Source organism: Mycobacterium sp., assembly GCF_025965855.1.
In the GTDB taxonomy this organism is placed as follows: Bacteria; Actinomycetota; Actinomycetes; order Mycobacteriales; family Mycobacteriaceae; genus Mycobacterium.
Genome location: NZ_JAOPWB010000137.1, coordinates 1 through 56,410 on the forward strand (window position 1 = coordinate 1; position 56,410 = coordinate 56,410).

Below are 56,410 nucleotides of genomic sequence, written 5' to 3' on the forward strand. Positions count from 1 at the left end.
GCTCGGGAAGGCATGCTCGAGCTTCACCTGTCGATCCTGCACGGCGTGGCGGCGCGTTACCGCACCCCGTTCTTCAGCGCGCTCAAGGAGTACAGCCACCGGCCCACCGGCGTCTTTCACGCCCTGCCGATTTCGCAGGGCAAATCGATCGTCAACTCGCACTGGATCAGGGACATGGTGGGCTTTTACGGCCTGGACGTGTTCATGGCCGAGACGTCGGCGACGTGTGGCGGTCTGGACTCACTGCTCGAGCCGACCGGCCCGCTGCGCGAATCCCAGCAGCTCGCGGCGCAAGCCTACGGGTCGCGTCACACCTACTTCGTCACCAACGGAACGTCGACGGCGAACAAGATCGTCACGCAGGCGTTGGTGGCGCCCGGCGACATCGTGCTGCTGGACCGCAACTGCCATCAGTCCCATCACTACGGGATGATGCTCGCCGGCGCGAATGTCGTTTATCTCGAGGCGTATCCGCTCAATGACTACTCGATGTACGGCGCGGTTCCGCTGCGCGAGATCAAGTCGAAGTTGTTGGCCCTCAAGCGTGCCGGCAAGCTCGACCGGGTCAAGATGATGTCGCTGACGAACTGCACTTTCGACGGGATCGTCTATGACGTCGAGCGGGTCATGGAGGAGTGCCTGGCCATCAAGCCCGACCTCGTATTCCTTTGGGACGAGGCATGGTTCGCGTTCGCACGTTTTCACCCGGTCTATCGGACACGCACCGCGATGGCCTCGGCCCGGGCACTGCGGGAGCGGCTGCAGGACCCGGACTACAAGCGTCGGTTTGAGGAGCACCTGGCCGCCGAGACCGCCGAGGAACCCAGCGATGACGACCTGTTGGCGCGTCGCCTGATTCCCGACCCGGCACGAGCCCGGGTGCGGGTGTATGCGACCCAATCGACGCACAAGACGCTGACCGCGCTGCGGCAGGGATCGATGATCCATGTCTTCGATCAGGACTACGACCAGAAGGTGGCGGAGCCGTTCCACGAGGCCTACATGGCGCACACTTCCACCTCACCCAACTACCAGATCCTCGCGTCGCTGGATCTCGGTCGCCGACAGGTGGCGTTGGAAGGTGTTGAACTGGTCCAGCGGCAGATCGAAAACGCGATGCAGCTGCGCGACGCGATCGACAACCATCCCCTACTGAGCAAGTACATGAGGTGCCTGCGGACTTCCGATTTGATCCCGGAGGGGTTCCGGCCGTCGGCCATCTCCCAGCCCCTGCGCTCGGGTCTGCGCAACATGATGGCCGCCTGGGATCAGGACGAGTTCGTACTCGATCCGTCCAGAATCACGTTGTTCATCGGGCCCACCGGCTACGACGGAGACACGTTCAAGCGCCAACAGTTGATGGACCGCTACGGAATTCAGATCAATAAAACGTCGCGCAACAGCGTGCTGTTCATGACCAATATCGGCACCACCCGCAGCTCGGTGGCCTTCCTGGTGGAAGTTCTCGTCAACATCGCCCGCGAGCTGGACCAGGACATCTCCGAGATGAGCCTCGGGGAGCGCGAACACTTCGAGCAGGCGGTGTATCGCCTGACCGAAATGTCCTTGGTGCTGCCCGATTTCAGCGGCTTCCACCCGGCATTCCGGGATCACAGCGGAAGCGAAGCGACGCCCGAAGGGGATGTCCGCCGAGCGTTCTACCTCTCCTACGACGACACCAATTGCCAATACCTCACCGGCGAGCAAATTGACGAACGGTTGGACGCGGGAGTCGACATCGTGTCGGCGACTTACGTAACGCCCTACCCTCCGGGGTTTCCGGTGTTGGTGCCCGGGCAGGTGTTCAGCCGGGAGATACTGCAGTTCATGCGCGACCTCGATACGCCCGAAATCCATGGTTACCGACCGAACTTCGGCTATCGCGTGTACACGGAGAAGGCCATCGAGATGGTCAGCGAGTCGATCGGGTTAACGCCCAACGGTCACCGTCCTTCGCGACGCAAGGCCGCGCCGAAAACGGCGAAAAAGAAGCCGGCCAAGCACGGAGGGGCCAACGGCGAGGGAAACCTTCCCGAGGTCGGTCACGACGAGCTGATCGGCCCGAATCAGCCCGGCGACGCGCTCGCGGCGGCCCCGCCACCGGCCGATAGCGCTGTCCCCGAGGTCGGTGTGGAAGAACTCATCGGGGGGCAGCAGCCCGGCGACGCGGTGCAGGCCGACAACAGCTCCTAGTGTCGTAGGTCATCAGTCCGGAGGCGCCCTTTGGGGCTCGGCAAGTCTTCGTCGAGATGCACGCGGGCGGGAAAAAGTACGAGTGGGCTGCACGGTGACGTCGATTTCGACGGCCAACGAGCTGCGGTTCGCATCGCTTCTGGGCCGAGCGTTCATGGGTTCCAAACCTCATCGAGCGCCAGCGCCCGGCAGGCGGTGCTCGATGATCGTCAGTGCGCGCTCGCCCCAGCGGATATTCTCCTTTTCGAACGAAATTCCACGCAGCAGCGTCAGATAGGGGCCCACCCTTTCGGCATGGGCCAGGTATTCCGCTTCGGTGCGGCCGTCGAGCATCCGAGCCCGCATCCGTTCATAGCGTTGCAGTTTGGCTTTCGCCCATTGCACTCGTTCCACCATGAAGTCGCGTACGGCCTGCGCGTTGCCGGCGTCGATGGCCAGGACTTTGACCGCAAGTTCATCGCGGATCGCAGCGGGCTTCGGTGCGCGGGCGGTGAACTGCAGGATTGCTTCGTAACCTGCCTCGGTCAAGGAGAGCATGCGCTTGTTGGGGCGACGATCTTGGTGCACGATGCGTGCCTGGATGAGACCTTGCTCAGCGAGCCGGTCGAGTTCTCGATACAACTGCTGCGGGGTCGCCATCCAGAAGTTCGCCACCGAGGCGTCGAAGCGTTTAGCCAGGTCGTATCCGGAGGCCTCGCCCTCGAGGAGGGCGGCCAACACCGCATCACGCAGCGACACGGGTAACAGTATAACGAGGTGAATAATCAACAAAGTGATTAATCGCACATCGACATACGGCCGAAGACGCTTTAGCGTCGACCACACCTACTCAACAAATTGACTAACGTGAGGTATCTCGTGAGTTCTAAGCATCCCTTTCGCAAGGCGGTCGAGGAGCGCGACGAGACGGCCATCCAGGCGATGTTGGCCGACACCGTGGTATTCACCAGCCCCGTGGCGTTCAAGCCGTATGTCGGTAAGCCGATCACCGCGGCGATCCTGCGCGGGGTGCTGCGGGTCTTCGAGGACTTCCACTACGTCCGTGAAATCGCCGACAGCAACGGGCGTGACCACGCGTTCGTGTTCGAGGCCGGGATTTCCGGCGCGCCGGGCGTCAAGATCACCGGTTGCGACTTCCTGCACTTCAACGACGACGGGCTGATCGACGACTTCATGGTGATGGTGCGGCCGCTGTCGGGCGCCACGGCACTCTCCGAGGCGATGGGCGCGCAGTTCGATCGGATTCGGCAAGAGGCTGTCGAACTGGCCAACCAGTTCGCCACGGCGTAGGGGTCTTTATCATGCGGATCGGATTGGGGATCAACTACGCGGGCGGGTTCAAGGAGGTCGCCGCCGAAGTGGCCGACCTGGAACGCGCCGGGTTGGACATGGTCTTTGTCCCCGAGGCGTATTCGTTCGACGCGGTGAGCGCGCTGGGCTACCTGGCGGCCAGCACGGAACGGGTTCAGTTGGCCTCGGGCATCCTGCAGCTCTACACGCGCACGCCCACCCTGACCGCGATGACCGCCGCCGGTCTCGACTACGTCTCCGACGGCCGGTTCACGCTCGGCTTAGGCGCCTCCGGCCCTCAGGTCATCGAGGGTTTCCACGGCGTGCCCTACGACGCCCCCATTGCGCGCACTCGCGAAGTCATCGACATCTGCCGTCAGGTGTGGCGGCGCGAGACCGTGCAACACCGGGGCAAGCACTACACGATCCCGTTGCCCGCCGGACAGGGCAGCGGACTTGGAAAGCCGCTCAAACTCATCAATCAGCCCGTCAGAGAGCGCATTCCGATCCTGGTTGCCGCGCTGGGGCCCAAGAACGTCGAGCTGGCCGCCGAAATCGCCGAGGGCTGGCAGCCGATCTTTTATCTGCCGGAGAAGGCGCGCGACGTGTGGGGAGAGGCGCTGGCCGCCGGTCAGGCCAAGCGCGACCCCGCGCTGGGGCAACTGGACGTATACGCCGGACCGGCTCTGGCCATCGGCGAAAACGTCGAGCCACTGCGCGAATTCGTCAAACCGCACCTCGCGCTCTACATCGGGGGGATGGGCGCCAAGGGCAAGAACTTCTATCACACCCTCGCCACCAAGTATGGTTACGGTCCGCAAGCCGACCGGATCCAAGAGCTCTATCTGGCCGGCGACAAGGAGGGCGCGGCGAAGGTAGTGCCCGATGAGCTCGTGCGAGACGTCAACTTGATCGGCACACGCGAGTTCGTCAAGGAACGTTTGGCCGCGTTCCGCGAGGCGGGGGTAAGCACGCTGAACGTTGCACCCATGGCGGGCACGCCGGCGGAGCGGATCAAGCTGATCGAGACGTTACGCCAACTGCTTTAGCGGCACTCCGTCAGTTCTGGCGGTGACCATCCCGTCGCAGCCGCATCGCACGACTCGTCGCTGTCACCAACGCCAGCACCGACATCGCCGCCAAGATCATCGTCGAAACCGCGGGCCCGGCAGTGGTCAATATCAGTGGCAGGCCGAAGCCGACGTAAGTCACAACGTAGAAGACTCCGACCAGCGCACCGCGCAGGCGCTGCGGCGCCGCGGCTTCGAGATCGATCAAGCCCTCACGCAAACACAGGCCGGACGCGCACCCCAGAATCAAGAACAGGGACAGGCCCAGCGCCACCGACATGACCGGCGGGGCCACCGCGGTTACCGCGTAGCCGAGCGCGGCCAGCAGTGCACCGGCGGTGCCGGCGTGGGGCCCCCATCGAAGCGCGCGGGCCAGCGTTTGAATGAGTCCGCTAACGCCGTTCACGATCAGCGTGGCGGTTCCCGCGGCCATCGGAGCGGCGAGCCCGGTGTGCACGCGGCTGGGGATGGTGATGAATCCCAAAGTCGCCGAGGCGAACACCCACGGCGCGAGCGGCATGGCCCAACTCAGTGCCCACGCGGTTCCCCGCCGCGCCGCCGTCGACGGCTCCCAGCCGTGCGCCGTTGCCGGCGCGATCTTGCCCCCGCGCCGCACTGCCACGGCCGAAAAAACCGTCGCCGCCACGACGAGGGCGGCGGCGAGCCCGAACGACACCCGAATGCCGAGTTCGCCCGCCCGCGCGATCACGCCCGCCGCGAATGGGCCGACGGCGAAACCGGCGAGCAACACCGCTCCAGCGGCGGCCGCACCGGCAGGGCCCCTCAGATCGGAGGCCCATGCGGTGCACGAGCTCATCAAGAGACCGACACCGAGCCCGACGATCAAACGTCCCGCCAGCAACACGTCGGGCTGCTGCGACAGCAGCATCGCCAACGTCCCCACCACAGCGGTCATCGAGCCCGCCGACGCCACCGGCCGACGCCCGAGCGCATCGGACGCGCGCCCGCCGAAAAGCAGTCCGGGCAACAATCCCAGCGCGTAGATCCCGAAGATCGCATCGAGGCCGGCCGCGTCGAGGTGTTGCCGGTCGCTGATCGACGGCATCAACGCGACGAAGTGGTTGGCGACCCATCCCGTTGACAGCAACAGGGCCAACACGCTGGCGAACACGGCTCGCGTCGCACCCGACCCGCCGCGCTCGTCCCGCTCCACCGCGGCCGACGCCGATCCCGTCCCGAGCCCAAGGCCGGTTGACGCGTTCGACGAGATCACTGCTTGTCCTCCCCGGGTTTGTGCGCGCGGCCGGCCGACAATGCCTACTAGACGTGGCCGCCCAGGGAGTTATTCCCACTTCGGCGCAAGCAAACACATGGCCCGCCGACGCAAATCGCAGTCAGGTTTGAAATCAGCCGATTTGGTGAACAGATAGCACAACCCGGACGTAGGAGGGCAAATGATCAAGCAAACCGCCGCGGCCGCGATTGCGTTCGGCGCACTGCTGTCCGGAGCGTGTTCGGCCTCACAGATCATCAACACGGGCGGCGACACGAAATGCAAGGACTTCACCACGCAGGACGAAAAAAAGCAGAGCGATGAGGTTACCAAGATGCTCAAGGACAAGAACGGGACCGATCCGACCAACGTGGAGATCACGGCGACGCGGCTGTCCGCGATGACGTACTGCCAAACGCTGGGCAAGCCGGACACCAAGATCTCCGAGGCGCCCCACGGCTGACGCCGGTAGCGCGGCACGGGGTTTGAATCACGACCAACCCAAACCTGGCGGCCGCGCAGCGCGATTCCTAGGCTGCGCGGGTGATGTCGACCAACCCGGCGCCGGCATGTGTGTCCCTTCGCGGTGTCAACCGAACGTTCGGGACACGCACCGTGCTGCACGACGTCGACATCGAGATCGAACCCGGCGAGGTGGTCGCTTTGCTCGGATCCTCGGGCAGCGGCAAGTCGACGCTGCTGCGGCTCGTCGCAGGTCTTGATCGTCCGACCCAAGGACGGATCGAGATCGACGGCAAGGCCGTTCGGGGGATCGATCCGCGCTGTGCCATGGTCTTCCAGGAACCCCGACTGCTGCCGTGGCGATCCTTGGCGGCCAACGTCACATTCGGGCTGCCGCGCGGCACGGGGTCGAAAGCGTCTGGGGCGGTGCAACATTGGCTGGATGTCGTGGGATTACACGAGTTCGGCAACCACTACCCGCGGCAAGTCTCCGGCGGCATGGCGCAACGGGCAGGCCTGGCACGCGCCCTCGCCCGGCGGCCCGGCGTCCTGCTGCTCGACGAGCCGCTGGCGGCGCTCGACGCGCTGACCCGGCTGCGGATGCAGGACCTGCTCGACACGGTGCAGCAAGAGGCAGGCACCACCACGCTTCTGGTGACGCACGACGTTGACGAGGCGGCGATCCTCGCCGACCGCGTGCTCATCCTGCGCGCCGGCGCACGCGCCGAAACAAAAAGCGCCGCAACCATTGCCGCGACGTTCGACGTTGCCCTCCCCAAGCCGCGGGACCGCGGCGACCCGCGCGTCGCCGCGCTGCGCGACCAGTTGCTGGACGCGCTCGGCGTACCCCGTCACGGCGGCGCCGGACCGCGGTACGCCATCGAAGAGGAGGCCAGCACGTGGTGAAAGGGAGCCGCTTGGCGGCGATTTTGCTGCTCATCGCCATCACTGCCGCGTCTGCCTGCGGTTCGAACGCCGGCACGGCGGCGGCAAAGGGCATCCGGCTGGACTACGCCTACTACAACCCGTTGAGCCTCGTGGTGCGCGATCAGCGCCTGCTGGAAAGCCAGGGTTACAACGTCACCTGGGTGCTGTCGGCGGGCAGTAACAAGGCCAACGAGGGTCTGCGCTCCAATGGGCTCGACCTCGGGTCCACCGCCGGCTCGGCCGCGTTGGTCGCGCGGGCCAACGGCACACCGATCAAGATCGTCGACGTGTACAGCAAGCCGGAATGGACGGCTCTTGTTGTCGCAAAGAATTCGAGCATCAACTCGGTCGCCGATCTGAGGGGCAAGAAGATCGCGGTCACCAAAGGGACCGACCCCTACTTCTTCCTGTTGCAAACGCTTGCGACATCAGGTCTTTCGCCCGCCGATGTGGAAATCGTCAATCTGCAGCATGCCGACGGTAAAACCGCGCTCGAGCGCGGCGACGTCGACGCCTGGTCCGGATTGGACCCCTTCATGGCGCAGACGGTTCAGCAACAGGGTTCGCGGCTGCTGTACCGCAACCCGGATTTCAATTCCTACGGCGTATTGAACGTTCGCGATGACTTCAGCACCGCACATCCGGACCTCGTCCAATCCGTGGTCAACAGCTATGAGGAGGCCCGCAAATGGGCGAAGGCCCACCCCGACGAATTGGCGGCGTTGCTTGCCTCGCTGGCGAAGGTGACCACGAGCGTCGCCCAGGAGGAGCTGCAGCGAACGGCCTTGGACATCTCGCCGGCCCCGGGCGATCCGCAGCGGGCGGTCCTGACCAACATCTTGCCGATCGCCGTGGCGGACTCCGATATCAGATCCGACGAAGCCGGCCGCGGCGCCTTGAGCACGATCATCGACCCGAAGTACGCCCGGCAAGCGTCTTGAGGCTGCGCGCCGCCGCCCCGCGGGCGGTGGTGGGCCTGGTCGTCCCCATTCTGCTGCTGGCGGTGTGGCAACTGGTCACAGCCGCGGGATTGTTCTCCGCCAGTCAGTTGCCGCCTCCCGGCGACGTGCTGGCCGCCCTCGACGGGCTGCTCCGCCGCGGCGAACTATGGACGCATCTGCAAGCGAGCCTTTCGCGGGTTCTGCTCGGTTACCTGGCCGGGGTGGTGGCTGCGCTCGCGCTCGGTTCCCTCATCGGGTTATCGGTTATCGCGCGCGGGCTGCTGGCGCCGACAGTGGCGGCGCTTCGCACGGTGCCCTCGTTGGCGTGGGTGCCGTTGCTGCTCTTGTGGTTTGGGATCGACGAGACCCCGAAGGTGTTGCTCGTCGCAGTCGGGGCGTTCTTTCCCATCTACACGACGACGGCATCGGCGCTGTCGCACGTGGATCCGCAGCTCCTGGAGGTGGGCCGCGCCTACGGTCGACACGGCGCCTCGTTGTTGACGACCGTGATGCTGCCTGCCGCGGCGCCGGAACTGGTCAACGGGCTGCGATTGGGCCTGGCGAATGCGTGGCTGTTTCTGGTGGCAGCGGAGCTGATCGCGTCGTCGAAGGGTCTCGGGTTCCTGCTTATCGACAGCCAGAACACCGGTCGCACGGATGTAATGCTGCTGGCAATCGTCCTGCTCGCCGGATTGGGCAAACTCAGCGACGCCGCGTTGGGTGCGCTCGAGCGCCGGATGGTCGCGCGGCGCCACTAGCCCCCGGCTGTCGATTGAAAGGGATGACGCCCGCCCGCGGCCATGTGCCGGCCACGGGCACTTCAGGCGAGCGCTGACCGGCGTCCGGCCAGCCGTCGCTCGGCATAGGCGCGCCCCCGGCCAGCATCGCCCAGCACGAAGCCGGCGATGTCGGCCAGCCTCGCGATGCGTCCGCCACCGCCCCAGGTACCGTCGGGAATCTCGTTGGCAAATACCCAAATACGCAACGGGTCGCGGTGGTAACGCCCATCCTCGGCATCCAGGATTGCGTCGGTGACGGCGGCGACCATGCTCGCACGACGCTCGTCATCGAACTGACCCTCCGGCACCGACGCGATCACCCGATAGTGCGGCGCCGCGGGCTCTTCGCCAGCGTGCAGCACGGCCGCGGGCCGGTGCAGCCACACCTTGGCCAGCGCCCGAGCCGCCGGATTGGCCGGGTCCGCCCCCTCGTGTTCAAGCAGTACGTCGGTCAGCCGGACAAGCAGCGCTCTTTCCGCCTCGGCAGGGAGCGCACCCTCGGGAATGTATGCGTCGAGCATGGGCATATCAGGACCTCCAGTTCGTCGGCAAAGCTCTGAATTTACTTTCACAACGCAGCCTATCGAGTCCTGAGTTGCAAAGTCAAACCCTGCTATGCTGAGCATTGTGTTTGCATCCCGAGACAGCTACAGCGCCGAAAACTGCTCCGTGAAGCGCGCGCTCGACATCGTCGGAGAGAAGTGGACGCTGCTGGTGCTGCGGGAAGCCTTCTACGGAGCACGGCGCTTCGAGCAGTTCCAGGCCCACGTCGGATGCGCCCGCAACCTGCTCAGCGAACGGCTCAACACCCTGGTCGAAGCGGGGGTGATGCAGCGTGTTCCTTACCGTGAACCCGGCCAACGCGAACGCCACGAATACCGCCTGACCGATAAGGGTCTCGACCTGCTGCCCGCCGTTATCGCGCTGATGCGGTGGGGCGACCGCTGGGAGGCCGACCCCGAGGGCCCGGCCGTTGAGATCGTTCACCGCGATTGCGGACGGCCCGTGGACCTGATGCTGCGCTGCAGTCGCGACGACGTCCCGCTCGGCGCGCGAGACGTTCAGCCCAAGCCTGGCCCCGGAGCCCGCGCCGTGCAGTCCGTGTAGCATCACGCGCTCGCACTGAACACGTTGTGGTGCAGGGCTTTAACCGAGCAGAGCGAGGTCTTTTGGCAGCTCGTCGCTCAGCACGGCCTGGGCGAGCAACTCGCCGAGCAGGGGACCGAACTTCATGAGGTTGCTGCCGACGAAGGCGACGACGCGGCCCCGCCGAGCCACCGTCCAGCCGTCGCCGCCCGAGTCCAACCACGGGGCGCGAACCGTCACGCAGTCCACCTGATCCACGGGCGACAGGGACGGGAACAGCGCGCGCACGGTCGCGGGGTTGTGCACCTCCTGCCCGAAGGCCCAGCGACCCGTGCTGCCCAGCGGCAACCCGTAGCCCTCGGGCGCGGAAAGGCATGCGGCGCCGGTCGCTTCGGCGCCATCGTAGGTGAAGCGGGTGTGCGGGGCGAACTCGACGCCGAGCGGGCCGAAGAGGGCCGGCGTCTGGACACCGGCGCAGATGAGCACGCGGTCCGCGCGTACGACCGTGCCGTCTCCAAGCGTCGTCACGCCGTCGTCGGCGACCGACACGACCTCGTCGCGTTTGATGACCGCACGCCGCGCCAGGGCATCGAGCGCGCGGCGGATGCGCAGGCTGCCGCCCAGCGGGTCGAACACTCCGAATTCCCACGGCGCGGCCAGGAACGGGATTCGCGCCGTGATTTCCGATCGGTTAAGCCAGGAGTAAGCGGCGCCGGCATCGTCCATTGCGGCCGCGGTGTCGGACGCGCCGGCGGCGATGAAGCCTTCCGTGCCAAGCAGGCGCCCGGCGCCGAATTCGGCCTCCCAGCGCCGCCATCCGCCGCGCGCTCTCATAGCGAGCCTGCACAACGTCGGGCGCCGATGCGCGATGCGGAAGATCCGTGCCAGTCCCGCGGATTGCTCGGCGAACGGCCGGCCCCGTTCGAGCACAACCGGATTCTCGCCGCGGCGCGACAACTCGTAGGAGGCCGCCAGCCCGCAGATCCCCGCGCCGACGATGACGATCATCGCTAGAAGAAGAATCCGGCGTGCGGCGCTTCGGGCACCGCGAACAGGCGATCGGCGAGGGCAAGCGTCGCCGGATCGTCGGCCCGTGCCAGCCCGGCGGCGGCCAGGCCGCGCCAGGTCGCGCCGCCGAGCAGCACCGCGCCTAGGGCTTCGACGCCGGTGTGCAGCTGGGCGCGTCGGTCCGTCGGTTCCGCGCCCTCGGCGGTGACGGTGAAGCTCGCCGAATTGTCCGGCAACAGCGGGTCGTCGACGGCGATGGTCACCGCGCCGTCCCCAACGTATCCGCGTGCGGCCAGCGCCTTTCGCGCATCGACGACGCGAAGCCACGTTTCGTCGTGCACCGCGCTCACCCGCGCGGCTCGCCGATCGACGAGCAGCCAGGGCAGCGGATCGTCGATGGGAAGCATCCAGAAGACCACGCGGTCAATAAGATCCAGCTCGAGCAGGAAACGCAGCAGCCCGACGTAGGCCTCCATGGTGGGCGCGAAGAAGTCCTCGACCGCGATGGTGCGCTGGTCGCTGACGAACCACGCCTCGGTGTCGACGGGGCGGTAGCGAGCGAATCCGGACTCTGATCCCACTTCGCCGTGCACCGCGACATACGAAGGGCCCGGCGAGGATTCGGTACGCATCCGCAAGCCCTGCCACCACACCCCCGGGCGGTCGATGGTTCCCGGGCGGGACGGACGATTCTCGGCGTAGATCCGGGGCAGGACGTCCCACGCTTCGCTCCCCTCCAGCAGTCGCACCGGACCGCCGGCGCCGATGTCGGGGCGCAGCGCCGCCCTCGCCGTTTGGACCTCTACGGTGTGCGATGAACTCGCCACACCGTAGCCATAGCGCTCGTAGATGATCGCCTCCGATGCGCGCAGCGTTGCGACCACCTCATCGCGTGCGACGATGTCGCGCAACTGATGATGTATCAGGTCGGTGGCGATGCCTTTTCGGGTGAACGACGGCAGCACCCCGATGTGGGTCACCGCGGCATGGCCCACGATCGCCCCGCCGGGAAGAGTCAATCCGCTCGTCGCCGCGTCGGCGGTGCCAACGAGTTGCCCTCCGACGAAAGCCCCGATCGTGCGGCCGGGTTCGAGCAGCTCGGTGATCTGCCCGGGCGCCAGGTTCGCCAGCGGGGGAAACCCGACCATGGCGGCGCGAAACACGTTCGCCGCGGCGATGAGGTCGTCCTCGCTGTCGAGCACACGGATGTCGGTGGTCATCCCGCCATCATGTCTCAGCTGACGCCGAAGCTCTAACGAATCGGCAGGCCGGTCAGCGCCCGCGAAATGACGAGGCGCTGAATCTCGCTCGTTCCCTCGAAGATGGTGAAGATCTTGGCGTCGCGGTGCATCCGCTCCACGGGGTAGTCGCGGGTATACCCGTTGCCGCCCAGGATCTGGATGGCCTCGTCGGTCACATAGACCGCGGTCTCGCTGGCCACCAGCTTGGCCATCGAGCCCTCCGCTGAGTCGAAGCTCTGATTGTTGCGCGCCATCCAGCCGGCCCGCCACACCAGCATGCGCGCCGCGTCGATGCGGCTCTTCATATCCGCCAGCTTGAACGCGATCGCCTGGAATTCGCCGATCTTGTGCCCGAATTGCTCGCGCTGGCAGGCGTATTCGAGGGCGTATTCATACGCGGCCCGGGCCACCCCGACGGCCATCGCACCGACCGTGGGCCTGGTGCGCTCGAAGGTTTTCATCGCGGCCTGCCCGCGCGACGAGGCGCCGGACTTGACCCGGGCGATGCGCTCCTCGAACTTCTCCCGGCCGCCGAGAATCGTGTCCTCGGGCAGCCGGACGTTGTCCAGCACCACCTCGGCGGTATGCGACGCACGGATCCCGTGCTTTTTGAATTTTTGGCCTTGGGTCAGCCCGTGGGTCCCCGGAGGGATGACAAACGTGGCCTGACCACGGGTGCCGAGCTCGGGATAGACCGAGGCCACCACGATGTGCACGTTGGCGATGCCGCCATTTGTCGCCCATGTCTTGGTGCCGTTGAGGACCCATTCGCCGGCCGCCTCGTCATAGCGTGCACGAGTGCGGATGGCGCCGACGTCAGATCCCGCGTCGGGCTCGGAGGAACAGAACGCGCCGAGTTTGGGTTCGTCGGGCGTACCGAACATCTCGGGAAGCCAGCGGCCCAGCTGTTCCGGAGTTCCGTTGCCCGCCAACGCCGCCGCGGCCAGACCGGTAGCCAGGATGGACAGGGCGATGCCGGCGTCACCCCAAAACATCTCCTCGAACGTGGTGAGAAAGCCCAGCCCCGTCGGCTCGGCCGCCTGTTGCGCGAAGAAGTCGGGGGAGTACAGGCCGACCTTCGCGGCCTCCTGGATCACGGGCCACGGAGTTTCCTCCCGCTCATCCCATTCCGAGGCGGCGGGGCGGATCACCTCGGCTGAAAACTTGTGCACCCAATCGCGCACCTCGATTACGTCGTCGCTCAGTTGCAGTGAGAATGTCACGGCTTGACTCCTGAAATAGGTTGCTGGTCAGTGGTTTTAGGATTGCGATATTGCCTGAGGACGCTGAGCGTTTGGTTCACCCACGCCTCGATGTAGCGGCCTTCGGCGATATTGCCGGGCAAACGCCCGGTCAGCGCCTGCAGTGTCGCGGCGTAGGACAACGAGCCGATCGCCACGGCCGCGGCCGCCGTGGGATCGGGTATGTGTGTCCGGCCGGACAGATTCAACGCGGCCAGTTCGTCGGCGAACCGCTGATAGGCGTTGTCGGTGATGACCTGCCATGTTTTCTCGTCGAGATCGCCGAGCTCATCGGGCTCGCGCAGCATGACCTTGAGCAAATCCTCGCCCTGTTTGAGGTTGTTCCAGATCAGCTGGCCCGCGGTGCGCACCGCCTGCTCGACACTGCCGGGCTCTCCAGCGTCGAACTGCTCCCGGGCCGCCACGATGCTGTCGATCCGGTGCGCGACGGCGGCCTCCAACAGCTCTCGCTTGGAGCCGAAGTGCTTGTAGAGCGCACCCGACCCCGGCGCCAGGCCGGATGCCCGCTGGATGTCGGCAACCGAGGTCGCCGCGTAACCCTTGTCGGCGAAGAGCCTCAGCGCTTCGCCCAGCAGCCGGTCACGTCCCGAAGGTTGCACGGTGAGAGAGTACTCACTCACCTAGGCGGAAGCCAAATCAGTGTGGCGCACTTCACAGACCGCTCGTTGAAACACTGGTGCGGCGCGCGCCCACCGGGTTGCCCGCATCCGAACGCCCCAATTACCTTTCACCACAGGGGCCGGGAATTCTCAGCCGACGAAATAAGCCGGCAGTTGCATAAATGCCTAAGCCCCAACGCGTTACGTAGACGCTAGTGCCGCAGATGGCGGAATGCCCAGCCAACACCTAACCGGAAGCGAGCAATGCAGCACGCCGGAGAACCCCGCAAGCACGGCGCCGCTCGCGGCCAGGTTTCACGAAAGCACCGGCTGCGCTCGATGATTCGGAGCGACCTGCCAACATCGCTGGTCGTTTTCCTGATTGCGCTGCCGGCATGGTGCAGGTCCACGGCGTGATCGAGCCGGACGGACCCCGCCGGTCCGACGGTAGGCCGGCAAACGCTGAGCGCCGCGGTGTCGGGCTGACCTTGGTCGACACCAAGACGGTGACCTCCCAAGGGAGCTGACCGCCGCGCCGCCGTCGGTTGACCCGCGCGTGTGAACCGCTAACCTCAGACATCGCGCCTATATCCTGAGCTCGTTGGCCAAGCCGGGGGCGAACAGGGAAGGCAAGATGCCACAGAAACTCGCTGCGGGGGGCCGGCTGACCCACGGCCCGCGTGCGATGCTTCGGCAGCTGCCGCGGGCGGTATGAGTAATGGCGACCGATATGCCCCTGTTTCACCATGTACAGCTGCCGATGAAGGTGCTGTCACTGCGCACCATCGTCATCGTCGCCGCGTTATCGGTGATCACGCTCGTCGTCCTTTTGGGCGCCTGGGTGTGGATCGGCGTCACCAACGATCAGTACAGCCAGCTCGACCGCCGGCTGGATTCGGTGAGCAGTTTGGGCGACATCAACACGCTGATCAACACCGGGCAGCTCGCCACTCCCGATCGGCCGACGCCGGACGGCAACCTGGTGCGCACCGCGCGCATCGGGGGTGTGACCGTGTCCGTTCCCGGCAATATCTCTCTGCCCCAACTCCCGAACGGATACGCGAACACCACCATCAACGGCGTGCAATACCGCGTCCGCACCTTCAGCGCGGGCCCCGCCTCCATCGCCCTCGCCGCGCCGCTGGCCGAGGCTCAACACCGGATCAACGAACTGCACCTGCGGGTATTGCTGATCTGCGGCAGCGTCATCGGCGGCACGATCCTCGTCGGCTGGGTGATCTCGTTGATCATGGTCAATCCGTTCCTGCTGCTGGCCCAGCAGGCCCGCGCCATCAATGCTCAGTCCAGCCCCGACGAAGTCCAGGTTCGCGGCGTGCGTGAGGCCGTGGAAATCGCCGAAGCGGTCGAAGGCATGCTGGCCCGCATCGGCAACGAGCAACAGCGCACCAGGGCGGCGCTCGAGTCGGCCCGCGACTTCGCCGCCGTCGCGTCACACGAGCTGCGCACCCCGCTGACCGCCATGCGCACCAACCTAGAAGTGTTGTCCACCTTGGAAATACCCCGCGAGCAGCGCCAAGAGGTAATCGGTGACGTCATACGCACCCAGAGTCGGATCGAAGCGACGCTGACGGCGCTCGAACGGCTGGCGCAGGGCGAACTGACCACCGTCGATGATTTTGCCCCCTTCGACATCACCGAACTTCTGGATCGTGCCGCGCACGACGCACTTCGGATATACCCCGACGTGCAGGTGTCGCTGGTACCGTCGCCAACGGTGCTGATGGTGGGGCTGCCGACCGGGCTGAGGCTGGTGATAGACAATGCCATCGCCAACGCCGTCAAGCACGGCAGCGCCAACGAAATCCGGCTCAACGTAAGCAGTTCCGGCGAAGGCGTGGAAATCGCTATCGACGACAATGGCAGCGGGGTGCCCGAAGCGGAACGCACCGCGGTCTTCGAACGCTTCTCGCGCGGGTCGACCGCATCGCGCTCCGGGTCGGGGCTAGGGCTGGCCCTGGTCGCCCAGCAGGCCGAATTGCACGGCGGGAAAGCGTCCCTGCACTCCAGTCCGCTGGGCGGCACGCGCCTCCTGCTCCGGCTGGCCGGTGACGGGCGCGGGCCGGCGTGAAGGTGACCGTGCCGACGAACCCGCGCCGTGGTTGGCTGATGCGATGCTAGGCCACCTTGGCATCAACGTGCCGGATCTCCCAGCCGCGAAGCACTACTACGGCATGGTCATCCACCTCCCACAGCATTTTCCGCAGTACCCGGGGCACTACTACGCCACCTTTTGGTACGACCCGTTCGGTCTCAAGCTAGAGGCCGTGTGCCACCACGACCGCGACTAAGCGCCGCAGGTATCAGGCATCTTGACATGCATCAGGCAAGTTGATATCACTTAGGGAAAGCACCTCCACACGGATTCGCCAACGAGTTACCTGGGGACGCAATGTCTGATCCCAAACCGCCAGCCTGGCTCAAGACGATGAACAAGGCCCTCATCGCGATGCAAAGCCTCGGTATCGCCACCGGGCCGATACGTGTGCTGACGGTGCCCGGCCGCAAGTCGGGTGAGCCGCGCAGCACGCCGGCCACCCCCTTCACGCTTGATGATGGCCTCTATGTCGTCGGTGGATATCCGCGGGCCGACTGGGTGCTCAACGCCCGTGCCGCCGGCACGGGAACCGTCACCCGGGGGCGCAAGGCGAAGCGCGTCACGTTCGTCGAGCTCACCGCGGACGAGGCCCGCCCGGTGCTCCGCGCTTTTCCTGACAAAGTGCCGAGGGGCGTCGGCTTTTTCAAGCGCTCGGGGCTGGTGCGGCAAGGAACCGCCGATGAGTTCGAGGCCCTTGCCGGCCGCTGCGCGGTGTTCCGGCTGGACGCGGTACCGGCATTCTGACACTTAGGTGTGACCGACCGGAACAAGTTGACGCTCCGGCGCTTTCGTTGGCGCTGCGGCGCGTGGCCGGAGGCCGCGCGGCCAGAAGAACCACCTACCCAGTAGTGCCACGATGGAGGGCACCACGAGTGCCCGCACGACCAGGGTGTCCACCATCAGCCCGACCGCGATGGTCGTGCCGATCTGGGCGATGCTGAGCACGCTGCTGCCCACCAGCGCGAGCATGGTGAGCCCGAAGACGATGCCGGCGGTGGTGACCACCCCACCGGTACCCCCGAACGCGCGAATGATGCCCGTTCTGATGCCTGCGGTTGCCTCCTGCTTGATCCGCAGCGCCAGGAGCAGGTTGTAGTCCGCGCCGACGGCGATCAGCGCGATGAAAGCGATGGGCGCGACGGCCCAGTGCAGGTCGTGATGGAGCAGGCGCTGCCAAATCAGCGCGCTGGTGCCCAGCGCCGACGCGTAGGAGGCGGCGACGGTGCCGACGACCACCAGTCCGGCCACGGGACTGCGGAGCATCGCCGTGACGATCATGAAGATGAGAACAAGTGCCGCACCCACGAGCAATGCGCTGTCGCGGGCGACGAACCGCTGCAGGTCGGCGGTCACCGGACCGACACCGGCCAGGTCGACCCCCATCGGGGTCAGCGTCCCCTCCTTGGTGGCCTCCCTGATCGCGGTGCGCACCTGATCCGCCCGCCCGGCGCCCTCGGCGCCCCATTCGTTGCCGTCGCCGTAGACCAGCAGGTAGATGGCGCGACCGTCGGCGGAAATCAGTTGGTGCAGCACGTCGACGTAGCGCGGGTCGCTCAGTGCTCGCTGCGGCAGGTAGAAACCGGACGCGGCGCTGCCCTGAAATTGCGTGGCGATCTCGGTCAGGTAGTCGGTCAACTGGTGCAGCTGCGGCCCAATCGTCTCGCTCAGGCCCAACAAGTCGCGGGTGGCCGAACGCGCCTGTCCCAGCGCGTCTTTCATCGACGTCACGGTTTGCGGTAAGCCCGAGATGGCCGTCGCGGCGGCGCTTGACCCCCTGGTCAGCTTCGCCGCGCCGTCGCCGAGCCGCGTCGAGGTCTGCACAAGGCTGTCGACGGGCTGGACAACACGGTCCACCGTCGAGCAGACGGGGTTGGCGGCGCAGTCCGGAGTCCGCGAAACGAAATCCCGCAGGGGGTCAAGGTAACCCGATACCGTCGTGACGGAGCGTTGCACGCCGTCCATGCCGCTGCGCATGTCGTCCGCGGCCGCGGACATGTCGGCCAGTCCCATACTGCCGCCGCGCAATCCACCGCCGAGCCAGTCCACCGCGGATTGCGCCTGCGCGAGGGCGTTGTCGAGTTCGGATACCCGGTTCAGCCGGTGGGTCAGTGAGTCGATCGTGTCCCCGAGCTGACGGCCGAGCACGCCGGTCTGATACGTCAACGTCGCCTGGTCGGGCACCCTGCCGTCGGGGCGGCTCGCGGACTGCACCCTGCGCACGCCCGGTATCGCCATGACCTGGCGTGTGATCCGCTCGACGGCTATCAGACCCCCCGGGTTGCGCAGATCGTGGTCGGCCTGAATGGTCACGACGTCGGGCAGCAGCGAATTGGACGCGAAGTGCCGGTCGCTGGCCGCGTACCCGCGGCTGGATTCGGCGGCGGACGGAGTGGCGGCGGGTTCGTTCCAGCCGACCCGCATGCCGGCCAGGGGCAGCGTCACCAGCAGGGTCAACCCGCCCGCGGTGATGAGGATGGGTCCGGGCCAACGCGCCACCGCGGCTCCCACGTGCCGCCAGCGCCGCGACGTCGTCGAGGGCCGCGGTTCGAGAAACCCGCGGCGCAGCGCCAAGCCCATGAGCGCCGGCGTCAGCGTCAAGGCCGCGGCCATGGTTACCAGAATCCCGATGGCGCCGGGTATCCCGGCGCTGCGGAACATCCCCACCTTGGCGAAGCCCAGGCATCCCAGCGCCACCGACACTGTCAGCGCCGATCCGATCACCACCGGCGCGACGGCACGGTAGGCCTCGATCAGCGCCTGCGTCGGTGCAACGCCGCGACGCCGGCCCTCCTGGTAGCGGCCGATGAGGAATATGGCGTAGTCGGTGCCGGCACCCAGCGTCATCGCCGCCATGAGTGCCACCGAGAACAGCGACACCTCAACGACATTCGCCTGGCCAAACGCCGCTGCGACGGCCCGTGCCACGGCCAGCGCGATGCCGACCGACATCAGCGGGATCGCCGCGGCGATCGGCGATCGGTACACCAACAGCAGCAACAGCAGGATGACACCGACCGTCGCGGCTGTGATCGTGAGCATTTGCCGGTCGATCGCGGCGAATTCGTCGACGATCGTGGCGCCGGGACCCGTGACGAGGACTCGCAGGCCCGACGGCGGAGACAGTTTGGCCACGGTGCCACGCACGGAATTCACCGAATCGCGCGCCGCCGACGTGCCGAGCATCCCGGCGAGCCGCACCATCACGCTGACCGCCCTCCCGTCGGAACTCTGTGCACCGGCGGCCGTGGCGGGCTGTGACCACAAGTCGGTCAGCGCATGCACGTGACCACGATCGGAGGAGAGGGACGCGGTCAGCGCGTCATAGAACTGGCGGTCAGGCGGCGAGAGTCGCTGATCCCGTTCCAGCACAACATAAACGAAGTTGTTGCTGGGTTTTTGAGCGAACAGCTCTGCGGCGCGGGACGCGGCGACGGAACTCGGCGCGTCGGCGGGCATGAACGCGCGGGCGTGGGTGTCCACGACCCGCTCCAGTCGCGCCACGGCCAAATTGGCGGCGGCCGCCGCCAATGCCCACAGGCCCACGACCAGGATCGCGAATCGGCCTGTGAACAAGCAGGGGCGGCGCAAGAGCATTCCGGTTCCGTCATGCAACGGTCTGCCGATCGCTCGGTCCGCCCAACAACTCCATGACCCGCTGCTCGCCCCCGGACAGGGACCGCACCCGCAGCGATCGCCGGGACGCGACCTCCATCAGGGCGTGCAGCCCGGGCTCCGCCGCGGCGAGGCCGGCCCTCACCTGCTCGGCCGCGACGCCGTCGTGCGCCGCCTGATCCAGCTTGGCGATCAGCATCGTCATCCAGCGTTGCCGCAGCGAAAGCAGCAGCCCCTCCTCGCCACCGAACAGCCGAGACAACTCGGATGAACCGTCGGCCAGCGCGAGCGCCGCATCGGGATCGGTCTCGGCGGCTTGTATCACGTCGGCCATGAAAGCCATGCGGTCGTGCAGCAGTGTCCATGTCATGACTCGACGTTAGGAAAGCAGCCAGCTGTCGCGCGTCGTGCCCAAGTGCAGTCTTTGTCTCCTACCACGGTCGGAGGCCGGTGCCGACCCCGGCATGATGTGGGTAGACGGCACGCAGTTCTACGATTGTTTGATGTTGCGTGCCGCAGCAGCCGTACTGCGAGAACAGCTACGCCGACGAAGCGACCTGATCCCTGTCGGCATCACCTGGGCGTCGCTGATCGCCGTCGATGCCACCGTCGTGCTAGGCGGGGTAATCGCGACGCTGCAGCGACCCACCGCCGACCTGCCCGTCGCGTTGATTGCGTTCGCGGTAGCCCTGTCGCCGGAGCTGACGTTCTTCGTCTTCAACTTGAAGCTCGCCCCAACGCCGTTGTGGCTGACGTGGTCGACGGCCACCGCGCTGATGCTGTTCGCTACGTCGACGCCCATTCACGCCGATTTCGCCCCGGCATTTTTGGTCTTGATGGTGCTGGCCGTCGCGACATTGGCCTCGATTTCGGGTGGCATTTTGGCGGCCGCTTCGGCGGCCGCGCTGCTGGTCGCCGCATCGGCGCTGCACCGCCTCGACGCGGTGGCTCTCTACTTGGGTTTTGTGGCGGCGGGTTGGCTGCTCGGCTACGTGATGCGGACTCAACGGCTGCTGCTGGCCGAACAGATCGAGGCGCAGAAGATGTTGGCCGAGCACGCCGCGGCCGACGAGCGACGGCGCATCGCCCGTGAGGTGCACGACGTCATCGCCCACTCGCTCAGCATCACGCTGTTGCATGTGACCGGCGCGCGTAGGGTGCTGCAGCAGGATCGCGACGTCGACGACGCGCTCGAGGCGCTTGAACAGGCCGAGCGGCTGGGCCGACAGGCGATGGCCGACATCCGCCGGACCGTCGGGCTTCTTGACACTTCGCCGATGAAAATCACCCCCGAACCCGGCATCGACGACATCGATGCTCTCGTTGCGGATTTTGAGCGGGCCGGCCTGGACGTCACTCTGTGCAGCGACGGATCCGTCAAACGCGTCTCGGCCGCGGTCGGCCACGCGCTGTACCGCATCACCCAAGAATCGCTGGCCAACATCGCGAAACACGCGCCCGACTCGAAATCCACGGTGGCGCTGACGGTTTCAGCAGCGTCGGCAAGCCTCATCGTCAATAATCAGCTGCTGGCCGTGGTCCTCGCCGCGCCGTCGGCGGAAGGGCGGGGTGTGAGCGGCATGCGCCAGCGCGTCGAGCTGCTCGGCGGGGCCATTGATGTCGGCCCGACCCGCGACGGGTGGTCGGTGCGCGCCGAGATCCCGCTCGGAGAGGGCGACACCGGTTGGCGCCCGCCGTGGTGCAAGTTGTGATCCCCGATATCGCTGAATCACCCGAGATTGCGGTGCTGCTGGTCGACGACCAGGACCTGGTGCGCTCCGGGTTGCGCCGGATCCTGCGCCGCAAGGACGGTTTCAATGTCATCGCCGAATGCGCGGACGGAGACGAGGTGCCCGCGGCGGTGGCCGAGCATCGACCCGATGTCGTCGTGATGGACCTGCGGATGCGACGAGTCGACGGCATCGAGGCGACGCGACGACTGGCCGGGGGCCCGCCGGTGCTCGCATTGACCACATTCAACGAGGACGACCTGTTGTCCGGGGCACTACGGGCCGGCGCCGCCGGATTCGTGCTCAAGGACTCGTCGGCCGAGGAGTTGATCCGCGCTGTGCGGACGGTGGCCAGGGGAGACAGCTACCTGGATCCCGCGGTCACCTCACGCGTGCTCACCACCTACCGCAAGACCGCCAACGGCTCCTGTGAAAGACATGGCAAGGAGATCGCCCAGCTCACCACCCGCGAGCTGGACGTTCTGACACTGATCGGAAAGGGTTTGTCCAACAGCGAAATCGCCGACGAACTGTGCATCTCGGGTGTCACCGTCAAAAGCCATGTCGGCCGGATCTTCGGGAAACTCGGCCTGCGGGACCGCGCCGCGGCGATCGTCTACGCCTACGACAACGGGATCGTCGCGCCACGCTGAAACGTCGAGCAGGTGCGGCGACCCGAATTCACAACGGGGTGGCCTGCTGGGCCAGGTTCAGCAAGACGTAGGCGACGCACAAAAGGAAGTTGAGTACGACCAGGACCAGGCCTATGAACAGCAGTGACCGGGTGGCGCGCCGCTTCAGGCGCTTGACCCTCGCGCCGCGGGCCTCGCGGTTCAGCTGCATCGCTATCAAAGCGAAGTTGACATCCGTCACTTCGTCGTCCGCGACGGGCGCACCCGCCACTATCTGCCGCAGCCGTTCGGGAGCGGTGTGGACTCCGACGCGCTCAAAGCGGTGACACAGCCGCCGCGCCCGCCTGCGGCCGAGCGCCTGACATCGCATCTGTACCTGATGCAAGAGTTGCCGCCGTTCGTAGCCCCAGGCATCGGACGGACTCGTCACAAGCCGGGAGTCTAATGCGCTTATACCCGGTTTCGGGAGGTCTAAGCCAATTACGTCGGCACCTTTTAACTGCCGGTCATCCGCTCGGATTCGGGCAGGTCGAGGTAGCGCTCGAGGTTGCGATGCATGTTGATCACGCGCCGTTCTTCGCTGGAGAGCGCCAGGTGGGTGAAGCCGGGCTGGTGCAGGCCGCGCTGTAGGCCCGCGAGCAGCTGGATGTCCTGGGTGAGCACCAGGCCGGGTTCGGCTTCCCCGGCGGTGGTCCGCACGTCCGCCGGCTTGCTGCGGGGCGCGCCCCTCGACATCCGGGTCATCAGGAAGATGACCATTTCGCCGTGATCGGGATCTGGGCCGGGTCGCGAGCACATGAGCGTCAGGTGATCGGCGTTGGCCAGAAGCGTCATGTTGGGAAACACGTTGTACTGGTGCAGCCGGGTGATCCGGTCGGTGTCGGCCCAGTCGAGGTCCACCCCGCGGCTGGCCGCAAACGCCCGCGTGCGGTCCGCGATCAAGTCCTGGACCGTCTGCCCGGGCCGGCGTTCGTCGGCGGGGAACGGCGTGCCTTCGGCCACACCCATCAGCGCGCCCTGCGTGTAGACGTAGGCGTCCCAGACCTCTTCGTCGCTCAGCGCGCCCTCAAAGCGTGGGCTCGGCACGCCATACGGCTGGTCGGACTTGCCGGTGTGACCCCAGATCTGTTGTGGCGCATGGATGTCATCGACGCAGTGCAGCAACTCGGGGTGCAACGTCTGGATGTGGTAGGTCTCGCTGTAGCCATCGGCGATCGTCTTCCAGTTGGCGTCGACGTCGACGGTGAGCGTCGCGCAGCAACGGAAGTCGCCCAGCTGGCACCACGCGATGTCGTCGGGCACCGCTTCCAGGTAGTCGAGCAACGGCATCGCGTCGACGTCGAGATTGACGAAGACCTGCCCCTCCCAGGCGTCGACCCGGGCCGGTTTCAGCGGGAAGTCGGACATCCGCAGGGCGCCGAAGCCCTTGCGGTCGGGCACACGCTTGAGCGCGCCGGCCAGGTCCCAGGTCCAGCCGTGATAGCCGCACTTGAGCTCGCGCAGCCCCGAACCCGAGCCCACGCAGAGCGAGTTGCCACGATGACGGCAGGCGTTCTGAAATGCGCGCAACACGCCGTCGTCACCGCGGACGATCAGCACCCCGTACGGGCCGCAGCGGTACTCGAAGTAGTCGCCCGGCTCGGCGACGTGGTCGACCATGCAGGCGAGCTGCCACACCTTCGGCCACATCCGTTCGACCTCGAGTTGGGCGAACGGCCGGGAGTAATAGCGCTCGGCCGGCACCAGGGTCGGGCAGGCGGGCGGGGTGCCGATCGCGTCCTCGTCGCGGGTGCGAGTTGGGTTGCCGGCGGGCGCGTTCATGCCCGGGGCCTCAGCGCGCTCCGCGCACCAGGCGGCCGGGGCGGGCCCCGGTGTCGACATCGTTACGGCGGGTCACCGTCCCGCTGACGATCGTCGCGGCGTAGCCGCTCGCGCCCTGCAGGATCCGGTGGCCGCCGGCGGGCAGGTCGAAGGCCATCGCCGCGGGGTGCAGTCGCAGGGCGTCCATGTCGACCACGTTGATGTCGGCCTTCTTACCGGCTTTGATGGTGCCGCGGTCGGTGAGGCCGAACAGATGCGCGGTGTCGCGGGACTGCTTGCGGATCACGTATTCCAGCGGCAACTTCTCGCCCCGGTGACGGTCCCGCGCCCAGTGCGTCAGCAGGAAGGTGGGATAGGAAGCGTCACAGATCATTCCGCAGTGGGCGCCGCCGTCGGAGAGCCCCAATACGCCCGCGGGGTGCATCATCATTTCCCGGATCGCGTCGCAGTTGCCGTCGGCGTAGTTGAAGAGCGGCAGCATCAGCATGTTGCGCGCGTTCGACTCAAGCATGAGGTCGTAGAGGGTAGCCAGCGGGTCCTCGCCGCGCTCCTCGGCGATCGCCGCGACGGTGCGGTCGTGCGCGGGCTCGTAGTCGGGGGGATCGCCGAGCGCGTAGAGACGGTGCAGTGAGTGCTGCACCAGGGCGAACATCCCGTCGAACAACATTGCCGGGTCGACGGGCAGATCGTCCTCGGAAAGGATCGCCGCCTTCACCGCGGGATCGGCGAGGCGCTGCGCGAGCTCCTCGCGGCTGCATTCGGCATCGAGCCTGCGGTACGTCGGCCGGTGACTGAAGCCGTGATGCCCCTGGAAACCGATCATCATGCCGAACGGACGCGCCGCGATCTGCGGGTGCAACCGGCTGCCGGCCTCATGCGCGGCCGCGGACAGGTCCAACTGCTCGCGCCAGAGTTTCGGGTCGGCGTCCACCTGGATGAGGGCGAACGACACCGGCCGGTCGATTTCGGCGCCCAGCCGCCGCATCCACTCCAGTTCCTTCTTGGGTGCGACGATGTCCTCGCCCGCGGCCCCCTGCGGGGCCAGCTCGAACACGGCCTGACCGCCGGCCGCCATCGCGCGCCCGAGACCGAACAGTTCTTCCTCGGCGGCAAAGGTGCCGGGTACGGGCTCGCCGTCCATCGCGCGGTGGCCCAGCGTGCGGGAGGTCGAAAACCCGAGCGCGCCGGCCTCGATCGCTTCGGTGACCAGCCGCGCCATGGCCGCGATGTCGTCGGGCGTGGCCGGCTCGTTACGGGCACCCCGCTCGCCCATCGCGTAGGCGCGGATGGCGCCGTGGGCGACCTGGCTGCCCACGTCGATCGCGAAGTTCTGCTTGCCGATGGCGTCGAGGTACTCGGGGTAGCTCTCCCAGCCCCAGGTGATGCCCTCGGTCAGGGCGGTGCCGGGGATGTCCTCGACACCCTCCATCAATGCGATCAGCCAGTCTTCGGCGCCCGGCCGCACCGGTGCAAATCCGACACCGCAGTTGCCGGTGACCACGGTGGTGACTCCGTGACCGCTGGACGGCTCGAGCAGGCTGTCCCAGCTCACCTGGCCGTCGTAGTGGGTATGGATGTCGACGAACCCGGGGGCCACCAGATGCCCTGTCGCATCGATGGTTTCGGCAGCATCGGCCATCTCCAAGCCGGCCATCTCGGGGCCGTCGGCGCCGCGCCGCACGACGTCGACGATCACGCCGTCCTTGATGCCGATGTCAGCCCGATAGCGCTCCCCGCCCGTGCCGTCAACGACAGTGCCACCGGTGATCTTCAGGTCGAACATGAGGGCCTCTCCTCGTCGCCATGCACTGTCGCCGTCAGACACACGGCATTACGCTACGCTACGTAGCGTAAGTAGTGACGATATTCCTCCCGCCACGTCCAGTCAATGAATCTTGCGAACTTCGCGGCCGAACGCGATTGAGCATGTGACGCGCCGGCGCTACAAACAACTCTTTAGTGCCGCAATGGTTTCCAAGTCGTGTCGGGTCCTGCCGCGCGACGAACGCATCCAGCGGGTGCTGGCGCACGCCAGGTAGCGTGCGTCAGGCGTGAGCCCCTGCGTCAGGTCGGTTCAGCGTCAGGTCGGTCCAGACCAACGTGACGTGTGTCCCCTGCGGGGTGCGGTCGATGGTCACCTCGTCGGCGAGCGCCCGCATCAGCGGGATGCCACGGCCCCGAAGCTGCGGCCGCCGCCCCACGGTGGCCGGTTCCGGAACCTTCTGACGCCAGCGGCCGCGATCGTAGATGGTGACGGCAAGGGTGTGGGAATCGTCGTCGTAGGCTGCGCTGACGTCGACGGTTCCGCGCTGCGACACGTCGACGTAGGCGAATTCCGCGGCGTTGGCGAGCGCTTCGTTCACCGCGAGAACCAAGTCGCTGAGGCGTTGGGGGCCCAGCGTGAAATGCCTTTCGAGCCAACTCCCGAACTCGGCTCGGGTCCGAGCCGCGCTCCGTCCATCGGCGGTGACTCGGGTTCGCACGAAGCGGGATCGGTCATCGACGTCGGAAACTCCATCCGGCCCACGTGTAGCGCGTCCCATCGGCCCAGCTGCATCCTCACTCTCTCAAGGCTCAACCGTCGGCGACGCGGCTCAGTGCGCTGTCGAGCGTGCCGTAAAGCGACAAAACGTTGTCTAACCCCATGAGCTTGATCGGCCTGCTGGTGGCCGGCCCATTCGCGACGACCGCGAACCGAGTGGGCGGCGCGACGTCGGCCTGCGCTGTCACCAGGACGGTCATCCCGGCTGAGGCCAGAAAATCCACTTTCGACAGGTCAACGACCAGGCCCGCGGGTCCGGTGGCCAGTGCTGTGTGTATCGCCTCGGCGAGTTGCGGCGCGCTGAGCATGTCCACTTCGCCCGAGACGGTTAGCACGACCGTCCCGTCTACTTGGTGTTTTTCTACCTCGAAGACCGTCGGATCGGCCGAATCGCCGGATTGTTCGATCATGGTTTATCACTCACATTCGCCCCGTGCGGGACACCGAGAAACAACAGCCATTGCCATCCCGGGGCTGTCGATTCAACCCGCGTAACACGCCTTCTTGAGGAGAAACGCTCCATAGATCCTGCGCCGCAAGGCGGAGGCGCAGCCGCACGTGGTCATTCGATAGTAAGCCATGCCGAAAACGGCCGCTCGTAGCTGTGGCTTTGAGCCGTCTGTCGTGCCACGCCGGCAGTGACGAATTCGACTGAACGAATTGTCGCGTCGCGCCGTCGTCCGGATGTGCGCGATCGTCGCCGGACATGTTGCGCGCGGGAGCCTCCCGTGGATGAATTGGGTCCACCGAGCTCGTTCCCAGGCTGCACGGCTTGGCCCGGCAAGACGGGAAAGGACGGTGGGCATGGAGCCCGATGGTCACGAGGGAGCCCCAGACGGCGAAGCCGACGAAACCCAGCCCGAACGTTCTCGTCGCGCCGCGCTGAATCGTCGGAGCGCACTGCTCGGCATGGGTGCGGTCGCCGGTTTCGCCGCGGTGGACGTGGGCGGGTTCGCCTACGCCGGCGGCTGGCTGCGGCCGGACGCGCTGACACCGCCCCGGTTCGCCGATCGCTTCGAACACGTCTACGGCCGCCATGACGGGTTTCGCCGCAACCATGCCAAAGGGCTGGCCGCCACGGGGTCTTTCGCGAGCACCGGGGCGGGCGCGGCCATCTGCCGGGCCGCGGTCTTCCGGTCGGGCACCGTTCCGCTGCTCGGCCGGTTTTCGCTGGGTGGCGGCCTGCCGGACCAGGCCGACAAGCCCGATACCGTCCGCGGCCTCGGGCTGCTGTTCCAGGCCGACGGCGAGCAGTGGCGCACCGCGATGGTCAACGTTCCCGTTTTCCCGGACAGCACCCCGCAGGGGTTTTATGAGCGGTTGCTCGCGTCCAAACCGCTGCCCGACACCGGCAAGCCCGACCCACAGAAGATGGCCGCGTTCCTCGATCGCCATCCCGAAACCGTCGCCGCGATGAAAATCATCAAACAGTCCCCACCCAGCGCGGGGTTTGCCGACAGCACGTTTTACGGGCTCAACGCCTTCTGGTTCACCAACGGCTCCGACGCCACCGTTCCGGTGCGCTGGTCGGCGGTGCCGCAGGACGCCGGCGGGAGCGGCGCCCCGCAGCCGCCGCGCGGTAAGGACTACTTGTTCGACGACCTCATCCGCACGTTGGCGCAGCGGCCGCTGAAGTGGCGGCTGGTCCTCACGATCGGCGAGCCGGGCGATCCGACCCACGACGCCACCAAGCCGTGGCCGCAATCGCGGCGGTCCATCGACGCCGGCACCATCACCATCACCGCGGTTCAGACCGAGGAGGCCGGCAATGCGCGCGACATCAACTTCGACCCGCTGGTGCTGCCGGACGGCATCATGGCGTCCGATGATCCCTTGCTGGCGGCGAGGTCGGCCGTCTACGCGCGGTCCTTCACCCGCCGCGCCGAGGAGCCCAAGTCGCCCAGCGAGGTCAATGTCGCCCAGGTGCTCTCATGACGGGCACCGCAAGCGAAACCACTAGCACCCCAACGCGTTTCGCCCTGCCATCCCGAATTCTGCACTGGCTGATGGCGCCGATGGTCATCGTTCAGCTGCTGATCGGCGTGACCATGATCGCCTCGCTGAGCTATTATCCGCTGCTCCTGGCCATACATCGCCCGCTGGGTGTGTTGATCCTGGCCTTCGCCGCGGTGCGCCTGGCGAACCGGCTCACCCACCGGCTTCCGCCCTTCCTGGCCACCATGGGCCCCGTCGAACGCCGCATCGCGTCGTGGTCGGAGTACCTGCTCTACGCGCTGTTACTCGTCCAGCCGCTGATCGGGTGGGCCATGCTGTCGGCGGCGCGATTCCCGATCACCCTGGCGGGGCCGCTGCATCTGCCGGGCATCGCGCCGCACAACCTCGATCTCTACGCGGTGCTTCGTCAGGCCCACAGCGTCTTCGCCTTCTTGCTGTTCCTGACTTTCACCGCCCACGTCTGCGCGGTGCTGTTTCACACTCTGGTGCTGCGCGACGGCCTGCTTGACCGCATGGCGCTGTGGCCCACCAAACGCGTCCCCCCACAACGGGACGAAACCACGGTCCAGGCTCCGCCAGACGGATCCCCTTAGCCGCCAGCGCAACTCGCCGACCCGCCACAACGGGTTTCGTGCGAACATGACCAACGTGGCGTACGAGAACGATCTCACCGGCCTTGTCGTCATCGACCCGTACAACGATTTCATTTCCGAGGGCGGCAAAGTGTGGGATCGCCTGAAGGGTGTCGCCGAGGCCAACCAGTGCGTCCCACACATGCGGCAAGTCCTCGACGCCGCACGAGCCGCCGGCGTCCGTGTTTTCTACGCGCTGCACCACCGGTACCGGCCCGGCGACTATGAGACGTGGAAGTACATCGCGCCGATCCAGAGGGCGGCGTGGTCGCGCAGGACCTTCGAATACGGAACCTGGGGCGGTGAGCTACGCCCCGAGTTCGAGCCCCAGCCGGGGGACATCGTCGCCAAAGAGCATTGGTGTTCCAGTGGTTTCGCCAACACCGACCTGGATCTTCTGCTCAAGAGGCATGGCATCCATCGGCTCATCATGGTGGGACTCATAGCGCACACCTGTCTCGAGGCGACGGTTCGATACGGCGCCGAACTCGGCTATGAGGTCACGGTGGTCAAGGACGCGACCGCGAGCTATTCGGATACGGAGATGCATGCCGCACTCGAGGTCAATATCCCGAACTACGCCAGCGCCATTCTCACCGCGGACGAGGTCGTGGACGCGCTGACGTAGGTACCGCAAAAACACCCTGTCCGGAAAAGTGCGACGGCGGTAGCCCCTGAGCATGCTGATCGCGGCCCTACGCGATATCCAATGGCGACGGCGGCGCCTCGTCATCGCGATCATCAGCACGGGTTTGGTCTTCGCGATGACGCTCGTCTTGACGGGGCTGGCGAACGGCTTCCGCGTCGAGGCCCAGCGAACCGTCGATGCCATGGGCGTCGACGCGTTCGTGGTCAAGGCTGGTGCGGCCGGGCCGTTCCTCGGTTCGACACCGTTCGCCCAGGTCGACGTGGCGCGGGTGGCCGCCGCGCCCGGAGTGGAGGCCGCGGCCCCGCTGGCGACCGCGGCCTCGACCATCAGGGAAGGCGCCTCGGCTCGAAATGCGACGGCCTTCGGCGCGCCGGCGCGCGGACCCGGCATGCCGCAAGCCTCGGAGGGTCGGACACCGACGGCGCCCGACGAGGTCGAGGTGTCGAGCACGCTTGGCAAGCACATCGGCGAGGACCTGCAGGTCGGTGCGCGCACACTGCGGATCGTCGGGATCGTGCCCAATGCCACCGCGCTGGCGAAGACGCCGTGCATCTTCCTGACGACCGAGGGCCTGCAGCAACTGGCTTACAACGGGCAGCCGATGCTCACCTCGATCGGGATCATCGGCAGCCCCCGACAGCTCCCGGACGGCTACCAGAGCGTCGAGCGGGCGGCCGGCGTCAACGATCTGTTGCGCCCATTGAAGGTGGCGGTTGCCGCGATCACGATCGTGGCTTTCCTGCTGTGGATCGTGGCGGTGCTTATCGTCGGCTCCCTGTGGGGCGATCAAGTTCGGTGGCATCGACGTCACCGCGCTCGACGGCCGAGAGCTGGGGAAGTATCGGCGCGACACGGTGGGCATCGTCTTCCAGGCGTTCAATCTGGTCCCCAGCCTCACCGCCCTGGAGAACGTGATGGTTCCGCTGCGCGCCGCCGGGTGGTCGCGCGCGGCCTCGCGCCGGCGCGCCGAGCAACTGCTCAACCGCGTCAATCTCGCCGATCGGATGAATCACCGCCCTGGGGACCTCAGCGGCGGGCAGCAGCAACGGGTTGCGGTGGCTCGCGCGATCGCACTGGAACCGCCGTTGATCCTCGCTGACGAGCCGACCGCGCACCTCCACTTCATCCAGGTGGAGGAGGTGTTGCGGCTGATCCGCTCGCTGGCGGAGGGCGAGCGTGTGGTGGTGGTCGCGACCCACGACAGCCGGATACTGCCGATGGCCGATCACGTCGTCGAGCTGGCGCCCGCGCACGCATCGACGAACCGGCTCCCCGAAACCGTCCAGCTGAAGGCCGGCGAGGTGCTGTTTGAGCAGTGCACGATGGGGGATTTGATCTATGTGGTGTCCGAGGGTGAGTTCGATATCGTCCGCGAACTGGCCGACGGTGGTGAGGAGCTGGTCAAGGTGGCCGGGCCGGGGGACTACTTCGGCGAAATGGGCGTGCTGTTCCACATGCCGCGTTCGGCGACGGTGCGCGCCCGAACCGACGCGACGGCGGTCGGCTACACGGCCCAGGCGTTCCGTGAGCGACTCGGCGCGGCGGGTATCAGCGGGGTGGTCGGGCAACACGAGCTGGCACGGACCGACGGATGACCTGCCTGCTCGCGCGCCGATCCGGCGAATATGATCGGCACGATTCGAGCTTGACGGTGTGCCGTCACCGACAGTGCCACGAGGGAGTGGGGAATTTCCATGCCGAACCAGCAGCAAGCCGACCGCATGACGTCGGGCAAGGGGTTCATTGCAGCGCTCGACCAGAGCGGAGGCTCTACGCCCAAGGCGCTGCGCCTGTACGGCATCGAGGAGGACGCGTATTCCTCCGAGGAGGAGATGTTCGACCTCATCCACCAGATGCGTTCGCGGATCATCACCTCCCCGGCGTTCAACGGCGACCGGGTGCTGGCGGCGATCCTGTTCGAACAGACCATGGACCGTGACATCGAGGGCAAGCCGTCGACCACCTACCTGTGGGAAACCAAGGGCGTGGTGCCCTTCCTCAAAATCGACAAGGGTCTGGCGGAGGCGTCCGACGGCGTGCAGCTGATGAAGCCGATACCGGGGCTGGACCAGCTACTCGAGCGGGCGGTGAGCAAGGGTGTTTTCGGCACCAAGGAACGGTCGGTGATCGGCGGCGCCAACGCCGACGGCATCGCCGCGGTGGTGGCCCAGCAGTTCGAGCTGGCCCACCAGGTGCTGTCGCACGGCCTGGTGCCCATCATCGAGCCCGAGGTCACCATCTCGATCCCGGACAAAGCCCAGGCTGAGGGCATCCTGCGCGACGAAATCACCAAGCAACTCGAAACCGTGCCCGACGGGCAGCGCGTGATGCTCAAGGTGAGCCTGCCGACCCAGGTCAACTTCTACCTTCCCCTGATCGAACACCCGAAGGTGATGCGCGTGGTCGCGCTGTCCGGCGGCTACTCTCGCGAGGAGGCCAACGAGCTGCTGGCGAAGAACAAGGGATTGATCGCCAGCTTCAGCCGTGCGCTGACCGAGGGGCTTAGGGTCGACCAGTCCGACGAGCAGTTCAACGCCACGCTGGACAAGGCGATCCAGTCGATCTACGACGCTTCGGTCGCCGGCTGAACGGGACGCGCATTAGTAGCGGTGGTTCGCCATTGGCGGCCCGCGCTGGCCGGGGTCGCCGTCGTCCGACACCAACGCGGGCACCATTTCACTCGTCACCAATCCCTCGCGCTGAGTGAGTTCGTCGATCACGGCAAAGGATTCGGCGATGTTGGCCGGGGTATCGATGACGATGGTGACCGCCGGGACGCGACGCCTCAGCGAGAGCAGCTTGTCCCCGTGTGGTTGGTGCTCTCCGTGGTAACCCCAGATGCCCCGCACCACAGTGGCGCCGTCCGCCGATTCGCGCTGACGAAGCCGTTGGACGATCGCGCGGTGAATCGGCACACCGTCGTGAAGGCCCGATTCGGAGGTATAGACCATCAGCTTCTGCCACAGGGGCAGGCCGTGTTCGTCGACCCCCGGCAAGGCGTGCGGCCGTTCCAGTAATTCGCCGTCGCGCTTGCACACGCGGACCCGCTCGAGCGTGAACATGGGCCGGCGGACCAGCGCGCCGAGCTCCGGCAGCACCCGGGCGATGCGGTCGCCGGACCCGACCGCAACGATCATCATCGGGACATCGCCATTGCGACCGAAAAAGCGCGCGCGTTGGCGTTGTCCGTGGGTGAGGCCGTCTACGCCCAGGAATACCGTTGCGCCGGCGACGCGGCGCCGGTGCATCAAATCGCAGATCGCGATGTAGGCCGGCACGCCGTGGACGCGTTCCTTGCGGCCGACGTAAATCGTCAGCTTGACGGCTTCGCGCAAGTCGTCGGGAAGTGCCGGAACCCCGCTGATGTTGGAGTCCTCGCGCACCAGCCGCGCGCGCTCCAGCGTTACCAGGCCTCGCTGTTTGATCTCGAGCACCGGGTCGATCAGCGCCTCGACCGTTTTCCGGGTATCCACCGCGACGATCACCACCGGCGGGTCCTCGGACAGCGTCAGCGACTCGTCGGTTCTGAGGTGGCGCCCAGTCCCGAAGCCGCCGATGCCGCGCAGCACGACGCAGCTGGCGATGCGGTGCTGTTCGTAGAGGCGCAGCAGCGCGTCGGACACGAAGCCCTCGCGGGTGCGTCGTCGCTCGGCCATATAGGTACTGAGCTTCAGACAGTCTTCGTCCACGCCCGCTCCTCAGGCCTTGCTGTCCGGGAGTTTCGGCGCCCCCACTCGCTGGGGAAACCCGCACGTCCTGTCGCCGTGCGGGATCTTACCCGCAGGATGACGTGCCGCCCGCCCGATGGCTCGCGTCTAGGTCCCGGCGCGCGCCGGACTTGGGACCAATCCCTCGGCTGCAGCGTGGTAGGAACCGCTATTGTGGTGTCTGCCGTGATGATTCGCATCGGAACCGCTACGCGGACGTTCACACCGCGTGGTCGCGCAACCGCGAAACAAGGAGTCGTCGTGCGCTAGTGAGCGCATGGCCGACCGGTTCAACGGCACCCCGCGGAGCGAACCGCCACCGGCCAAGGCTGATGGCAGAGCACTACTACAAGAAGAGCGCGTTGCTGCGTCCGCTGCGTTCTTGGTCAGCGGCCCGGCCCGAGTGCCTCGACGATGATTCGGGTGGTGCGCTCGGCCCGACGTCGTGAGTATTGTTGCGCCCCAGACAGTATCGGGTACACCGTCCCACCGACGATGGCGTCCGCCGCTGAGTCGGCGGCCGACGCGTCGATGCCGTCGGCGACGAGCCGGGCCCGGACGCTGTCGTGCAACGGCGCACTGAACCCGGCGCGGAGTTTGATCGCGATGTCCTCGTGCTCCATGCAGGCGGCGGTCAGGATTCGCAGCATGGCCGACCCGCGCGCCGTTGTCAGGCTCGCGACGAGTCTGCCCACCCACCGCACCAGGTCGGCGGACAGGTCCTCGGTGTGGTCCACCGACGCCAGGATCTTGTCGGCGTCCTCGAGCATGACGTCGGCGACCAGTGCGGGACGGCTGGGCCACCAGCGATAGATGGTCTGTTTTCCCACACCCGCCCGGGCGGCGACCGCCTCGATGGTCAAGCCGTCGAATCCGCGCTCGAGAAGCAGTTCTCGGGTTGCGGTGACGATCGCCGTGCGCGATTTCTCGCTGCGGCGCCGTGGGGAGCTCGCCGGGGGGTTCTCCTGGGTGAGATCGGTTGGCATCTAAGTGATCCTCATCTCCCAATGTCCCTCTGGTCGCCCGCCGGGTCGGGCCGCTTTACATATCCTGACCCGCCCCGTAGTCTGCCACAAGACGAGACGGTTCGTCTTGTAAAGAAGGGGCAGCGGTCTTCGATGGCGTGTCGTCTCAGCCGCGCGGGGTCGTGGTCATGACGCTGGGACTGACCCCGGAGCAGCAGGACCTCAGCGACGCCGTCGCCAAGTTCGCCAGTCGGCACGCCCCGATCGCCGCGACCCGCGAGACTTTCGAGGGGTTGGCTGCCGGTCGCCTTCCGGGATGGTGGGACGCGCTGGTCGCCAATGGCTTTCACGCCGTGCACCTGCCGGAGCGCCTCGGTGGCCAGGGCGGGCGGCTGATCGACGCGGCATGTGTGCTGGAATCGGCCGGCAAGGCGTTGCTTCCCGGCCCGCTGCTGCCGACGGTCACCGCGGGAGCCGTTGCGCTGCTGGCCGATCCGAGCCCAACCGCGGAATCATTGGTGCGTGACCTCGCGTCGGGCTTACCCGCGGCGGTGGTCCTTCCCGGCGGCGGAGACTTCCATGCGCGCGCCGACGGCCAACGATGGCTGGTCAGCGGCGCGTCGGACGTCACGGCGGGCGTGTGCTCGGCGCGGGTGGTCCTGGTTTGCGCTCGGACCGGGGACGGCGACCTCGTCTGGGTACTGGTGGATGCCAAAAAGCCCGCCGTCGCAGTTGAATCCATGCATGGAACGGACCTGGTGACCGATGTCGGGATCCTGAGGCTGAACGAGTATGGCGCCGCCGAGTCCGACCTGCTCAGCGGGATCGACGCCGACCGCGCACAGTGCATCGCCCTGGGGCTGGTGGCCAGCGTGATGGCCGGTATCGCGCAGTGGTGCGTCGACGCGGTCACCGCGCATCTGCGAATCCGCGAGCAGTTCGGCAAGGTGATCGGCACCTTTCAGGCACTGCAGCACAACGCGGCGATGCTGCTGGTTAACAGCGAGCTGGCCACCGCGGCGGCCTGGGACGCCGTGCGCGCCGTCGACGAATCGCTCGACCAACTCCGATTGGCGGCGGCCGGAGCGGCGGTGACCGCGATCTCGCCGATGCCGGATTTCGTGCTCGACGCGCTGACGATGTTCGGCGCCGTCGGTTACACCTGGGAACACGACGTGCACCTCTACTGGAGGCGGGCCACAAGTCTGGCCGCGTCAATCGGCCCGGCAAGCCGGTGGGCGCGCCGCCTGGGGCAGCTCACGTGCGCCCAGCAACGCGACATGTCGGTCGATCTCGGCGAGGCCGAACTGGAATTCCGGGCGCGGGTGGCCGAAACCCTGGATGCGGCGCTGAGACTGCGCAACGACCGACCCGGACGGCAGGGCGACTACGAATACTTCGAGACGGGGCCGCAACGCACGTTGATCGCCGAGGCGGGCCTGATCGAACCGCACTGGCCGCCGCCGTGGGGAGTCGACGCGGGCCCGCTGCAGCAGCTCATCATCGACGAGGAGTTCGAAAAGCGGCCCGCACTGGTCCGGCCCTCGCTGGGGATCGCCGAATGGATCCTGCCCTCGGTGCTTCGCGCCGGGCCAAAAGATCTGCAGGAGCGGCTGATTCCGCCGACGCAACGCGGCGAGATGGCGTGGTGCCAGTTGTTCAGTGAGCCCGGCGCCGGTTCCGATCTCGCGTCGCTGACCACTCGCGCAACCAAGGTCGACGGCGGCTGGATGATCAAGGGACACAAGATCTGGACGTCGGCCGCGCACCGGGCCGATTTCGGGGCGCTGCTGGCGCGCACCGACCCCGACGCGAGCAAGCACCGCGGCATCGGCTACTTCATCCTCGACATGCGGTCCCCCGGGATAGGGATCCAACCGATCAAGACCGCGACCGGCGAGGCGCACTTCAACGAGGTCTTCCTCAACGACGTCTTCATACCCGACGAGATGCTACTGGGTGGCGCGGGCGACGGTTGGAACCTCGCGATCGCCACGATGTCCGAAGAGCGCTCGGCCATCAGCGGATACGTCAAGTTCGATCGGGCGAGCGCGCTGCGCCGGCTTGCGGGGGAGCCGGGACCGGACCGCGACGATGCGCAGCGCGCTCTCGGTGAACTGGACGCCTACACCAACGCGATCAAAGCTCTCGGTGTGCGGGAAACGATCCGGCTGCTGAACGGCCAGGCATCCGGGCCGGCGTCGAGCATCGCCAAAGTGGCGATGAACGTGCTGCTGCGTCGGACGTTCAAGGCCACGCTGGAGTTGACCGGGCGGACGGCGATGGTCGCCGACACGGATCCCGCGATCGTGGAGCCGTACCTTCACTTGCCCGCCGAGCTGCTCGGCGGCGGAACCAGAGAGATCCAGCTGAACATCATCGCCCAGATGATTCTCGGCCTGCCCCGAAAATAGGACACCACATGGGATTACGTGGAGAAGCCGCGATCGTCGGCTACGTCGAGCTTCCGCCCGAGCGGCTCAACAACGCGTCGCCGGCGCCGTTCGTCCTCGAGCAATGGGCCGAACTCGCCGCGACCGCGCTCGAGGATGCCGGGCTGTCGGGCGACGTCGTTAATGGCATCGTGGCGTCGCATCTGGCCGAGTCGGAGATCTTCGTGCCCTCGACCATCGCCGAATACCTCGGAATCGGGGCGCGATTCGCCGAGCTGGTGGATCTCGGGGGAGCCAGCGCCGCGGCCATGGTTTGGCGGGCCGCCGCGGTGATCGAACTCGGCATCTGCGACGCCGTCCTTTGCGCGCTGCCCGCCCGATACATCACGCCGTCCTCCAAGAAGAAGCCCCGGCGTCCGGTGGACGCGATGTTCTTCGGCTCGTCGAGCAACCAATACGGCTCTCCGCAGGCGGAATTCGAAATCCCGTACGGCAACCTCGGCCAGAACGGCCCCTACGGCCAGGTGGCCCAGCGCTACGCGGCGGTCTACGGCTACGAAGAGCGGGCGATGGCCAAGATCGTCGTCGATCAGCGGGTCAACGCCAACCACACCGAAGGCGCGATCTGGAAGGACAAGCCGCTCACCGTGGAGGACGTCCTCGCCAGCCCCGTCATCGCCGACCCGCTGCACATGCTGGAGATCGTGATGCCCTGCGTCGGGGGCGCCGCCGTCGTCGTCGCGAATGCTGACATCGCTAAACGGGCGCGCCACCGCCCGGTGTGGATCAAGGGATTCGGCGAACACGTTCCGTTCAAGACCCCGACCTACGCCGAGGATCTGCTGAACACCCCGATCGCGGCGGCCGCCGATACGGCCTTCGCCATGACCGATTTGGGCCGTGACGAGATGGACATGGTGTCGATCTACGACTGCTACACCATCACCGTGCTGCTGTCGCTGGAGGACGCCGGTTTCTGCGAAAAGGGCAAGGGCATGGAGTTCGTCGCCAACCGCGACCTGACCTTCCGTGGCGACTTCCCGCTGAATACCGCCGGCGGGCAACTGGGTTTCGGTCAAGCGGGATTGGCGGGCGGAATGCACCACGTGTGCGACGCCACCCGCCAGATCATGGGGCGCGCCGGCGCGGCCCAGGTCGCCGACTGCAACCGCGCCTTCGTGTCCGGCAACGGCGGCATCCTCTCCGAGCAGACGACGCTCATCCTGCAGGGGGACTGACGATGAACTTCGAGCGGCCCATGCCCGTCAAAACGCCCACCACGGAGCCGTTTTGGGATGCGTTGGCACAGCACCGCATCGTCATCCAGTACTCGCCGTCGTCACAGAGCTACGTGTTCTATCCGCGGGTGCGCGCGCCGCGCACGCTGGCCGACGACCTGGAATGGCGCGAGATATCCGGGATGGGAACGCTGTACTCGTTCACCGTCGCGCGCCGGCCCGTCGGCCCGCACTTCGCCGACGCCGTTCCGCAGCTGTTGGCCATCGTCGAATGGGACGAGGGGCCAAGGTTTTCCACCGAGATGGTGAATGTCGACCCGGAGGATCTCAGGGTCGGGATGCGGGTGCGCCCCGTGTTCTGCGACTACCCTGAGCACGACGTCACCATGCTGCGCTATGAGCCCGCCGAGTAGACGACGTTCTCGGCGTCGGGTGGGAATTCAGCGCAGCTGCTCGGTCGGTACGCCGTAGCGGTCCTGATAAGCGCTCACCCGGTCGCGGACGTCGGCGGCGTCCAGGCCAGTGTCCGACCACCTGTAGCGGCTGCCCCCGCCGTCTCCGGGATGGGCGGCCAGGAAGTCACGCATGCGCTGCGCGGTGTCGGGCCGCAGCTCGCGGCCCAGCCTCCGATAGATGTCCTTGATCGTGGTCCCGGGGTCATTCATGAAATCGGTGAACAACACGTCGATCACGCGGCCGGCGGGGACCGCGCCGCTGTCGCGCATCGTCATTTCACGCTCGAGGCCGACGACGATCTCTTCGTAGGACTGCGCCGCGCACTCGGCGATGTTCGATTCGTCGCTGGCCATCCGCCGGAGGTGGTGGGTCAGCGCGGCGATTGACGAGATGACGTTGAGGGGATCGCGGTGCGTCTGCACGATCAACGCGTCGGGGTATTCGGCGAGTAGGGCGTCGAGGTGCCACAGGTGTGCCGGCGATTTCAGGAGCCACTGACCGGAAAGGCCGGACTGCAGGTGCTGCAGGAAGATTCGGTGGAAGCGGTAGGCGCCGGCATGATCCGCCTCATACAGCAGCCAGCGGTAGTAGCTCGGCAGCCGGTACTGCACCGAGAAGATCATGCTGACGAACTCGCCGGCCGTGATGCGGACGCACTCCTGCCCGACGAGAGCCCCCATCGGGTGAAACGCCAAGAATCCCGGGATGATCTGCTCGGAGAGCTCGATGCCGGCCTGCGTCTGCGCGATCCGCGGATCGGTGTGGTAGGTCTCGGGCTGCGGGACCGGGCAGGGCGCATCGACCTCCCAGGTCAGCGGCGCGCGCAGCTCGGGGTCTTGGGCGAGCAGGTCGTAGAGGATCGTGGTGCCGGTGCGGGGCTGGCCGACGATGAAAATCGGCGCCTTGATCGGCTTGCGGGAGACCTCGGGATGTTTTTTGCGCCAATCGATTACGCCGAGCCGGTTCTTCAGCGCGCGCATGATGTCGAGGTAGGCGATCTCCACACCGATCGCCGAGAGGCGAGCCTCGTTGATCAGCCCGTCGGTGAGCCGCTGCAGCCCGGGCTGCCAGCCGTCCTCGCCGAAGTCGTCGCTTCCCGCTTCCTCGCAGGCGGTGGCGACGAGCCGTTGCGGGACGAACCGCTCCTGCAGCGTCATGCCCGGCCCACTCCTTCGCGGACCGACACGGAGACGTCGGGCGGGCTGGGGTTGTCCAGCCAGCGCACGACCACGAACCCGCGATGGCGGCCACCGGTGTCGAGCCACTGGCCGAATCCGAAGTCCTCCGCCGAGATTGAGATCCGCACCCGCCCGTCCTCGCCGGGCCGCACCGCACGATTGGTCACCGAGCTGTGCCGTCGGCGGGGCTCCAGGCACTCGTGCCAGACGTTTTCCAGCGTCACGTTCCAGTAGCGAGTGTCGGGTGGCTCGATGTCGAGCACGAGCGCCTGGCCGGGCTGCAGCCGGAAGGTTCCCAACATGTACAGGTTGTCCGGGGTGGTGTCGGCCGCGCCCAGATCGGCGGCCTCGGAGGTCAGCAGCGTGTTGGGGTTATCCAAGAGCTCGGGCTTGATAGTGCGGTGCAGCGTAACGAGTTTCATCAGCGACCACGCCATCGCGGTGAACTGCTGGGCGAGGTCGCCGTCGGTCAACGGTGCCACGGGGTCGCGGTCCAGCGCGTCGATGCGCATGGTGGCCAGCGTCTCGGAGGCGGGATCGCCGATATATTCCCGGACGACGACCGATGATGCGTCGTCGGGAGTCTTCACCCACTGGGCGCCGGCGAGTTCGGCAGGTTCTTCCGCCGATAGCACCAACGCGAATTCGTCGCCGCTCAGCACCAGGTCGTTGTCGCTGACATAGTTGGCCATCCGGCGGGGGGTCAGGCCGGTGCCGGCGAGGATCTGAAATCCAAGGTAGGCACTTGTGCCGCGGGTGCCGGTGATCCGGTAGCGCCGGTCACCGCGGATCATCGCCAGGTAGTAATTGCCGTCGGGGTTGGGCCCACCGATCATCCTTGTCGGAGAACACATGTCGAAGAACGACGGCCGGTCGGGGTCGGCCTCGACGGAAAGCTGCGAGCACAACGACGAGACGCGGGCGATGACGCGCAGCCCTTCGAGGAGTTCCCGTTCCGATTCGGCGTCCTCGGTCACGATCTTGGTGACATCGGTCAGCATCTGCTGGAAGAACTGCCACGCCGCACGCGCCTTCGGGGCGACCTGCTCCGAGGGCTCCGACACCAGATTTTGAGACATAGTCTTATGCTTAGACTATGTCTCACTCGTTGGCAACCGATTCTGGTGGAGATCGTGAGCGAATGTCGCTAGCCGAACGTAGGCGCACGGCGACGCGTCGGCGCATCGCTGAGGCGGCAGCCCAGCTTGTTGGCAGCGTTGGTCTGGCGGGTGCGACGGTGGACCGAATCGCGGACACGGCAGCCATCGGGCGCGCGACCTTCTTCCGCTACTTCAACTCGAAGGAAGACGCCGTCGCCGAGGGCATGAATGCCCATTGGCTGAACCGCATCACCAGCGCGCTGGCCGCCCAGCCGGCGGGCCTGTCTGCCACCGAGGCCGTCGTCGGCGCCTTCCATGACCTCGCCCTCGGATTCGCCGAAATAGAGGACCAGGTTCGTGAATTAGCCACGCTGACAAGGTCATCCGAGACGCTGGATGCCTGGACGCTGCGCATCTATGTCCGGTACGAATCGGCGATTGCCGAACTTATCGCGCCGCGGATATCCCAATTGGCTCCCCAGGATGCCCGGCCTCGGCTGATCGGTGCGTTGGCGATGGCGGCTGTGCGCGTCGCCCTGGACGACTGGCTGACCCACGGGGGATCGCTACCCGACCGGGTGCGTCAGGGTCTGTCCGCGATCACGATCGGGTAATCCCGTCGGATTGATGATGCTTGGGTTCGACCTGGCGTGGCCGCCGAGCGTGGGCCCTAAGTATGTGATCTGCCCCGAATGATTACATCTGCGCCCAGACGACCTTCGTCTGCAGGTACGTCTCCAGGCCCGCTTTGCCGGACTCGTAGCCCCACCCGGACTGCTTGTACCCGCCGAACGGCATGGAGTGGTCGAACTGCAGCTGGCAGTTCAGCCCCACGGTTCCGGCCTTGAGCCGCTTGGCTATCCGATGCGCACGGCCGAGGTCTGACGTCCAGGCAGTGGCGGCCAGCCCGTAGGTGCTGTCGTTGGCCAGCGCGACCGCCTCGTCCTCGTCATCGAACGGGATGACCGCGACGACCGGGCCGAAGATCTCCTCCTGGAACAGCCTGCTCGTGGAGTCGACGTTGGTGAGCACGGTGGGGTGGACGAAGTAACCCTTCCGGTCCAGCCGGTGCCCGCCGGTCACGACGTCGACACCATCGGACCTGCCCTGGTCGAGGTAGCCCAGGACGCGGGTGAGCTGCTTCTGGCTGATCAGCGGGCCGATCAAGCTGCCCTCGTCCTTGGGGCCGCCTTGCGGCAGTCCGTTGGCGACGTTCGCCAGGCTCTCCACGAACTGCTCGTAGATGCCGCGCTGGACGAAGATGCGCGACCCGCAGACACACGCCTGACCGGAGTGGATGAAGGTGCCGAACGCCGCCATGGGGACGGCCTTCGCCAGGTCGGCGTCGTCGAAGACCACCACCGGCGATTTGCCGCCGAGTTCAAGCGTGACCTTTTTGAGGTTGCTCTCGCCCGCCGCGTGCACGATCGCCCTGCCGACCTCGGTCGAGCCGGTGAAGGCGACCTTCTCGACGTCGGGATGCGCGGTGATCGCCGCGCCCGCGGTGTGGCCGTAGCCCAACAGCAGGTTTGCTACCCCCTCGGGTACCCCGGCCTCATGCAGGATGTCGTCCAACACCAACGCCGACAGCGGGGTCTCCTCGGCCGGCTTGACGACGCTGCTGCAGCCCGCCGCCAGCGACGGTGCGAGCTTGGCGCAGAAATTGAATACCGGCCCGTTCCAGGGAAATATCAGCCCTACCACGCCGTAGGGCTCCTTGAGGGTATATGCGTGCTGGTGTGAGTCGATGCCCGTGAGACCGCCGGTGTGCACGTCGGCCGCGATGCCCTCGATCTTGGTGCACCAGCCGGCGTAGTAGCGGAAAAACTCGGAGCCGACGGTCACGGTTCCCTGCGCTTGCAGCGGGGTCATGCCGGCGTTTAGCGATTCGAGCTCGGCCAGGATCTCCGCGTTCTGGTCGATCAGCTCGCCGACACGCCACAGGATCTTGGCCCGTTCGCTGGGAGGCAGATCCCGCCAGACGCCCGACTCGAAGGACGCCTTCGCGCGCGCGACCGCGTCGTTCACGGCTTCCGGGCCGCAGTCTTTGAACTCGGTGACCTGTTCTTCGGTGGCGGGGTCGACAACCGCAATCACCTCACCGGTGCCGGGTCGTTCACGGATCTCGTCCAGCACAGCCTGCACCGACATGAATTTCCCTTCTCGCGACTTTGCGACTCCTCACCGCCGAGGTTATGCGCTTAACCACCGAATGTCTAGCCTCGTTGCGCACCCGCAGATGCGGTTGGCCAACGGCCAAATCTCGGCATATGCGGGGCAGGTTAGGTCGAAGATCGCACGATGAGGCTCGCGACCTCGGTCGGCGCTTCGGATGGCGGCGTTGCCAGCCCCAACCGCTCGAAGAGTGCGGCGACCGCGGCATCGGCGACCGCGCGCGGGTTGAATTCCACCGTCGTCAACGGCGGCGTGCTCATCACGCCCATAGGACTGGCGTCGACGCCGATCACGGCGAGATCGTGGGGACAGCGCAGCCGCGCTTGGTGCATGCCGTACAGGGCGAGGCAGGCGATCTCGTCGCTCTGTGCGCACACGGCGGTCGCGCCGTCGTGTACCCAACCCGCCACCACCTCCGCGGCGTTGTCCAGGGTGAGCTCGCCGACGCGGAGTGGCGGAAGGTGGTGCAATCGCGCCGCGCGCGCGACGCCTTCCAACCAGTAGTCGCCGAGGAGGCGCCATTTCGCGATACCGGTGTAGGCGAACGCGATCTCTCGGTGACCACGTGAGACGAGATGGTCGACGCGCATCTCGCCGATCGACAGGTGTGGATCGCCGAGCGCGGGCAAGGCGCCGATGTTGATGTGCGGTATGCCCGCCGCTTGCACGGCCCGCAGGACGGCCTCGCTGAGCGGGAACAGGCTCATGACGGCGACCGGGTCCAGATTCTCGATCGCGTCGACGACATGCTGATCGTCGTCGGTCTCGAAAATCTGCACCTGAAGCAGGCCCTGGCGCGCCAGCTCCGTCGTCATCCGGCTACCGGCTTGCATCGGCATCTCGCCCACCGCGACGTGCGGCACCACATACAGCACCACACCGCCCTTACCGCGGGCGAGATTTCGCGCAGCGAGGTTGGGTCGATAACCGAGTAGCTTCGCGGCTCGGTGGACGGCCTCCCGGGTTTGCGCCGAGATTCTGTGGCCCTCGGCGTCGTTCAGTACGTAGCTGACGGTCGCGGTCGACACGCTGGCCAGTCGGGCCACGTCGGCGGTGGTGGGCCGCGCGGCCTTGTTCATGCTCAACTGCACCACCTTCCGGGCCGCGCCATGCCCCATGGTGGCATGGCATGGCATCGGCAGCGTCCGATCATCGATCCGGCGGCATCGACGGTCGTGCCGTAATGCGGACTAATAGTCACTTAATATGGGCGACATAACGTGGTAGTTGCTCGCGCTCGCTCCTTCGGCATCGGCTGTATGTCGGCGCGGATTTACCGTTGAGGGACAGCTGTTATGAGCTAGCGCGGCCGGGGCTCTACACCCGGCGTTCGGGCCGTTGACACTGTGACTCGGGCCATTGTCTACTAGTCGATTGAGCGAGGAGTGCGTAATGAACAAGGACGACCTGATCCTGATCAGCGTGGACGATCACATCGCCGAGCCGGCCGACATGTTCGACGCGCATGTTCCCGCCAAGTACAGGGACCTCGCGCCCCGGGTGGTCATCGAACCCGATGGCGTCCAGCAGTGGTACTACGGCGAGGTTCGGGGGCGGAATATGGGCCTGAACGCAGTCGCCGGTAAGCCCCGCGAGATGTACAACATCGACGCCTCGCGCTACGACGAGATGCGGCCGGGCTGCTTCAATGTTGACGAGCGGGTCCGCGACATGAACGCCGGCGGTCAGCTGGCGGGTTTGAACTTCCCGAACTTCACCGGCTTCTCGGGTCAGGTGCTCAACCAGGGCCCCGACCGCGACGTCAACCTCGTGATGATCAAGGCCTACAACGACTGGCACGTCGACGAGTGGTGCGCGACCTACCCGGGCCGGTTCATCCCGTGCGGCATCCTGCCGCTGTTCGACGTGGCCGAGGCCGCCAAGGAAGTCAACCGACTGGCCGACAAGGGCTGCCACGCCGTGACGTTCTCGGAGAATCCTGAAGCGTTGCAAATGCCCAGCATCCACACCAAGTATTGGTATCCGCTGTTCGAGGCCGTCTGCGAGAACAAGACGGTGCTGTGCACCCATGTCGGCTCGGCATCCCGGTCTCCGCAGGTGTCGACGGACGCCCCGCCCAGTGTGCAGATGACGGCTTCGTCGATGATGAGCATGTTCACCTTCATCGAGCTGATCTGGGCCGAATTCTGGGCCGACTTTCCGCAACTGAAGTTTTCCCTCACCGAGGGCGACGTCGGCTGGATACCGTACTTTCTCTGGCGCGCCGAGCACGTCTTCAACCGGCACTCGGGCTGGACGCTGGCGAAGTTCCCGCCCGGCTACGGCGGGCCCAGCGACGTGTTCAAGCGCCACTTCTACACCTGCTTCATCAGCGACAAGGTCGGCGTGCGCAACATGGCCTGGTTCAACGAGGACATGCTGTGCTGGGAGTCCGACTTCCCGCACTCCGACAGCAATTGGCCGTTCGCGCCGGAGGACGTCGTGGAGACCATGGGCCACCTGGACGACTCGGTCATCAACAAGGTCACGCACGAAAACGCCATGGCCGCATACTCGTTCGACCCGTTCCGGCACATCCCCAAGGAGCACGCCCGTGCAGGGTTCCTGCGCTCGGAGGCCACCGACGTCGACATCGTCACGCACGTCGGTCGCCACGCCAGCCAGCGTGATCTCGATGCGTGGACCCGGATGACGCAGTTCGCGCAGCAGTCGCAGGAAGCTGGACAAGCCCCCGAGCCGGTCACGGCCGAGGTGACCGGCGTCGCCGGGCGCGCCACCACGCTGGGCAACTGAGCGTGGCCGACCGGGCGCCCTTCGCGGACTGGCGGGTGCTAGAGTTGTCCAACGGCATCGCCGTGTCCTACTGCGGCAAGATGTTCGCGGATGCGGGCGCCGACGTCGTGAAAATCGAATCACCGCGCGGTGATTCACTGCGGAGCTGGTCGGCCGGGGGCCCGGCCGGGGCGCTGTTCGGCTACCTGGCCGCGGGCAAGAAGTCGGTGAACGACCGGGCGGAGACCCCGGCGCTACTGGCCGGTGCCGACATCGTGCTCACCGACCTGACCGACGGCTGGACCCTCGACGACATCGCGGCTCACACCGCACCGTCGGCGGTGGTCGTGGCCGTGACGCCGTTCGGCACCACGGGTCCCTACGTCGAAGACCAGGTGGTCGCCAACGAGTTCATTCTGCAGGCGCTGTGCGGCTCGATCGCCGGCCGCGGTTGGCCGGGCGATGAACCGGTGCAGGCGGGCGGGCGGCTCGGCGAGTGGCTGGCCGGCTCGTTCGCCGCGCCGGTCGCCGCCGCGACGGCCCGGCGCGCCGCCAGGGGCGGGAGCGGTGAGGTCATCGATGTCTCGACCTACGAGGCGATGGCGATCGCGATGGGCGGCCTGTCCGCAATGTCGGCCAGCGTGCTGGGTGCGGATTCCCTTCAACAACAACGCAGTCTGGAATTGCCGTCGATCGTTCCCACGGCCGACGGCATGGTCGGCTTCTGCACGATCACAGCGCAACAGTTCCAAGACTTTCTGGTGATGATCGATCGCGCCGATCTGGTCGACGACGCCGAGCTGGCGTCGTTCGCCGGCCGAGTCGGGCGCCGCCACGAATTCCTCTACATGGTCACGCAATGGACGGAAACCCGCACCACGCAAGAGATCATCGATGTCGCGGTGGCCTTCCGAATCCCGGTGGCCCCCATCGGCACCCCCGCCACCCTGCCAAAGGTCGACCACTTCGTCGAACGCGGCGTCTTCGTCGAATCGAAAGCCGGGGTGCTGCAGCCGCGGGTGCCTTATCGGAGCGATGCGATGGCGACCAGGCCGCCCGGAAGGCCTCCGCTGCCGGGCGCGGACAACGGCCGCGTCCACTGGCCGCCACGACCCAACCGGCCGCAACTTGCCGAGGCAGACGCACTTCCCTTGTCCGACATACGGGTAACCGACTTCACCGCGTTTTGGGCGGGGCCGGTCGCCACCCAATTCCTGGGCGCCCTTGGCGCCGACGTGATCAAGCTCGAGGGCGTCCGCCGGCCCGACGGCATGAGGTTCGCCGCCGGCCGCCCTCCCGACTGGGACCAATGGTGGGAGTGGGGCCCGGTGTTTTTGTGCAGCAACAACAACAAGCGCGGCATCAGCGTCGAACTCAGCGCCGACGCCGGACGCGCCATCGCGTTAGAGCTCATTGCTGCGAGCGATCTCGTCATCGAGAACTTTTCACCGCGGGTGATGGAAAATTTCGGCTTGGAGTGGGATGCCGTGACCGCGGCAAATCCGCGCGCCATCATGGTCCGGATGCCGGCGTTTGGCCTCGACGGCCCGTGGCGCGACCGCGTCGGCTTCGCACAGACGATGGAGCAGGCGACGGGCATGGCCTGGATGACCGGACATGCCGACGGCCCGCCGGTGATTCCGCGCGGGGTGTGCGACCCGATCGCGGGCCTGCACGCCGCGTTCGCCGCGGTTGCGGCGCTGGTGATTCGTGACCGGGACGGGACCGGAATGCACGTCGAGTCGACCATGGTCGAGGCCGCGCTGAACGTGGCCGCCGAGATGCTGGTTGAATACTCGCGCAACGGGATTGAGCTGCACCGCGATGGGAACAAGGGCCCGGGCGCAAGCCCCCAGGGAGTCTACCCGTGCCGGGGCGACGACGAATGGGTCGCGCTCGCCGCGATGGAAGGCGCCGCGCGCGCTTCGTTGGCGGCGCTGATCGACCGAACCGACCTCGGCGCGGACGTGGCCGCGTGGTGCGAACGGGCCGACGAAATCGACAAGCTGATCTCCGATTGGATGGCGCGGCACTCGGTGGCCGATGCGGTGGAAGCGCTGCGCGCCGTCGGGGTAGCGGCGGCGCGCGTCACGCCGCCCGCGGATCTGCTGAGCGACCCGCAGTTGCTCGCCCGCGGCTTCTGGGAAACGGTCGACCACCCGGTGGCCGGCTCGTTCTCATGCACCGGCATGCCCTTCGCTTTCGTCGGGAAATCACGCCGCTGGATTCGGCGGGTGCCGCCGTTGTATGGCCAGCACACCGACGAGGTGCTGACGGGAATTCTAGGGCGCAGCGAGCGGGATCTGTTGGAGTTGCGCGCCTTCGGGGCCACCAACGCGCGGCCGGCGGGACTGTGACGTGGCAGTCACGCTGTGCGTCCCGCCGCGCGCCGGCGAGCTCTGCGCGCCCGTCCGCTTCCTGGTGCGCCACGACTCCGTGGTGATGGAGCTGACGGCCCGCCACCGGATCACCGGTGTCTCGTGGGACGAGAGCGAACGCGCGGTGGCGATGGTCGTCGAGATCACCGACCCGCAAACGGCGAGGCCGATAGACGTGCGGATCGACGTGCTCGAAACGGGCGCGGGGCGCGCTGGGAGCACAGCGGCGCGGGCCACGACGATCGGGACCATCGAGCGTGACGGGCGAGAATACGACGTGGTGGGCACCTACCTGGGAGTTGTGGCAGATGAGAACTAGCCCGGCGAAGCGCACCGCGGCGATCGTCGGCGTGCACAACACCCGACAGGGCCGCCGACTGGACGGTGAAACCTCACGAAGCCTGGCGCTCAAGGCCATTCATGGGGCACTCGCCGACGCCGGCCTGGGCCTCGATGACGTCGACGGGATCAGCGCGAGCCCCCATTCCACCTCGTTGATCTACGACCTGCGACTCGGCCCCGCCTGGCAAGGACTGGGGTTTGGGGTCGGCATGATCACCGAGGCGCTGACCGCGATCGAACATGGCATGGCCGACGTCGTCGTCCTCGTCGCCGCTCAGGCGGGTGAGTACCGCGACCACGAGGCCACGGCACCGTGGACCAGGCCGGAGAACGAATTCGTCGCGCCCTGGGGGATGTTCACCACCGCCGAGTTCGCGCTCATCGCCCGGCGTCACATGCACGTCTACGGCACGACGCGCGAACAACTGTCCATCGTCGCGGCGACCATTCGCAACAACGGATCGCGAAACCCGGAAGCCGTTTACTACCAACGGGGACCTTTCGCGCCGGAGGACATCACCGCGTCCCGGCGCATCGCCGACCCGTTCCATCTCCTCGATTGCGCCACCACCTCCGAGGGCGGGTGTGCACTGGTGATAGCGAACTTGGAGAAAGTGTTAGACAAAGTGGATGTCGCCGGCCGGCCGATCCACGTGTTGGGCAGCGGCGCGGACTTCCACGGCCCGTCGTATCAGCATCCACCCGCGTGGGATCTCGTCGGCCGGCGCGGCGACCACGTTAACGGCGTGGTCGGCAGGCGCGCGGCCGAGCGTGCGTTCAGCCACGCCGGACTGCGGCCCGACGACGTGGACGTGCTGGAACTCTACGATCCGTTCTCCTTCGAAATCATCCGCCAGCTAGAGGCTTTCGGATTCTGCGGCGATGGCGAGGGCGGACCGTTCGTCGCCGACGGCCAGATCGGGATCGAAGGCAGCCATCCCGTCACCACCGACGGGGGAACCATGTCCTTCAGCCACGCGGGCTCCAATCCGCAGATGATGCAGCGGGCCGTTCGAGCCGTCCAGCAGTTGCGCGGCCAGGCCGGTGACCTCCAGGTCCCCGGCGCGCATATCGCGTTGTGCAGCAACGGGGGAGCGGGAGCCCTATTCACCACGGTGCTGATCCTGGGAGACGAGCCGCTATGACTTTCGAGACCTCCGAACCGTTGCGGCCCCAGACCGGGCCGGTGCCCCACGCCAGCAGCGAGCTCAGCCTTCCCTTCTGGCAGGGATGCGGAGCCCGGGAATTGCGCTACCAATGCTGCGAGTCGTGTGGCCTGCCGAACTTTCCGCCGACTGAGCACTGCCGCCAATGCCTTTCGGCCGAATTGCGGTGGGAGCGCAGCGGCGGGCTCGGCGAGATATACAGCTGGACCGTGGTGCATCGCCCGGTCACGGCGGAGTTCGAACCGCCCTATGCGCCGGCGATCGTCACGCTGGACGAGGGCTATCAGATGCTGACCAACGTCGTCGGCGTGGCCCCGGGCGACCTGGCCATCGGCATGCGCGTGCGGGTGCAGTTCCATGCCGTCGGCACCGACGTGACCCTCCCGTATTTCACCGGGCTGGGGTAGACGGGGATGAGTCCCGCACGAACCAGCAACGGCCTGCCGGTAACCGCCTACCTGGTCCTGGGCGTGCTGGCGGCCAATGACGAACAACTCACCGCCGGCGAAATCAAGATGCGTGCCGAACTGTCGGTGGGCCACTTCTATTGGTCGCCGTCGGTGAGCCACGTGCGGCGCGAACTGAACCGGTTGTTGGCGCGCGGGATGGTCAGCGAGATCGGCGCCCAATCCGGCAAGCGCGCGATCACCCTGTACGAGACGACCGACTCCGGGCTCGATTCGCTGCGCCGGTGGGTCCAGCACTTTCCGGGTCAGGACCGGGTCGTCATCAAGCACCCCGTCATTCTCAAGACCTGGCTTGCGCGCGGCGACGATCCCGAACACGTGATCGACACGCTGGACCGCCACCTCGAGGCCACCCGGGGCCGGCTGGACGAGGCGCTGTGGTCGCGGCAGCGCGCCCGCGACCTCGGCATAGCCGATGACCCGGACCAGCGTTCTTCGTTCGCCGTCCTCGACTACGCGATCCGCGGTTTGTATGCGGAGATCTCCAACATCGCGCAGCTGCGCGACGAGATCGCCGGCGGCACAAGCCGGGATCCCGTCAAACGGGTGCGACGGACGAAGGGGCAGATCCGCCGTCGGGTACCCAGGGAGCCGAGTTAGTCGCGGTGTGTCGGTAAGCGGTGCCGCGCGCTTCGCGCTCCCAAAGCATTTCGCCCTCGCCGGCGGCCGCCCCTTCGGCGATCAGGTGGCGCTTGAGCACCTTGTGGGTGGCGGTGCTGGGCAGGTCGGCGGCGATGCGGACGTATCGCGGCCAGGCCTTCGCAGACAGGTCGGGTTGCGCGCGCAGGAACGCTTCGAATGAATCGGGGACGAGCTTGGCGCCGTCGTTGAGGACGACGGCGGCCATCACCTGGTCGCCGACCCGCTCATCCGGGACGGCGTACACCGCGGCGCGGTTGATGGCCCTGTGCCGCAACAGGATCCGCTCGATGGGTGCCGCGGCCAGGTTCTCACCGTCGACCCGCATCCAGTCGGCGGTGCGGCCGGCCAGATAGATCCAGCCCTCGGCGTCGCGATAGGCGAGGTCACCGGACCAGTACATGCCGTGGCGCATGCGTTCGGCGTTGGCCTCGGGGTCGTTGTAGTAGCCGGTGAAGAAACCCGACCCTGCCGTGTTGACCAACTCACCCACCGCCTCGTCGGCGTTGGCCAGCGCTCCGTTGGCATCGAAGCGTGCGACGGCGCATTCGGTGACGGTCTCGCTGTTGTACACCGCGACCCCGTCGACCCCCCGGCCGATCGACCCCTTGGGCGTGCCGGGTTCGCGGATCACGATGACCGCGTTCTCCGTCGAGCCGAAGCCGTCCTCGACCTGAACGCCGAATCGGCGAGCGAACTCCTCAATGTCCTTGTCGTTGGCCTCGTTACCGAACGCCACCCGCAGCGGGTTGTCGGCGTCGTCGTCGCGCTCGGTGGTGGCGAGGATGTAGGCGAGGGGCTTGCCGACGTAGTTCATGTACGTGGCCCCGTAACGGCGGATGTCATCGAGGAAGTTGCTCGCCGAGAACTTCGCCGGCACGATCGCGGCGCCCGAGGCGACCGCGGGCGCCCATCCGGCGACGACCGCGTTGGAGTGAAACAGCGGCATCGACACATAACAGGTGTCCTGCTCGGTCAGGCCGAAACGCCCGACCAGGCTGAGGCCGGCGATGGTGGCCATGAGGTGGGATACCTGGACGGCCTTGGGATTTCCACTGGTTCCCGACGTGAAGATCATCATGAACGCGTCCGTGACGGTGACCTGGCGATGGGGGACCAGTTCGCCGGCGCCGCTGATGAATTCGGCCCATTGCGGCGTCGATGTGTCCAGGATTCGCGTGCCCTCGAGGTCCAGGCCGTCCAGCAGCGGCCGATGCTCGTCGTCGGTCACGACGAACTGGCAGTCCGCCCGCCGGACGTCGGCGGCCAGTGCCTCGCCGCGGCGCGTGGTGTTCAGGCCGCAGAGCACGTAGCCGCCGAGCCCGGCCGCCGCCATCTGGGCCAGCATCTCGGGCGTGTTTCCCAGCAGGGCGCCGATGTGCATCGGTCGTCGCGGATCGGCGGCGGCGATCAGGGCCGCGGCCCGCGCCGTCGCCTCGGTGAGGTATTGACCCCAACTCCATTGCCGATTGCCGTGTTTGACGGCGACGGCGGGGTCGGACAGGCGCTTACGCAGCAGCGCCTGGATCGTGTCGTCGGCCATCGGATCGGTCCACCTTCAGTTACGAGACGAGACGGCCCGTCTTATCGTAGCGGCGGTCCACGGTCGCCCGGTCCTCAGCCGCCCACCATCATCAGGCCGCCGTCGACGGCCAGCAGTTGCCCCGTGATGAAGCCCGAGCCCGGGCCGGCCAGAAACACCAGCATCGGCCCGACGTCTCGCGCGGCGTCTCCCAGCGTCCCGCCGAGCGGAATCATCATCTGCATCTGCTGGTCGATGAGGGCCCCTGCCTCCGGACCGAGGAACTCGCGCAAACGGTCGGCCCCGGCCGTCTGCACCGCCGGTGCCAAAGCGTTGACGGTGACATTGTCGGCGGCCCACGCTTTGGCGGCCGATCGTGTCCAGGCCTGCACCGCGCCCTTGGTCGCGGCGTAGACGGCCGAGATGGGGCTGCCCATAACGGCTTCGGAAGACCCGAAATTGATGATCCTGCCGCCCTTGGGATTTTGGTCTTTCATCACCGCGTAGGCCGCCTGGTTGGTCAGGATGGTGGCCTTCACGTTGGTGTCCAACAGGAACGAAATCTCGTCGACGCCGATGTATCCGGGGATTCCGGCCTGCCATAGCCCCGCGGCGTTCACCAAGACGTCGAGCCCGCCAAGGCGCTCGACCGCTTGTTGCACCATCGCGGAAACGGCTTCGGCTTCGCGCACATCGCACTGCAGCCATGTGGCCGTGAGGTCATCCGGCGGCGGGGTCCGGTGGTAGGTGGCAGCGACCCCGGCCCCCGCCGCGCCGAGGGTTCGGACGGCGGCCGCGCCGATTCCGGTCGCTCCGCCGGTAACCAGGATCCGTCGGCCATGCAGCGCATTTTCCATGCCCGCGAGCGTAACGCCACGGCGAAATTCCGCTCGATTTTTCGCCGTGGCGTTACAACCGCGAAGGCGTGAGCCCGCGCTAGGCGCGCACGGCGATAGACGACAGCAGGTCGGCGAGCCGCTCCGGCTGGTCGAGCATGGAGAAGGTCCGCGCTCCCTCGATCACCTCCAGGCGGGCGTTCGGGATCGTCGCAGCCAGCCGTTCGCCGTCCCCGAGCTCGAAGAACACGTCGTCGGCCGACCAGGCGATGAGCGCGGGCTTGTCGAATTCGTGCAGCCGCGCAGCGACGCCGGTGGTGACCTCCGTGCGCATCGAGAGGGTGAACTGGCGCAGGTCCTCGGCGATGGCCGGATCTGAGAGCCCCGGGCGGACCCACTCTTCCGTGAGGTCGTCGATGTTGCGGTGGGCCAGGCCGTCGAACGCGCGCTTGCGAGCGGCCGGCACGCGCATGGCCTGGGCCACGGTCCGAAACATCGTCTTGGACTTGGCCGCCAGGATCACCGGCTTGAGGATGGGCGGCGGGAAGTGTTCGAACGCATCGCAACTGGTGAGGACCAGCGCACCGAGCCGCTCGGGATGGTGCACCGCGACGAGCTGCGTGACCACCCCGCCGGTGTCGTTGCCGACCAGTACCACGTCCTCGAGGTCGAGAGCGGCAAGCACCTCGGCGACGATGCCGGCGACGCCGTTGATGGTGCGGTCGGCGCCGGGTCGCAGCGCCTGCGGGTGCGCACCCAGCGGCCAGGTGGGGGCGATGCAGCGCAGACCGAGATCGGCGAGGCGTACGCCGACCTGGCGCCACAGTTGCCCGCCCATCATGTATCCGTGCACGAACACGACGGGCCTGCCGTCCTCGGGTCCGGTTGCTTCGTAATGGATAGTTCCGGCATTAATGTCGATCGTCGACATAGCTAGCTCCCACCTTCGAGATACACTTACAAACAGGCTGTCTGTTCGTAAGTTACCAACAGGTTGTATGGAAATCAAGAGACGGACTCAGGAGGAGCGCTCCGCGGCGACCCGTGAGGCGCTGATCTCGGCCGCGCGCAAACTGTGGGGCCTACGCGGGTACGCGGAGGTGGGGACGCCGGAGGTCGCCACGGCCGCGGGCGTCACCCGCGGCGCGATGTACCACCAATTCGCCGACAAGGCAACGCTTTTCGCCGAGGTCGTCGAAGCCGTGGAGCAGGATGTCATGGCCCGGATGGCCACGCTGGTCGCCGAGTCGGGGGCGACGACCCCCGCCGATGCGATCCGGGCCGCCGTCGACGCCTGGCTCGATGTGTCCGGCGATCCGGAGGTGCGGCAGCTGATCCTGTTGGACGCGCCGAGCGTCCTTGGCTGGGCCGCCTTCCGCGACGTCGCCCAGCGCTACAGCCTGGGAATGACCGAACAGCTGCTCATCGAGGCCATCAAGGCGGGTCAGCTGGCCGATCAACCGGTGCGGGCGCTGGGCCATGTGCTGATCGGTGCGCTCGACGAGGCGGCCATGGCCGTCGCCACCGCCGATGATCCGAAACGTGCCCGCCGGGAGATCGGGGAGGTGCTGCACCGGCTGATCGGCGCGATGCTGGACGAGCGTTGATGGTCAGACATGTTGTGGCCGAGCGTCGAGTTGGTGGGCCGAAATCGCGCTTGGGTTCAAACAAGTCGACGCTCGAGGCGCGAAGCGTCGTCTCAGCGGTGGCTCTGGGTGAAGAACTCCCAGATGGTGGCGGTGGCGTTGAGCGCCGTCGACGGTTCGGGAATCCCCGCGAGTTCCGCGAGCGGGCTGGGCTGGCCGCCGGGCCATTGGTGACCGGCGCCGGCCACCGAGATCAACTCCACGGTGCGCCCGTCGGGGCATCCGGCCGTCTGGGTGGTCACGCTGCCGGCGGTGGTTGAGGTCGGGGGGCCGCACGCGTCGATGGACCGCCAGGTGGCGTTGACCGACTCTACCGAGGGGCCGTCGACGCGTGGATTTCCGTTGATGGCGAAGGCTTTTCCGGGGCCGCCGTTGTAAGGGACTCGGTCGTCGGCGGTGCCGTGAATTTGTAGCACCGATGTCGGTCGCGCTTGGGAGCAATCGGTCAGCAGGGTGCCGGCCACGGGGGCGATGGCGGCGAAGGTGTCGGTCTGGCAGCCCAGTCGAAGTGCCATCATGGCCCCGTTCGACATCCCCGTGGCATAGACGCGTGCGCGATCAACGGGGATCTCCTGCTCGACGGCCCCCACCATCGCGGTGAGGAAACCGACGTCGTCGGCGTTGATGCGCTGTGGTTCACCGCAGCACGTTCCGGCATTCCAGGCGCGGTTGAGGCCGTCGGGGTAGGCGACCAGGAAATGCCCGGCGTCCGCCTCGGCGTCCCAGTTGTAGGACCGCTCGGCCTGCGCGCCGTTGCCAAAGCCGCCGTGCAACATCACCACCAACGGTGCCGCGTCGGGCAAGCCCTGCGGTCGGTACAGGTGAAAGGTCCGGCTGACCCCGCCAGAGTCGATGGATTGGGTGGACCGTCCGACCGGAATCGGTTGGGAGCCTGGCGTTCCCAACGCGTGCCCGCCGCCGACGCAGCCGCCGAGCACGACAACCAAGGTCGAGGCGAGACAGACACCGAACGCCCGAGCGCATAGCGATCGCATGCACTGATCGTGGCAGCCGGAGCTGAATTTGACAAGCAGCTTGTCAAAGTGCCCTCGGGTGGCAGACTCATGCCATGCGACGTGTCGTGGATGCCGAGTGGAAGCCCACCGTCCCAGCGCTGGTGAGCTTGGTGGCCGCCTCGGGGGCGCCGCACTTGAGAGCGGCGTTCGCCGCCGCCGGACTCGACGGGATCCGGCCGGCGCAAGCGGTTGCGCTGGTGCCGCTGGCGGCCGGCGGCCTGCACGCATCGGATCTGGCCGACCGGCTGAACGTGAGTCGCCAGGCAGTGGCCCAGGCGATCGCCGGCCTGGAGCGGCACGGCTATGTCACCCGAGTGACCGATCCCGTCGACGCCCGGGCCCGAATCATCGAGCTGACGCCGCGCGGTCGCCAAACGCTGCGCGTGATGCGTTCCAACGCAATCGCTTCGGAGAAGCGGTGGGAGGAGGTTCTGGGACCCAAGCGACTGGGCGAATTGCGGGAAACCTTGCAGATGTTGCTCTCCAGCGAGACCGACGCGGCGCGCGATTGACGCCGCCGAGAACTCCCTGCTGCTCTCGTTCCGTGGGGTTGCCAACTGTTGTGGTGCGAGTGGTCGGTAGTTGTCGGTGGTGTGCTGCACCACTGAACTTTCCCGGCTGCATCGCCGGGTCAACGATGTCCGCACCCATCATTTGCATGTGCTGACAAC

53 protein-coding genes and 3 pseudogenes (1 of these 56 cut by a window edge) are annotated in these 56,410 nt (G+C 66.8%); 32 read left to right on the plus strand and 24 right to left on the minus strand.

Annotation, left to right across the window (positions count from 1 at the left end; all coding sequences use genetic code 11):
• The coding region (locus JWP83_RS10515) for an ornithine decarboxylase (protein ID WP_297729783.1) at positions 1-2,193 on the plus strand (2,193 nt) is incomplete at its 5' end.
• 168 nt (positions 2,194-2,361) lie between these two features.
• Here the strand turns inward: JWP83_RS10515 and JWP83_RS10520 are convergent.
• Positions 2,362-2,931 carry a PadR family transcriptional regulator gene (locus tag JWP83_RS10520; RefSeq protein ID WP_297729786.1) on the minus strand — a complete coding sequence of 190 codons (570 nt, stop codon included), beginning with the start codon at positions 2,929-2,931 and terminating at the stop codon, positions 2,362-2,364.
• Between the two features lie 120 nt (positions 2,932-3,051).
• Here JWP83_RS10520 and JWP83_RS10525 point away from each other — a divergent pair, with 120 nt between their 5' ends.
• Both JWP83_RS10525 and JWP83_RS10530 read left to right on the plus strand, forming a co-directional pair.
• Positions 3,052-3,483 (plus strand): nuclear transport factor 2 family protein, encoded by a 432-nt coding sequence (locus tag JWP83_RS10525; RefSeq protein ID WP_297729789.1) that lies wholly within the window; start codon positions 3,052-3,054, stop codon positions 3,481-3,483.
• Positions 3,484-3,494: 11 nt separating this feature from the next.
• Positions 3,495-4,532, plus strand: coding sequence for an LLM class F420-dependent oxidoreductase (locus tag JWP83_RS10530; RefSeq protein ID WP_297729792.1), 1,038 nt, complete (start codon positions 3,495-3,497; stop codon positions 4,530-4,532).
• Positions 4,533-4,542: 10 nt separating this feature from the next.
• Here the strand turns inward: JWP83_RS10530 and JWP83_RS10535 are convergent, their stop codons facing one another.
• Entirely contained in the window at positions 4,543-5,787 is a 1,245-nt protein-coding gene (locus tag JWP83_RS10535) for an MFS transporter (RefSeq protein WP_297729795.1), read from the minus strand.
• Between the two features lie 181 nt (positions 5,788-5,968).
• Here JWP83_RS10535 and JWP83_RS10540 point away from each other — a divergent pair, with 181 nt between their 5' ends.
• From JWP83_RS10540 to JWP83_RS10555, 4 genes are all read left to right on the plus strand, one after another.
• Positions 5,969-6,250, plus strand: a complete 282-nt coding sequence (locus JWP83_RS10540; protein ID WP_297729798.1) for a hypothetical protein — start codon at positions 5,969-5,971, stop codon at positions 6,248-6,250.
• Positions 6,251-6,360: 110 nt separating this feature from the next.
• Positions 6,361-7,155 carry an ABC transporter ATP-binding protein gene (locus JWP83_RS10545; RefSeq protein WP_297729926.1) on the plus strand — a complete coding sequence of 265 codons (795 nt, stop codon included), beginning with the start codon at positions 6,361-6,363 and terminating at the stop codon, positions 7,153-7,155.
• The gene (locus JWP83_RS10550; protein ID WP_367185621.1) at positions 7,152-8,117 is read left to right on the plus strand and encodes an aliphatic sulfonate ABC transporter substrate-binding protein; all 966 of its coding nucleotides are present in this window, start codon (positions 7,152-7,154) and stop codon (positions 8,115-8,117) included. The genes JWP83_RS10545 and JWP83_RS10550 overlap by 4 nt, the downstream gene beginning before the upstream one ends.
• Positions 8,118-8,164: 47 nt before the next feature.
• The gene (locus JWP83_RS10555; protein ID WP_367185622.1) at positions 8,165-8,875 is read left to right on the plus strand and encodes an ABC transporter permease; all 711 of its coding nucleotides are present in this window, start codon (positions 8,165-8,167) and stop codon (positions 8,873-8,875) included.
• Positions 8,876-8,937: 62 nt separating this feature from the next.
• On the opposite strand, the gene JWP83_RS10560 is transcribed toward JWP83_RS10555, so the two are convergent.
• Complete coding sequence (locus JWP83_RS10560) at positions 8,938-9,417, minus strand: hypothetical protein (protein ID WP_297729810.1); 480 nt, start codon at positions 9,415-9,417, stop codon at positions 8,938-8,940.
• Between the two features lie 106 nt (positions 9,418-9,523).
• Here JWP83_RS10560 and JWP83_RS10565 point away from each other — a divergent pair, with 106 nt between their 5' ends.
• Entirely contained in the window at positions 9,524-10,003 is a 480-nt protein-coding gene (locus tag JWP83_RS10565; protein WP_297729813.1) for a helix-turn-helix domain-containing protein, read from the plus strand.
• 39 nt (positions 10,004-10,042) lie between these two features.
• Here JWP83_RS10565 and JWP83_RS10570 read toward each other — a convergent pair whose 3' ends face one another.
• The 4 genes from JWP83_RS10570 to JWP83_RS10585 are packed head-to-tail and all read right to left on the minus strand — an operon-like array spanning position 10,043 to position 14,092.
• A complete protein-coding gene (locus JWP83_RS10570; RefSeq protein ID WP_297729815.1) occupies positions 10,043-10,990 on the minus strand; it encodes an FAD-binding oxidoreductase in 948 nt (315 codons plus the stop codon).
• 2 nt (positions 10,991-10,992) lie between these two features.
• The gene (locus JWP83_RS10575) at positions 10,993-12,210 is read right to left on the minus strand and encodes a GNAT family N-acetyltransferase (RefSeq protein ID WP_297729817.1); all 1,218 of its coding nucleotides are present in this window, start codon (positions 12,208-12,210) and stop codon (positions 10,993-10,995) included.
• Between the two features lie 32 nt (positions 12,211-12,242).
• Positions 12,243-13,454, minus strand: coding sequence for an acyl-CoA dehydrogenase family protein (locus tag JWP83_RS10580; RefSeq protein ID WP_297729819.1), 1,212 nt, complete (start codon positions 13,452-13,454; stop codon positions 12,243-12,245).
• Positions 13,451-14,092, minus strand: a complete 642-nt coding sequence (locus JWP83_RS10585; RefSeq protein ID WP_297729821.1) for a TetR/AcrR family transcriptional regulator — start codon at positions 14,090-14,092, stop codon at positions 13,451-13,453. Before JWP83_RS10585 ends, JWP83_RS10580 begins: the two co-directional genes overlap by 4 nt.
• Positions 14,093-14,852: 760 nt before the next feature.
• Between JWP83_RS10585 and JWP83_RS10590 the strand changes: the two genes are divergently transcribed.
• From JWP83_RS10590 to JWP83_RS10600, 3 genes are all read left to right on the plus strand, one after another.
• Positions 14,853-16,181 (plus strand): HAMP domain-containing sensor histidine kinase, encoded by a 1,329-nt coding sequence (locus tag JWP83_RS10590; protein ID WP_297729928.1) that lies wholly within the window; start codon positions 14,853-14,855, stop codon positions 16,179-16,181.
• 43 nt (positions 16,182-16,224) lie between these two features.
• A complete protein-coding gene (locus JWP83_RS10595; RefSeq protein ID WP_297729823.1) occupies positions 16,225-16,401 on the plus strand; it encodes a hypothetical protein in 177 nt (58 codons plus the stop codon).
• A gap of 101 nt (positions 16,402-16,502) precedes the next feature.
• Entirely contained in the window at positions 16,503-16,952 is a 450-nt protein-coding gene (locus JWP83_RS10600; protein WP_297729825.1) for a nitroreductase family deazaflavin-dependent oxidoreductase, read from the plus strand.
• A 3-nt stretch (positions 16,953-16,955) separates the two neighbouring features.
• Here the strand turns inward: JWP83_RS10600 and JWP83_RS10605 are convergent, their stop codons facing one another.
• Positions 16,956-19,802 (minus strand): RND family transporter, encoded by a 2,847-nt coding sequence (locus JWP83_RS10605; protein WP_297729827.1) that lies wholly within the window; start codon positions 19,800-19,802, stop codon positions 16,956-16,958.
• A gap of 10 nt (positions 19,803-19,812) precedes the next feature.
• Positions 19,813-20,190 carry a hypothetical protein gene (locus JWP83_RS10610; RefSeq protein ID WP_297729829.1) on the minus strand — a complete coding sequence of 126 codons (378 nt, stop codon included), beginning with the start codon at positions 20,188-20,190 and terminating at the stop codon, positions 19,813-19,815.
• Positions 20,191-20,323: 133 nt separating this feature from the next.
• On the opposite strand from JWP83_RS10610, the gene JWP83_RS10615 reads away from it, so the two are divergent.
• Together JWP83_RS10615 and JWP83_RS10620 are read left to right on the plus strand one after the other, a co-directional pair.
• Complete coding sequence (locus JWP83_RS10615; RefSeq protein WP_297729831.1) at positions 20,324-21,532, plus strand: histidine kinase; 1,209 nt, start codon at positions 20,324-20,326, stop codon at positions 21,530-21,532.
• Complete coding sequence (locus JWP83_RS10620; protein ID WP_297729833.1) at positions 21,517-22,203, plus strand: response regulator transcription factor; 687 nt, start codon at positions 21,517-21,519, stop codon at positions 22,201-22,203. Before JWP83_RS10615 ends, JWP83_RS10620 begins: the two co-directional genes overlap by 16 nt.
• A gap of 28 nt (positions 22,204-22,231) precedes the next feature.
• Here the strand turns inward: JWP83_RS10620 and JWP83_RS10625 are convergent, their stop codons facing one another.
• The 5 genes from JWP83_RS10625 to JWP83_RS10645 form a co-directional block, all read right to left on the minus strand.
• Complete coding sequence (locus JWP83_RS10625; RefSeq protein ID WP_297729835.1) at positions 22,232-22,612, minus strand: hypothetical protein; 381 nt, start codon at positions 22,610-22,612, stop codon at positions 22,232-22,234.
• Between the two features lie 65 nt (positions 22,613-22,677).
• A complete protein-coding gene (locus JWP83_RS10630; protein ID WP_297729837.1) occupies positions 22,678-24,003 on the minus strand; it encodes an aromatic ring-hydroxylating dioxygenase subunit alpha in 1,326 nt (441 codons plus the stop codon).
• Positions 24,004-24,013: 10 nt separating this feature from the next.
• Positions 24,014-25,786, minus strand: a complete 1,773-nt coding sequence (locus tag JWP83_RS10635) for an amidohydrolase family protein (RefSeq protein WP_297729839.1) — start codon at positions 25,784-25,786, stop codon at positions 24,014-24,016.
• Positions 25,787-26,048: 262 nt separating this feature from the next.
• Complete coding sequence (locus JWP83_RS10640; RefSeq protein ID WP_297729841.1) at positions 26,049-26,546, minus strand: ATP-binding protein; 498 nt, start codon at positions 26,544-26,546, stop codon at positions 26,049-26,051.
• 31 nt (positions 26,547-26,577) lie between these two features.
• Positions 26,578-26,955 (minus strand): STAS domain-containing protein, encoded by a 378-nt coding sequence (locus JWP83_RS10645; RefSeq protein WP_297729842.1) that lies wholly within the window; start codon positions 26,953-26,955, stop codon positions 26,578-26,580.
• Between the two features lie 394 nt (positions 26,956-27,349).
• On the opposite strand from JWP83_RS10645, the gene JWP83_RS10650 reads away from it, so the two are divergent.
• The 6 genes and pseudogenes from JWP83_RS10650 (at position 27,350) to JWP83_RS10675 (ending at position 32,370) form a co-directional block, all read left to right on the plus strand.
• Positions 27,350-28,480: a catalase family peroxidase gene (locus tag JWP83_RS10650; protein WP_297729844.1), complete on the plus strand. Its 1,131-nt coding sequence runs from the start codon at positions 27,350-27,352 to the stop codon at positions 28,478-28,480.
• Positions 28,477-29,094 carry a cytochrome b/b6 domain-containing protein gene (locus JWP83_RS10655; protein ID WP_297729846.1) on the plus strand — a complete coding sequence of 206 codons (618 nt, stop codon included), beginning with the start codon at positions 28,477-28,479 and terminating at the stop codon, positions 29,092-29,094. The genes JWP83_RS10650 and JWP83_RS10655 overlap by 4 nt, the downstream gene beginning before the upstream one ends.
• A gap of 46 nt (positions 29,095-29,140) precedes the next feature.
• A complete protein-coding gene (locus JWP83_RS10660; protein ID WP_297729848.1) occupies positions 29,141-29,761 on the plus strand; it encodes a cysteine hydrolase family protein in 621 nt (206 codons plus the stop codon).
• Positions 29,762-29,813: 52 nt separating this feature from the next.
• A pseudogene (locus JWP83_RS10665) lies at positions 29,814-30,560 on the plus strand (ABC transporter permease); the annotation flags it as partial.
• Position 30,561: 1 nt separating this feature from the next.
• Positions 30,562-31,377 (plus strand): annotated as a pseudogene (locus JWP83_RS10670) (cyclic nucleotide-binding domain-containing protein); the annotation flags it as partial.
• A 99-nt stretch (positions 31,378-31,476) separates the two neighbouring features.
• Positions 31,477-32,370, plus strand: a complete 894-nt coding sequence (locus JWP83_RS10675; protein ID WP_297729850.1) for a fructose bisphosphate aldolase — start codon at positions 31,477-31,479, stop codon at positions 32,368-32,370.
• A gap of 12 nt (positions 32,371-32,382) precedes the next feature.
• Here JWP83_RS10675 and JWP83_RS10680 read toward each other — a convergent pair whose 3' ends face one another.
• Entirely contained in the window at positions 32,383-33,471 is a 1,089-nt protein-coding gene (locus tag JWP83_RS10680) for a DUF190 domain-containing protein (RefSeq protein WP_297729852.1), read from the minus strand.
• Positions 33,472-33,875: 404 nt separating this feature from the next.
• Positions 33,876-34,475, minus strand: coding sequence for a TetR/AcrR family transcriptional regulator (locus JWP83_RS10685; RefSeq protein WP_297729854.1), 600 nt, complete (start codon positions 34,473-34,475; stop codon positions 33,876-33,878).
• Positions 34,476-34,642: 167 nt separating this feature from the next.
• Here JWP83_RS10685 and JWP83_RS10690 point away from each other — a divergent pair, with 167 nt between their 5' ends.
• From JWP83_RS10690 to JWP83_RS10700, 3 genes are read left to right on the plus strand one after another with little or no spacing between them, the layout of a single operon-like run.
• Positions 34,643-36,868 carry an acyl-CoA dehydrogenase gene (locus JWP83_RS10690; protein ID WP_297729856.1) on the plus strand — a complete coding sequence of 742 codons (2,226 nt, stop codon included), beginning with the start codon at positions 34,643-34,645 and terminating at the stop codon, positions 36,866-36,868.
• 8 nt (positions 36,869-36,876) lie between these two features.
• Entirely contained in the window at positions 36,877-38,085 is a 1,209-nt protein-coding gene (locus tag JWP83_RS10695; RefSeq protein ID WP_297729858.1) for a thiolase family protein, read from the plus strand.
• A gap of 2 nt (positions 38,086-38,087) precedes the next feature.
• Positions 38,088-38,498 (plus strand): OB-fold domain-containing protein, encoded by a 411-nt coding sequence (locus JWP83_RS10700; RefSeq protein ID WP_297729861.1) that lies wholly within the window; start codon positions 38,088-38,090, stop codon positions 38,496-38,498.
• Between the two features lie 27 nt (positions 38,499-38,525).
• Here JWP83_RS10700 and JWP83_RS10705 read toward each other — a convergent pair whose 3' ends face one another.
• Both JWP83_RS10705 and JWP83_RS10710 read right to left on the minus strand, forming a co-directional pair.
• On the minus strand, positions 38,526-39,698 hold the full coding sequence (locus tag JWP83_RS10705) for a sulfotransferase (RefSeq protein WP_297729864.1): 1,173 nt from the start codon (positions 39,696-39,698) through the stop codon (positions 38,526-38,528).
• A complete protein-coding gene (locus JWP83_RS10710) occupies positions 39,695-40,798 on the minus strand; it encodes a DUF1214 domain-containing protein (RefSeq protein WP_297729866.1) in 1,104 nt (367 codons plus the stop codon). Before JWP83_RS10710 ends, JWP83_RS10705 begins: the two co-directional genes overlap by 4 nt.
• Before the next feature lie 62 nt (positions 40,799-40,860).
• Between JWP83_RS10710 and JWP83_RS10715 the strand changes: the two genes are divergently transcribed.
• Entirely contained in the window at positions 40,861-41,433 is a 573-nt protein-coding gene (locus tag JWP83_RS10715) for a TetR family transcriptional regulator (RefSeq protein WP_297729869.1), read from the plus strand.
• Between the two features lie 82 nt (positions 41,434-41,515).
• Here the strand turns inward: JWP83_RS10715 and JWP83_RS10720 are convergent, their stop codons facing one another.
• A complete protein-coding gene (locus tag JWP83_RS10720) occupies positions 41,516-42,970 on the minus strand; it encodes an aldehyde dehydrogenase family protein (protein WP_297729871.1) in 1,455 nt (484 codons plus the stop codon).
• Positions 42,971-43,101: 131 nt separating this feature from the next.
• The gene (locus tag JWP83_RS10725; RefSeq protein WP_297729930.1) at positions 43,102-44,073 is read right to left on the minus strand and encodes a LacI family DNA-binding transcriptional regulator; all 972 of its coding nucleotides are present in this window, start codon (positions 44,071-44,073) and stop codon (positions 43,102-43,104) included.
• 313 nt (positions 44,074-44,386) lie between these two features.
• Between JWP83_RS10725 and JWP83_RS10730 the strand changes: the two genes are divergently transcribed.
• The 6 genes from JWP83_RS10730 to JWP83_RS10755 are packed head-to-tail and all read left to right on the plus strand — an operon-like array spanning position 44,387 to position 50,680.
• On the plus strand, positions 44,387-45,748 hold the full coding sequence (locus JWP83_RS10730; protein ID WP_297729873.1) for an amidohydrolase family protein: 1,362 nt from the start codon (positions 44,387-44,389) through the stop codon (positions 45,746-45,748).
• A 2-nt stretch (positions 45,749-45,750) separates the two neighbouring features.
• The gene (locus JWP83_RS10735) at positions 45,751-48,084 is read left to right on the plus strand and encodes a CoA transferase (RefSeq protein ID WP_297729875.1); all 2,334 of its coding nucleotides are present in this window, start codon (positions 45,751-45,753) and stop codon (positions 48,082-48,084) included.
• A gap of 1 nt (position 48,085) precedes the next feature.
• A complete protein-coding gene (locus JWP83_RS10740) occupies positions 48,086-48,424 on the plus strand; it encodes a hypothetical protein (RefSeq protein ID WP_297729877.1) in 339 nt (112 codons plus the stop codon).
• The gene (locus JWP83_RS10745; protein ID WP_297729879.1) at positions 48,414-49,592 is read left to right on the plus strand and encodes a thiolase family protein; all 1,179 of its coding nucleotides are present in this window, start codon (positions 48,414-48,416) and stop codon (positions 49,590-49,592) included. Before JWP83_RS10740 ends, JWP83_RS10745 begins: the two co-directional genes overlap by 11 nt.
• The gene (locus JWP83_RS10750) at positions 49,589-50,020 is read left to right on the plus strand and encodes an OB-fold domain-containing protein (protein WP_297729881.1); all 432 of its coding nucleotides are present in this window, start codon (positions 49,589-49,591) and stop codon (positions 50,018-50,020) included. The genes JWP83_RS10745 and JWP83_RS10750 overlap by 4 nt, the downstream gene beginning before the upstream one ends.
• 6 nt (positions 50,021-50,026) lie before the next feature.
• A complete protein-coding gene (locus JWP83_RS10755; RefSeq protein ID WP_297729883.1) occupies positions 50,027-50,680 on the plus strand; it encodes a MarR family transcriptional regulator in 654 nt (217 codons plus the stop codon).
• Here the strand turns inward: JWP83_RS10755 and fadD1 are convergent.
• From fadD1 to JWP83_RS10770, 3 genes are all read right to left on the minus strand, one after another.
• Entirely contained in the window at positions 50,619-52,262 is a 1,644-nt protein-coding gene (gene fadD1, locus JWP83_RS10760; protein ID WP_297729885.1) for a fatty-acid--CoA ligase FadD1, read from the minus strand. The genes JWP83_RS10755 and fadD1 overlap by 62 nt on opposite strands.
• Positions 52,263-52,336: 74 nt before the next feature.
• Positions 52,337-53,098 (minus strand): SDR family NAD(P)-dependent oxidoreductase, encoded by a 762-nt coding sequence (locus tag JWP83_RS10765; RefSeq protein WP_297729887.1) that lies wholly within the window; start codon positions 53,096-53,098, stop codon positions 52,337-52,339.
• Between the two features lie 79 nt (positions 53,099-53,177).
• Positions 53,178-54,008, minus strand: a complete 831-nt coding sequence (locus JWP83_RS10770) for an alpha/beta hydrolase (RefSeq protein ID WP_297729889.1) — start codon at positions 54,006-54,008, stop codon at positions 53,178-53,180.
• Positions 54,009-54,075: 67 nt separating this feature from the next.
• Here JWP83_RS10770 and JWP83_RS10775 point away from each other — a divergent pair, with 67 nt between their 5' ends.
• The gene (locus JWP83_RS10775; RefSeq protein ID WP_297729891.1) at positions 54,076-54,684 is read left to right on the plus strand and encodes a TetR/AcrR family transcriptional regulator; all 609 of its coding nucleotides are present in this window, start codon (positions 54,076-54,078) and stop codon (positions 54,682-54,684) included.
• 92 nt (positions 54,685-54,776) lie between these two features.
• Here the strand turns inward: JWP83_RS10775 and JWP83_RS10780 are convergent, their stop codons facing one another.
• Positions 54,777-55,718 carry a PHB depolymerase family esterase gene (locus tag JWP83_RS10780; protein ID WP_297729893.1) on the minus strand — a complete coding sequence of 314 codons (942 nt, stop codon included), beginning with the start codon at positions 55,716-55,718 and terminating at the stop codon, positions 54,777-54,779.
• 74 nt (positions 55,719-55,792) lie between these two features.
• Between JWP83_RS10780 and JWP83_RS10785 the strand changes: the two genes are divergently transcribed.
• Both JWP83_RS10785 and JWP83_RS10790 read left to right on the plus strand, forming a co-directional pair.
• Positions 55,793-56,251 (plus strand): MarR family transcriptional regulator, encoded by a 459-nt coding sequence (locus tag JWP83_RS10785; protein ID WP_297729896.1) that lies wholly within the window; start codon positions 55,793-55,795, stop codon positions 56,249-56,251.
• An 88-nt stretch (positions 56,252-56,339) separates the two neighbouring features.
• Positions 56,340-56,410 (plus strand): annotated as a pseudogene (locus JWP83_RS10790) (RNA-guided endonuclease TnpB family protein); its annotated part runs 491 nt beyond the window's last position; the annotation flags it as partial.

What these genes read in the sequence shown, in the direction of transcription:
- JWP83_RS10530 (WP_297729792.1), top strand. Translation starts at nt 3,495, where the DNA reads ATGCGGATCGGATTGGGGATCAACTACGCGGGCGGGTTCAAGGAGGTC.
- JWP83_RS10540 (WP_297729798.1), top strand. Translation starts at nt 5,969, where the DNA reads ATGATCAAGCAAACCGCCGCGGCCGCGATTGCGTTCGGCGCACTGCTG.
- JWP83_RS10560 (WP_297729810.1), bottom strand. Translation starts at nt 9,417, where the DNA reads ATGCTCGACGCATACATTCCCGAGGGTGCGCTCCCTGCCGAGGCGGAA.
- JWP83_RS10570 (WP_297729815.1), bottom strand. Translation starts at nt 10,990, where the DNA reads ATGATCGTCATCGTCGGCGCGGGGATCTGCGGGCTGGCGGCCTCCTAC.
- JWP83_RS10575 (WP_297729817.1), bottom strand. Translation starts at nt 12,210, where the DNA reads ATGACCACCGACATCCGTGTGCTCGACAGCGAGGACGACCTCATCGCC.
- JWP83_RS10590 (WP_297729928.1), top strand. Translation starts at nt 14,853, where the DNA reads ATGAAGGTGCTGTCACTGCGCACCATCGTCATCGTCGCCGCGTTATCG.
- JWP83_RS10595 (WP_297729823.1), top strand. Translation starts at nt 16,225, where the DNA reads ATGCTAGGCCACCTTGGCATCAACGTGCCGGATCTCCCAGCCGCGAAG.
- JWP83_RS10600 (WP_297729825.1), top strand. Translation starts at nt 16,503, where the DNA reads ATGTCTGATCCCAAACCGCCAGCCTGGCTCAAGACGATGAACAAGGCC.
- JWP83_RS10605 (WP_297729827.1), bottom strand. Translation starts at nt 19,802, where the DNA reads ATGCTCTTGCGCCGCCCCTGCTTGTTCACAGGCCGATTCGCGATCCTG.
- JWP83_RS10610 (WP_297729829.1), bottom strand. Translation starts at nt 20,190, where the DNA reads ATGACATGGACACTGCTGCACGACCGCATGGCTTTCATGGCCGACGTG.
- JWP83_RS10615 (WP_297729831.1), top strand. Translation starts at nt 20,324, where the DNA reads ATGTTGCGTGCCGCAGCAGCCGTACTGCGAGAACAGCTACGCCGACGA.
- JWP83_RS10630 (WP_297729837.1), bottom strand. Translation starts at nt 24,003, where the DNA reads ATGAACGCGCCCGCCGGCAACCCAACTCGCACCCGCGACGAGGACGCG.
- JWP83_RS10635 (WP_297729839.1), bottom strand. Translation starts at nt 25,786, where the DNA reads ATGTTCGACCTGAAGATCACCGGTGGCACTGTCGTTGACGGCACGGGC.
- JWP83_RS10640 (WP_297729841.1), bottom strand. Translation starts at nt 26,546, where the DNA reads ATGGGACGCGCTACACGTGGGCCGGATGGAGTTTCCGACGTCGATGAC.
- JWP83_RS10645 (WP_297729842.1), bottom strand. Translation starts at nt 26,955, where the DNA reads ATGATCGAACAATCCGGCGATTCGGCCGATCCGACGGTCTTCGAGGTA.
- JWP83_RS10650 (WP_297729844.1), top strand. Translation starts at nt 27,350, where the DNA reads ATGGAGCCCGATGGTCACGAGGGAGCCCCAGACGGCGAAGCCGACGAA.
- JWP83_RS10655 (WP_297729846.1), top strand. Translation starts at nt 28,477, where the DNA reads ATGACGGGCACCGCAAGCGAAACCACTAGCACCCCAACGCGTTTCGCC.
- JWP83_RS10660 (WP_297729848.1), top strand. Translation starts at nt 29,141, where the DNA reads ATGACCAACGTGGCGTACGAGAACGATCTCACCGGCCTTGTCGTCATC.
- JWP83_RS10675 (WP_297729850.1), top strand. Translation starts at nt 31,477, where the DNA reads ATGCCGAACCAGCAGCAAGCCGACCGCATGACGTCGGGCAAGGGGTTC.
- JWP83_RS10685 (WP_297729854.1), bottom strand. Translation starts at nt 34,475, where the DNA reads ATGCCAACCGATCTCACCCAGGAGAACCCCCCGGCGAGCTCCCCACGG.
- JWP83_RS10690 (WP_297729856.1), top strand. Translation starts at nt 34,643, where the DNA reads ATGACGCTGGGACTGACCCCGGAGCAGCAGGACCTCAGCGACGCCGTC.
- JWP83_RS10695 (WP_297729858.1), top strand. Translation starts at nt 36,877, where the DNA reads ATGGGATTACGTGGAGAAGCCGCGATCGTCGGCTACGTCGAGCTTCCG.
- JWP83_RS10700 (WP_297729861.1), top strand. Translation starts at nt 38,088, where the DNA reads ATGAACTTCGAGCGGCCCATGCCCGTCAAAACGCCCACCACGGAGCCG.
- JWP83_RS10705 (WP_297729864.1), bottom strand. Translation starts at nt 39,698, where the DNA reads ATGACGCTGCAGGAGCGGTTCGTCCCGCAACGGCTCGTCGCCACCGCC.
- JWP83_RS10710 (WP_297729866.1), bottom strand. Translation starts at nt 40,798, where the DNA reads ATGTCTCAAAATCTGGTGTCGGAGCCCTCGGAGCAGGTCGCCCCGAAG.
- JWP83_RS10715 (WP_297729869.1), top strand. Translation starts at nt 40,861, where the DNA reads ATGTCGCTAGCCGAACGTAGGCGCACGGCGACGCGTCGGCGCATCGCT.
- JWP83_RS10720 (WP_297729871.1), bottom strand. Translation starts at nt 42,970, where the DNA reads ATGTCGGTGCAGGCTGTGCTGGACGAGATCCGTGAACGACCCGGCACC.
- JWP83_RS10725 (WP_297729930.1), bottom strand. Translation starts at nt 44,073, where the DNA reads ATGAACAAGGCCGCGCGGCCCACCACCGCCGACGTGGCCCGACTGGCC.
- JWP83_RS10730 (WP_297729873.1), top strand. Translation starts at nt 44,387, where the DNA reads ATGAACAAGGACGACCTGATCCTGATCAGCGTGGACGATCACATCGCC.
- JWP83_RS10745 (WP_297729879.1), top strand. Translation starts at nt 48,414, where the DNA reads ATGAGAACTAGCCCGGCGAAGCGCACCGCGGCGATCGTCGGCGTGCAC.
- JWP83_RS10750 (WP_297729881.1), top strand. Translation starts at nt 49,589, where the DNA reads ATGACTTTCGAGACCTCCGAACCGTTGCGGCCCCAGACCGGGCCGGTG.
- JWP83_RS10755 (WP_297729883.1), top strand. Translation starts at nt 50,027, where the DNA reads ATGAGTCCCGCACGAACCAGCAACGGCCTGCCGGTAACCGCCTACCTG.
- fadD1 (WP_297729885.1), bottom strand. Translation starts at nt 52,262, where the DNA reads ATGGCCGACGACACGATCCAGGCGCTGCTGCGTAAGCGCCTGTCCGAC.
- JWP83_RS10765 (WP_297729887.1), bottom strand. Translation starts at nt 53,098, where the DNA reads ATGGAAAATGCGCTGCATGGCCGACGGATCCTGGTTACCGGCGGAGCG.
- JWP83_RS10770 (WP_297729889.1), bottom strand. Translation starts at nt 54,008, where the DNA reads ATGTCGACGATCGACATTAATGCCGGAACTATCCATTACGAAGCAACC.
- JWP83_RS10775 (WP_297729891.1), top strand. Translation starts at nt 54,076, where the DNA reads ATGGAAATCAAGAGACGGACTCAGGAGGAGCGCTCCGCGGCGACCCGT.
- JWP83_RS10780 (WP_297729893.1), bottom strand. Translation starts at nt 55,718, where the DNA reads ATGCGATCGCTATGCGCTCGGGCGTTCGGTGTCTGTCTCGCCTCGACC.
- JWP83_RS10785 (WP_297729896.1), top strand. Translation starts at nt 55,793, where the DNA reads ATGCGACGTGTCGTGGATGCCGAGTGGAAGCCCACCGTCCCAGCGCTG.